This is a genomic window from Microvirga yunnanensis, from assembly GCF_025460875.1.
In genome coordinates this window covers 1-57671 of record NZ_JAMXFI010000010.1, presented here as the reverse complement: position 1 = coordinate 57671, position 57671 = coordinate 1, and the positions used below count along the sequence as shown (strand labels likewise).

The window sequence follows — 57671 nt, the reverse complement described above, 5'->3', positions numbered from 1 at the left end:
CGGCGCACGCCTCGGCGCCGGTGCGGCCTCCTCCCTCACGGACGACGACGCGCACGCGATCCGTCGAGAGGTCGACGGCGTGGTGGCGGCCGCGCCCTTCGTGCAGGGCGGCGCCCAGGTGGTGGCCGGCGGCAGCAACTGGGCGACGCGCATCTACGGCATCGACCGGGACTGGTTCTCCGCCCGCGAATGGGACGTCGCCACCGGCCGCACCTTCGATCCGGAAGAGGTCCGGCGCGGCGACATCGTGATCCTGCTGGGCCAGACGGTCGCCCGCAACCTCTTCGGCGAGGACGATCCCATCGAGCAGATCGTGCGCGTGCGCAACGTGCCCTTCCGGGTCATCGGCGTCATGGCGTCGAAAGGGCAATCGGCCTTCGGTCAGGACCAGGACGACGTGGTCTTCGTGCCCCTCGACGCGGGCCGCCGCCGTGTGATCGGGCGCAACTACGCCAAGGACGGATCGGTCGGCTCGATCTTCGTGAAGTTCGCCGACGAGAGCGACATCGAGCCCGGCATCGCCAGCATGACGGAGCTGCTGCGCCAGCGTCACCGCATCACGGGCGAGCAGGAGGACGATTTCTCGATCCGCAACCTGACGGAGATCGCCAACACGGCGTCCGCCTCCGCCAACACGCTCTCCATGCTCCTCGCCGCCGTGGCCGCCGTGTCCCTGCTCGTGGGCGGCATCGGCATCATGAACATCATGCTGGTCTCGGTCACCGAGCGCACCCGCGAGATCGGCCTGCGGCTTGCCGTCGGCGCGCGGCCGCGCGACATCCTGAGCCAGTTCCTGATCGAGGCGACGACGCTCTCCACCATCGGCGGGGCGCTGGGCATCGGCCTCGGCGCCGGAGCCGCCTATCTGGTGGCGCAGCTCGCCGGCTGGCCCTCGCTCGTGTCCACCAATGCCATCATCGTGGCGGTCGGCTTCTCGGCCCTGGTGGGCATCTTTTTCGGGTTCTACCCGGCGCAACGCGCCGCGAGGCTCGACCCCATCGAAGCCTTGCGGCGGGAGTGAGAACAAATCCCCCACGCCATCACCGGGCTTGTCCCGGTGACCTCGCGTCCGAGAGGCGCGGCGCTCTTGCGATCGAGATAGCCGGGACGAGCGCATCGTGCGGAAAAGTGGATCCGGTTTTCCGCGCCGAACGATGCGCCAGCCAAGAGTGGAGCATCGGATCTGTTCCCAAAAGTGGGTCCACTTTTGGGTCCGATGCTCGAGCCCGGCCATGACGTGGAGGGTGTCAGTAAGGCCGCAGGAGCCTTATTCCGCCGCCATCACGCGATAGCGCGCCGGATCGTAGTTGAGGATCGGGGCGAGCCAGCGCTCGACCTCGGTGACGCTCATGTCCTTGCGGGCGGCGTAATCCTCGACCTGATCGCGCTCGACCTTGGCGACGCCGAAGTAATAGGCGTCCGGATGCGACAGGTAGAGACCCGACACGGACGAACCCGGCCACATGGCGTAGGATTCGGTGAGCGTCACGCCGATGCTGCGCTCGGCCCCGAGCAGGCTGAACAGGGTCGCCTTCTCCGTATGGTCGGGCTGCGCCGGATAGCCGGGCGCTGGGCGGATGCCCTGGTACTCCTCGCCGATCAACCCCTCGTTGCTGAGGTTCTCGTCCGTCGCATAGCCCCAGAACTCCCGGCGCACGCGTTCGTGCATGCGCTCGGCAAAGGCTTCCGCCAAGCGGTCGGCAAGAGCCTTGACCAGGATCGAACGGTAATCGTCGTTGGCGCGCTCGAAGCGCTCCGCGATGCGCACCTCCTCGATGCCGGACGTCACCACGAAGGCGCCGACCCAGTCGGGCTTGCCGCTCTCCACCGGGGCGACGAAATCGGACAGGCAGATGTTGGGCTTTCCGTCCCGCTTCGAGAGCTGCTGGCGCAGGCCGTAGAAGGTCGCGAGCTGCTCCTTGCGGCTCTCGCCCGTGTAGAGTCGGATGTCGTCGCCCACCGCATTGGCCGGCCAGAAACCGATGACGGCCTTCGGATTGAACCAACGCTCGTCCACGAGTTGCTTGAGCATGGCCTGAGCGTCCTCCCAGAGCTGCCGCGCGGCCTCGCCCTGCTTCTCGTCCTCGAGGATCGCCGGGAAGCGACCCTTCAGCTCCCAGGTCTGGAAGAACGGCGTCCAGTCGATATAGGGCACGAGCTCGCCCACATCGTAGCTGCGGAACACGCGCGCGCCGGTGAAGGTGGGCTTCGGCGGCTGATAGGACGACCAGTCGAGCGCGAGCCTGTTGGCACGGGCCTTTTCGAGGGACAGGCGCTGCTTGTCCGCCTCCGAGCGGGCATGCGCCTCGGCCACCTTGCGGTACTCGGAGCGGAGCGTCTCCACGTAGCCGTCCTTCATCTCGGACGACAGCAGCGAGGACACGATGCCCACCGCGCGGCTGGCGTCGGTCACGTAGACGGCCTGCCCCTTCTTGTAGTTCGGGTGGATCTTCACCGCCGTGTGCACGCGGCTCGTGGTGGCACCGCCGATGAGCAGCGGGATGTCGAAGCCTTCGCGCTCCATCTCGCTCGCCACATGCACCATCTCGTCGAGCGAGGGCGTGATGAGACCCGAGAGGCCGATCACGTCCACCTTCTCCCGGCGGGCCGTCTCCAGGATCTTCTGGGCCGGCACCATGACGCCGAGGTCGAGGACCTCGTAGTTGTTGCAGGCGAGTACGACGCCGACGATGTTCTTGCCGATATCGTGCACGTCGCCCTTCACGGTCGCCATCAGCACCTTGCCGGCGGCGGACCGCTCGGTGACGCCGGAGGCTTCCTTCTCGGCCTCCATGAACGGCATCAGATAGGCGACCGCCTGCTTCATCACGCGGGCGGATTTCACCACCTGCGGCAGGAACATCTTGCCGGCGCCGAAGAGATCGCCCACCACGTTCATGCCGGCCATGAGCGGGCCTTCGATGACGTGCAGCGGGCGCTCGGCGCCCTGGCGGGCCTCCTCCGTGTCCTGCTCGATGAACTCGGTGATGCCGTTGACGAGCGCGTGCTCGATCCGCTTCTCGACGGGCCAGGAGCGCCACTCGAGATCGGCAGTCTTCGCGGCGCCGGATCCATCGCCCTTGAAGCGGGGCGCGGCCTCCAGCAGGCGCTCCGTCGCGTCGGGACGGCGGTTGAGAACCACGTCCTCGCACAGCTCGCGCAGCTCCGGATCGATCTCGTCGTACACCGCAAGCTGGCCGGCATTCACGATGCCCATGTCCATGCCGACCTTGATGGCATGGAACAGGAACACGGAGTGCATGGCCTCGCGCACGGGCTCGTTGCCGCGGAACGAGAACGACAGGTTCGACACGCCGCCCGAGATATGCGCGTGCGGCAGCGTCTCCCGGATGATCCTGGTCGCCTCGATGAAGGCGACCCCGTAGCCGTTGTGCTCCTCGATGCCGGTGGCGACCGCGAACACGTTCGGGTCGAAGATGATGTCCTCCGGCGGGAAGCCGACCTGCTCCGTGAGGATCCGGTAGGCGCGGGTGCAGATCTCGACCTTGCGCTCGAGCGTATCGGCCTGGCCCTGCTCGTCGAAGGCCATCACGACGACGGCTGCCCCGTAAGAGCGGCAGATCCTGGCGTGCTCGATGAACGATGCCTCGCCCTCCTTCATGGAGATCGAGTTCACGATGGCCTTGCCCTGGATGCACTTGAGGCCGGCCTCGATCACGTGGAACTTGGAGGAATCCACCATCACCGGCACGCGGGCGATATCGGGCTCGGCCGCCACGAGGTTGAGGAACTCCACCATGGCCTTCTCGGAATCGAGCAGGCCCTCGTCCATGTTGACGTCGATGATCTGGGCGCCGTTCGCCACCTGGTCGCGCGCGACATCGAGGGCGGCGGCGTAATCGCCGTTGGTGACGAGCTTGCGGAACTTGGCCGAACCCGTGACGTTCGTGCGCTCGCCCACGTTCACGAAGGGAATGTCCGAGGTCAGGACGAAGGGCTCGAGTCCCGACAGGCGCATGAGCGGCTGCACCTTCGGCACCGCGCGCGGGGCCTTGCCGGCAACGGCCTCCGCGATGGCCCGGATGTGGTCGGGCGTCGTGCCGCAGCAGCCGCCGACCACGTTGACGAGACCCGCATCGGCGAACTCGGCCAGCATCGTGGCCGTCGCCTCGGGGCGCTCGTCGTAGAGACCGAATTCGTTGGGCAGGCCGGCATTCGGATAGGCGCAGACGAGCGTGTCGGCAACCTTGCCGATCTCCTGGATATGGGCGCGCATCTCGCGGGCGCCGAGGGCGCAGTTGAGCCCGATGGAGAACGGCTCCGCATGACGCACCGAATGCCAGAACGCCGTCGGCGTCTGGCCCGACAGCGTGCGGCCGGACAGATCCGTGATCGTGCCCGAGACCATGATCGGCAACGTCACGCCCTTCTCGGCGAAGACCTGATGGGTCGCCACGATGGCCGCCTTGGCGTTGAGGGTATCGAAGACCGTCTCGATGAGGATGATCTCGGCGCCGCCGTCGACGAGCCCCCTCACCTGCTCGGCGTAAGCGTCGCGAACCTGATCGAAGGTCACGGCGCGATAGCCCGGATTGTTCACGTCGGGTGAGATCGACAGCGTGCGGTTCGTCGGACCGATGGCTCCCGCGACGAAGCGGCGGCGGCCGTCCTCCTTCTCGGCGATCAGCGCGGCCTCGCGCGCGAGCCGCGAGCCCTCGAAGTTCAGGTCGTAGACGATCTCTTCCATGCCGTAATCGGCCTGGGCGATGGAGGTGCCGGAGAAGGTGTTGGTCTCGACGATGTCGGCGCCCGCGCGAAAATAATCGAGGTGCACGTTGCGCACCGCATCGGGCTGCGTGAGGATGAGCAGATCGTTGTTGCCGCGGACGTCCTGCTTCCAGTCCTTGAAGCGCTCGCCCCGGAAATCCTCTTCCGAGAAGCGGGAGCGCTGCAGCTCCGTTCCCATCGCGCCGTCGAGCACGAGGATCCGCCTGGAGGCGGCTTCGCGAAGCGCCTTGATCACGTCGGCGCCGTTGGCGGGGCGAGGAGTATACGCGGTCATTCGGTCTGTTCTCTCGTGATCGTGGCCGAGGTCTCGCCGGCCGACGACGCTCGTTTCATGATGCGGATGTGAATGCCCGGCCGAGCCGGGCATCGGAAACTCAGGCCGCGGCCCTCACGCTCTGGTCGCGCAGGCCGAGCAGATGGCAGATGGCATAGACCAGGTCGGCGCGGTTCATGGTGTAGAAGTGGAACTCGTCGACGCCCCGATCGACGAGATCGATCACCTGCTCGGCCGCGACGGCCGCGGCGACGAGCCTGCGGGTCTCCACGTCGCTCTCCAGCCCCTCGAAACGGGCGGCCAGCCAGTCCGGCACGCTCGCGCCGGTCTTCGACGCGAAGTTCGCCGTCTGCTTGAAGTTCTGCACCGGCACGATGCCGGGCACGATCGGAATATCGATGCCCCGGGCGCGGACGCGGTCGAGGTAGCGGAAGTAGTGATCGTTGTCGAAGAAGAACTGCGTGATGGCGCGGTCCGCGCCGCAATCGACCTTGGCCTTCAGAGCATCGATGTCCGCGTCGAGCGAGGCCGCCTCGGGATGCTTCTCCGGATAGGCCGACACGGAGACCTCGAAATCGCCGATGGCCTTGATGCCGGCGACGAGATCGCAAGTCCGCTCATAGCCGCCGGGATGCGGCTCGTAGGCCGTGCCGATGCCGGACGCTGGATCGCCGCGCAGTGCCACGATGTGGCGCACGCCCGCATCCCAGTAGGAGCGGACGACGTCGTCGACCTCTGCCCTCGTGGCCGCCACGCAGGTGAGATGCGCGGCCGGCTTGAGGTGCGTCTCCTGCACGAGGCGTGACACGGTGGCGTGCGTGCGCTCACGGGTGGAGCCGCCGGCCCCGTAGGTCACGGAGACGAATTGCGGATTGAGCGGAGCCAGACGCTGGATCGACGCCCAGAGGGTCTGCTCCATCTCGGGCGTCTTGGGCGGGAAGAACTCGAAGGACACCTTGATCGGACGGGCGACCTGCCGGCTGGGGCGGAGCGTAAGCGGTGACATCAGGCGACCTCTCTGTCGGGTTCACTCAAGGGCCAATCCGTCACCACACGGCGATCCTGGCCAAGCCAAAGGGATACGGTCAACTGCTCGTCGGCTGTCCTCGACGGAGCGATCTCCCGGGTTAGGGTGCAGTCGAGCCCCGCCTCGTCGAGCCATCCGGCGACCTGGGAGGGAGCGAAGCCGAGGCGGCGATGGGCCTGAGCCTCGCGCAGGAACTCGAGGTTGTGCGGGGCGAAATCGACCACCAGGATGCGTCCGCCCGGCGCCACCAGGCGCGCAGCCTCCCGGATCGCCCGGGCCGGATCGTCGAGGTAGTGCAGCACTTGATGGATGATGACGAGATCGAATGTGTCGCGGGGGAATGGAGGCGCATAGATGTCGCCCTGGCGCAGCTCGATTCCTCTGAGGCCGGCCTTCTCGAGGTTGGCCCGTGCCACGGACAGCATGGCGTGGCTGGCATCGAGCCCCACGGTGCGGCTGGCCCGGGGGGCCAGCAATTGCAGCATGCGGCCGGTGCCCGTGCCCAGGTCGACGAGGTTCCGGATCCTGGCCGGGCCCAGAGCATCGAGAACGGATGCCTCGACCACCGCTTCGGGCGCGTGGAGGGACCGGATCCGGTCCCAATCCGGCGCCAGGCGGGAGAAGAAGGCCTGGGCGGCCTGGGAGCGCTGGGCCCGCACGGCTTCGAGGCGGGTCCTGTCTTCCAGAAGTTGCGGGTCCGACCGGTCCAGGCTCTCCAGGGTCGGGCGGATGATTCGCAGGGCGACGCCCCGGTCGGTGAGCCGGAAGAACGCCCAGGCCCCTTCCCGGTGCCGCTCCACGAGACCCGCCTCGACGAGAAGCTTGAGATGACGGGAGATGCGCGGCTGGGACTGCCCAAGGATGTCCGTGAGGTCCGAAACGGACAGTTCACCTTCGGTCAGCAGCGCCAGGATCCGCAGGCGCGTCTCCTCGGCGGCGGCCCGAAGGACATCCAGGGTCAGATCCAGTGATGGAGACGGGGTGTCGGGCACGGCCAAATCTCGCTCCTACATATAAAGATATGTTTATATGTATTTTGACGAGAGAGCAAGCGATGTCATGAACCTCATCTCTGGGCCGGCCTTCCGGACGTTCCCGGCGATGGTTTCCATACGGCGAGCGTGGCCGCGGCGAGCGCGGCCCCGTGGGCGTGCGGATCGACCAGAGCATTTGGCAGCCGGTGCCAGTCGGCTCCCGACGGGAACCGCCTAACGGAACGGCGGCTCGTCGAAGCTGCGCAGCTTGCGGGAATGCAGCGAGGAGCGCTGCCCTTTCAGGATGTCGAGCGCCGCCAGGCCGATCATGAGATGCTCGCTCACGGCGCGCTCGTAGAAGGCGTTGGCCGCACCTGGCAGCTTGATCTCCCCGTGCAGCGGCTTGTCCGAGACGCAGAGCAAGGTGCCGTAGGGAACCCGCAAGCGGTACCCCTGGGCCGCGATGGTGCCGCTCTCCATGTCCACCGCGATGGCCCGGGACAGGTTGATCTGGCGCCGCTCCTGGCTCCAGCGCAGCTCCCAGTTCCGGTCGTCGTAGGTCACGACCGTGCCGGTGCGCAGGCGCCGCTTCAGCTCCTCGCCACGCTCGCCCGTAACCTGAACCGCGGCATCCTGCAGGGCGACCTGAATTTCGGCCAGGGCCGGGATCGGGATTTCAGGCGGCACGGCGCTGTCGAGGATGTGATCGCGCCGCAGGTAGCCGTGGGCCAGCACGTAATCGCCGATGGACTGGGACTGGCGAAGCCCCCCGCAATGGCCGACCATGAGCCAGCAATGGGGCCGCAGCACCGCCAGGTGATCGGTGATGTTCTTCGCGTTCGAGGGCCCGACGCCGATATTGACCAGGGTCACGCCCTGGCCGTCCTTTCGCATCAGGTGATAGGCCGGCATCTGGAACCGGTGCCAGGGCGAGGACCCGATGAGGTCCTCGACGGCGGCCTCGTCCAGGCCCCGCTCGATGCTGATGCCGCCGGGCAGCAGGAGCCTGGTATAGGGCCCGTCCGGATCCGCCATCTCCTTCACGGCCCAGCGGATGAACTGGTCGACATAGCGGTGATAGTTGGTGAGCAGGATCCAGGGCTGCAGGCTGCGCCAGTCGCTGCCGGTGTAATGGACGAGGCGGCGGAGCGAATAATCGACCCTGGCCGCATCGAAGAGCGCCAGGGGCCGGGCCTCGTTCTCATGGAAGACCCAGGTTCCATCGGCGATCTCGTCGCCCACCTTGGCGAGGAGCGGCGTCGGGAAATGCTGCGCGAGCTCCGACGCCGAGTGGGCCCCTCGGCCCAGTTCGTCCCCACGCTCGAAGACATACGGATAGGGAATTTCCTGGTCGCTGACGCCGATCTCGATGGTGGCGCCGTAATCGCGCACGAGATAGTTCAGCTGCTCCAGGAGGTAGTTCCGGAAGAACGCGGGCTGGGTGATCGTGGTGGCGTAGACGCCCGGGCCCTGGAACTTGGCATAGGCGCGCTGCTTGACCGGTGGAAGAGAGGTCGACCGGTAATCGAGGCGCAGCTCCGGATAGCGGAAGCGCGACCGCTCGAATGGCGTTGGCGGCGTTCCGGTGGAGAAGAAATGCTCGAGAGCCTGGCGCTGCGCCTCGATGGCGCTGTCGTGAAGCGCGATGAGCCGGTCGACGGCTTCTTCAGGCGTGGCAACGGATTGGAATGTGGAGATGTGATCGGCTGGCACGTGGACTCTCTTCTGATGTCTCGTGCCTCAAGGGTCATACACCGTTTTGGGGCAGAACCCAACTCCCCGGCGAGCGGTGCAGCGTCGGCCCGACGGAATGCCCGAGGGATCCGGCATTCCTGAGGTCGCTCCCGGAATTGGACCTATTCGCAGACCTCTTCGCGGCGGATGACGACGCGGCCCCAGTCATCGACGAAGCGACGGCGTACCGTATAACAGGACGGCGCATCATAAGCCGGAGAGCCGTAATAGGTGGGATAGGCCGGGTACGAATAGGCGGGACGGGCCGCCAATGCGCCGAGCGCCAGGCCGCCGACCACGCCGGCGGCCACCGCGCCGCCGACATTGGAGCCGTGGCGATGGTAAGGCCGATAGCCGTAGTCGCGGTAGGGGCGGACGACCCCATAGGGCGTGGCATAGGATCCATCGCGCCAACGGCCCGTGCTCTCGCCCGCCGTCGCAGGAACGGCAGCCAAGAGGGAACCGCTCAGGACCAAAGCGGTGGCCCCAGCCGTCAGAACACGCTTCATGCACACCATGCGAACCTCCATGGGGCAAAGGCCAGGAGATCACGTCTCATGAACACCTTCCGCCCTATTCTGACTGGAAGTCTAATCCGCCCGATATGAACTTGGCCTGAAGGTCTCGTTAAGGTTTCCGTTCAACGGCGGGCTGCCCGCGCCGGGCATGGGCAAGCTCCGAAAAGGAGAACGCGGGCGAGTTCCTGCCCGATCCCGCGTTCTGCTCCGTCACGGAGGTGGCGTTCGCGCGAAAAGATTACCGCGAGAACTTCTTGTACTTGATCCGGTGCGGGATCGTGGAATCCGTGCCGAGGCGGCGCTTCTTGTCCTCCTCGTAATCGGCGAAGTTGCCCTCGAACCATTCCACGTGGCTGTCGCCCTCGAAGGCCAGGATATGGGTGGCGATGCGGTCGAGGAACCAGCGGTCGTGCGAGATGATCACGGCGCAGCCCGCATAATCCTCCAGCGCCTCTTCGAGCGCCCGCAGGGTATCCACGTCGAGGTCGTTGGTCGGCTCGTCGAGGAGCAGGACGTTCGAACCGGACTTCAGGATCTTGGCGAGGTGCACGCGGTTGCGTTCGCCGCCCGAGAGCACGCCGACCTTCTTCTGCTGGTCGGAGCCCTTGAAGTTGAAGGCGCCGCAATAGGCGCGGGCATTGATCTCGCGCTTGCCGAGATAGAGCACCTCGTTGCCGCCCGAAATCTCCTCGTACAGGGTCTTGTTGGCGTCGAGCGAGTCGCGGCTCTGGTCCACATAGCCGAGCTTCACGCTCTCGCCGATCTTGATCGAGCCCTCGTCCGGCTGCTCCTGGCCGGTGATCATGCGGAACAGGGTGGTCTTGCCCGCGCCGTTCGGCCCGATGACGCCCACGATGCCGCCCGGGGGCAGCTTGAAGGACAGGCCGTCAATGAGAAGCTTGTCGCCGAAGGCCTTCTTGAGGTTGTCGAACTCGATGACGTTGTTGCCCAGGCGTTCGGCGATCGGGATGATGATCTGGGCGGTGGTCGGACCTTTCTCGTTGGCCTTGGCCACGAGTTCCTCGTAACGCTGGATACGGGCCTTGGACTTGGCCTGGCGGGCCTTCGGCGAGGCCGACACCCACTCGCGCTCGCGCTCGATGGTGCGCTTGTGCGCCTCGTCCTCGCGACCCTCCTGCTCCAGCCGCTTCTGCTTCTGCGTGAGCCAGGACGAGTAATTGCCCTCGTAGGGGATGCCCCGGCCGCGGTCGAGCTCGAGAATCCAGCCCGTCACGTTGTCGAGGAAGTAGCGGTCGTGGGTGACGATCAGGATCGCGCCCGGATAATTGCGCAGGTGCCCTTCCAGCCAGGCCGTCGTTTCGGCGTCCAGGTGGTTGGTCGGCTCGTCGAGGAGGAGCAGTTCCGGCTGCTCCAGAAGCAGCTTGCAGAGCGCTACGCGGCGGCGCTCGCCGCCGGAGAGCTTGTCCACGGCCCAGTCGTCGGGCGGGCAGCGCAGGGCGTCCATGGCCTGATCCACCTGGGAATCGAGATCCCACAGGCCCTTCGCCTCGATCTCGTCCTGGAGGCGGGTCATCTCGTCCGCCGTCTCCTCGGAATAGTTCATGGCGAGCTCGTTGTAGCGGTCGAGGATCGCCTTCTTGGCCGCCACGCCCTCCATGACGTTCTCGCGGACGTTCTTCGACGGGTCGAGCTGGGGCTCCTGGGGCAGGTAGCCGACCCGGGCGCCCTCGGCGACCCAGCCCTCGCCGGTCCAGTCGGTATCGGTGCCGGCCATGATGCGCAGCAGGGTCGACTTACCGGCGCCGTTGACGCCGAGCACGCCGATCTTGGCATCCGGGTAGAAGGAGAGATGGATGTTGTCCAAGACCTTCTTGCCGCCCGAATAGGTCTTGGTGAGGCCACGCATGTGGTAGATGAATTGACGGGACACGGAAAAAGCCCTGCTTGATCGAGATGTGAATGAAGTTGGCCGTCAGTTAGCAGGAGCAGGCGACCGGGACAAGGCAGGCGTGTCTCGCCAGCGGAGTTCCAGGAAGCCCGCACCTTGAGGTCCGCAGCCGGGGGGCTGCGAGCCTGGGGTGGGATCGCGGGTGGCGCGACGGGCGGCCCGGCTCGATGCTCGTGGGGATGGAAGCGCCGGACGGCGCCTCGCGCGCCCCCCCACCCTCACCCTCCACGTCATGGCCGGGCCTGTCCCGGCCATCCCGACCCGGACAAGCGCCGCGCCCTTCCGATCGGGATCACCGGCACGAGGCCGGTGATGACGTGCGGAGGGTGGCAGGACAGCGGGAGAGCGCGGCCCCACCCATCGTCGGGATCACCGGCACAAGGCCGGTGATGACGTGCGGAGGGTGGCCCAACGGGCGGAGGGTGGCCGTGGGAGGATGCCCTCGTGTCAAAGGCCGAACGGATACGTCTCCGGCATGCCCTTTCCATGGGCGTGGGTGAGCGGGGTCACTGCCTTGGTCTCCTCGAACCAGATGAAGGCGTCGAACTGCTCGGCCAGCACCGCCTCGAAGTAATGGCTGTAGAGTTCGGTCTCCGGCCGGTAGACCACGCCGATGGCCCGCTCCAGGCGCGGCCGCGAGAGAGCGTCCATCAAGTCGACCTGGCCGTTCTCCCGCCAGTCGCTCAGGAAGCAGCCGAGGCCTGTCTCCCGGAAGATGCGCTCGTGGCTGTCGGGCCGGGCCGGACGGACGGTCTTGACCTGCATGGGCTCGTCCCAGTCGTCGGCGGCCGCCACGGTGCCCCGATCGGTGCCGAAACCGATCAGTACGGCCTGGTCGCGGTAGGTCTTCCGGCAAAGCTCGCCGATATTGAACTCTCCCTGCCAGCCCATGGCCGTGGCGGCGGCGTTGCCGATGTGGGAATTGTGCGCCCAGACGACCGCCTTGGCGTTGTCGCGCCGGGCCAGCAGGCTCTGCAGGGTCTCGAACATGTGCCGGTCGCGCAGGTTCCAGGATTCCGTCGCGCCCTCGTACATGATCCGGTAGTAGTGCTCGGCCGCATGGACGATCTTGGCGTTCTGAACCGCATCGAAGAAGGCCTCGCCGCCCTCCGCCTGAAGATAATCCATGCGCTTGTCCAGAATGTCCTGGAGTTGGCGCAGCAACGCCTCGTCGCAGGGCTTCTTCTGTCCCGTCAGGACGGCGCGGCCGTAGCGGGCCGGGTCCGACTGCCAGGGGCTGAGACACCCGTAGCGCCCCCTCGCCTCCTTGGCCTTCTCCGGATCGACCCGGTCCAGATAGTCGAGAACGGAGCGGATCGACGCGTTCAGGCTGTAGACGTCGAGGCCGCGGAACTCGGCGCGCTCGTCCTCCGGCTTGTCCTTGTTGTGCTCGCGCATCCAGTTGACGAAGTCATAGACTTCCTCGTTGCGCCACATCCAGGTCGGGAACCGCTCGAAGGCTTCATCCTCTCCGTCGGGGATGGGGCGATGACGCACATAGGCGTCGATCCGCGCCGCATCCGGCCAATCGGCCTCCACGGCCACGATGGAGAAGCCGTGCCGCTCGATCAGACGCTTGGTGATGGCAGCCCGCGCCCGATAGAACTCCGAGGTGCCATGAGTGGCTTCTCCCAGGAGCACGACCTTGGCGTCGGAGAAGCGATCGAACAAGGCGCCGAAGGCTTCTTCGTCGGCAACCGACGGCAGCACCTCCCCGTGCTCGCGCACGAGATCGACCGCTTCCTTGATCGAGGCGTCGTTCTCATTCTGCTTCCAGGACAGCCGGGCCATGATCCTCACTCCGCAGGACCGGCACCTTGCATGCCGGTTCCGCCGGAGAACGATGGCGGGACTCGGCTTGTTCCAGGAAGGAACGTGCACCGGCGTTTCCTCCGGAGCCGCAATTCCGCGCAGAGCGGCCAAGATGGGCCGCTGTCGGACCGAGCGTCAGGCCACTCTCGCCATGATCGACGCGTAGGCTTCCTCGGCCGCGATGACGGTCGCCATCTGCACCGTATGGGCGAAACGATAGGCGTCGCCGTAGATGGTCTCGTCCGGGAACTCCGTGATGAGGGTCAAGGGCGAGGGATGGCGCTCGTCCGCCGTGATCAGGCATGGAACGTCGTTGATGATCTCGTAAGGCGTTCCCCCGGAATGGATCGCGCAGATCTCGATCTGACGGCGGTTGAACGCGGCGAGTCCCGGCACGGCCGACAGACCCGTCGTCACGGCTTCGATCAGCGTCCTCGCGGTCTCGCTCCAGGACGGGTGATGCCGCATGATCAGGAAGAAGCCCTTCGGGATCGTCCACAATTCGAAGCCGCGCGGCAGATAGCCGGTGAGCGGCCTGGTCCATTCGTGGGCCGGATAGCCGTGGAAGTTGAGGTGCAGCTGGGCGCCCGACAGCGCCAGCGCCTGGTGGCGGGCGCCGATCTCGTAGACCGGCTCGCCCTGGCCGCATTCCAGGTCGTTGCCGCGCGAGGTATAGCGCGCCGCATGGTGCATATGGCGCGGATTGGCTTCGCACAGGCGCCCATGCAGCGCATAGCCGTCCGGGTTCTCGACCGGGATATAGGCGATGTTGGCGTCGGGATTGGCGAGCAGCCGGCGCACGGCCCGCAACGTTCCGACCGGAGCGGAGGTTTCGTTGGCATGCTGCCCGCTGGTGACGAGAACCGCCGGACGCGAGCCCGCGCGATAGATCCCCGGCACGGGCCGTCCCTCACGGGAAATCCCCTCGAAGGTCTCTCCGGGCAGCGTCGCGAGCTCACGATAGATCTGCGCGAGACCGGGCGCCGCATCGGCCGTCTCGATGTCCTGATCCGGCTTCTCCGGATCCTGCGGCTCACCGAAGGCCCGCAGGGTCACCCGCACATACGCGTCTGCGCTGCCGGCCCGGATATCCGGCACGATCTGACCCGGCTGCACGCTCCTGTCCTCAGGCGGACGGCCGGACCTGCGCTTGAAGAATTCGAGCAGCGAGAAATAGAAATCCTCGTGCAGCGCCTCGCGGGTGCTCATGACCTCGTCGCCGTAATCCAGCGAACGCTCGATGCCCGGGATCGTCACGTCGATGGCTAGGGTTTCCGCATAGGGCTCCGCCTCGGGCCATTCATGGGCTGCAACGCTTGCCATGACCTTCCGATAGACCTGTTCGAACTCGGTCTCGAGCGGCTCGTCGAGGTCCGAGGCGTCGGATCGTCCGGTCACCCTCAGCCAGCCGGTCGGCGTGAGATCCACCTGATCGAGATGGTTGGTGCGCAGGCGGTTCGGCGCGAAAACCTCATGCTCCGCCGCGCGCCCGTCCTGGTATTCGAGCGCGACCTGGTAGGTCAGATCCGCGGGACCGGGCTCGAAGACGGTCTCGACCCCCTCGAGCAAGGCCGCCAGAGGATAAGCCTCGGAGAGGAAGCGCAGCCGATCCGCCTCCTCATGCACGGGATAGCGAATGGCCACGCGCTTCAGGCCGGCCGTGTCGATCTCCTCGAGGAAGGCATGGACGAGCGGCTTGTAGGCGCTGCGGATCCGCGCATGAATACCGGCTCCCGCCAGGTCCGCCTCCGCGGCACGGCGCGCCGCCTCGTCCTCGAACAGCCAGGCCTCGAGCGTCAGGCCGCGATCATTGTTGCCGGTCCAGTCCCGCACCAGGGAATCGAGAGTGCGCGGGATGCGCTCGTCGAGCAATGTGGTCATCGTGATGTCTGTCCTGTCGGATCGAGGAGGTCGCGCAGCCAGTCGCCCAGAAGGTTCAGGCCGAGCACGGTCAACATGATGGCGAGGCCGGGAAACACGCTCACCCACCAGGCCGTCTGCAGATAGGTGCGTCCGTCGGCCAGCATGCCGCCCCAGCTCGGGATCAGCGGATCGACGCCCAGTCCCAGGAACGTGAGGCTGCTTTCGAGAAGGATGTTGTTGGCCACGTTGAGCGTCATCAGGATGACGATGGGTCCCAGCACGTTGGGCAGGATATGGGTGAAGATGATGCGCCCGTTGCCGACCCCGATGGCCCGGGCCGAGAGGATGAACTCCCGGTCCCGCAGCGCCAGCACGGAGCCTCGCACGAGGCGCGCATACTGGACCCATTGCGCGACGACCATGAAGAAGATGATCTTGTCGACGCCGGTTCCGAGAATGGCCAGGAACATGATGGCCAGCAGGATGAACGGGAGCGCCAGCTGGATATCGGCGAAGCGCATCAGCAGGATCTCGGCGATGCCGCGATAGTATCCGGCGACGAGGCCGACGATCGTGCCGACGACGACGGCTCCCATCACCGACAGGACGCCGACCGTGAGCGAGATCCTGCCGCCGACGATCACGCGCGCCAGCACGTCGCGGCCCAGGGGATCGGTCCCGAGGGGATGAGCCAGATCCTGGAACGGCGGCGTGAGACGGGCCATGAGGTCCATGCTCTCGCCGCCGTCGGGAAAGAGAAAGCCGGAGAACAGAACGGCCAGGCCCATGCTCGCCGTGAGCAGGAGACCGAGGACGAGTTCGAGCGACCTGAAGTGTCGGCGCGCCGACGACACAGCTTGAGCGGCAGCCATGGGTTCTACTCCGTCCGGATGCGCGGGTCGATCAGCCCGTAGGCGATGTCGACCAGAAGGTTGATGAGGACGATGAAGAGCGCCAGCACCGTGATGGTGCCCTGGAGCACCGGGTAGTCGCGGTTCGAAATGGCGTCGAAGGCGAGCGTGCCCATGCCGGGCCAGTTGAACACCCGTTCGATGATGACGATGCCGCCGATGAGGCCGCCGAATTGCAGGCCGATATAGGTGACGAGCGGAATGGCGGAATTGCGCAGGGCGTGCTTGTACAGGACGACGCGGTCGCGCAGGCCTTTCGAGCGCGCCACCATGATGTATTGCTGCGAGAGCGTCTCCAGCATGGAGGTGCGCACGAGGCGCACATTGGTGGCCGTGAGGATGATCGCCATGGTGAGCGCCGGCATGACGAAGCTCTCAGGGCCTTCCATGCCGCTCGGCGGCAGGAGGCCGAGCACGATGGAGAACAGCAGCACCATCATGATGGCGAGCCAGAAGTTCGGGAAGGACAGGCCCACCAGCGACAGGATGCGGATCACCTGGTCCGGCCAGCGCCCCCGGTTCACGGCCGCGTAGACGCCGAGCGGCACCGACAGGACGATCGACGCGAGAAGAGACGTGAAGGCCAGAAGGAGCGTGGCCGGGAGGGCGTTGGCGATGAGCATGGAGACAGACGTGCCGCCCATGAAGCTCTTGCCGAAATCTCCCCTCACCATGCCTTCGAGAAAGGCGAGATACTGCACGTAGAACGGCCGCTCGAGCCCGAGCGCCTGGCGGATGTTCTGCAGATCCTGCTCGGTGACGTTGCCGCCGCCCATCAGCATGATTGCGGGATCGCCCGACAGGCGGATCGCGAAGGAGACGATCAAGGTCACCGCAAGGACCACGAAAACGGCCTGCAACAATCGTTTGAGGATGAAGCCCGCCATCCTGAGGTCCTTCTTGCTCTTGGAAAAACGGCCCCGCTCGCGCGGGGCCTTCTTTTATGTTTCGCTCCGGACATGGCCGCGAAGGTCCATGTCCTGGTCGGTCCGTCACTCGACGGTCGTTTCCGTGAAGCGGAAGCGGCGGTCCGCGGGCGCGTCGAAGTTCTTGACCCGCTTGTTGACGCCGTAGAGCGTGTTCTGGTTGTAGAGCGGGATCTCGAGCGCCTGATCGGCCACGTAGCGCGCGACCTCCTGCAGAACCTTCTCACGCTCCTTCACGTCATACATCGTGCGCTGCTTCTCGAGCAGGGCGTTCAGCTTGGGATCGTTGTCGTAGGGGTTCCACTTCTCGCCCGAGTGATACATCAGGTAAGCGGTGTTGTCGTAGTCGAAGGTCCAGCCGCCCCAGGCATTGTGCCAGGCCTCGCCCGTCTTGCCGTTCGGAATGATGTCGTTGAGCAGAACCGGCGGCTCATGCGGCTGCAGCGAGGGCTTGAGGCCGAGCGCCTGGAGGAAGCCGGCTGCCGCCTGCGCGACCTCGCGGAAGGTGGCGTCGTTGCCGCGGAAGTCGATCCGCACCGGCGCGCCGGCCGGCACTTTCGCCTGCTGCAGCATCTGCTTCGCCTTGGCGAGATCGAAGGGCAGAGGCTTCAGGCTCGGATCGTTGCCGAAGGACAGGTCCGACTGGAAGCTCGCGATCGGCTTGGCGTGTCCGAGGAGGACCGCCTTGATGATCGCGTCCCGGTCGATCCCCATGATCAGCGCCTTGCGGACATTCACATCCTTCGTGATGCCGTCACGGGTGTTGAGGCGCAGGGCGACGACGGTCGGGCCGGTGATGCTCAGCAGGCTCAGATTGGGGCTCTTCTCCACGGTCGGAGCGAGGCCGAACGGGATCAGGGTGGCGACGTCGATGCGGCCCGACTGGAGCTCGGCCACCTGGGTGTTCGCCTCCGAGATGAACCGAGTCACGACCTTGTCGAGCTTCGGGGCGCCGCCCCAGTGCTCGGGAAAGGCCTCGAGGGTCAGGCTGACCTTCGGGCTGTATTCCGCGAACTTGAACGGCCCGGTGCCGACCGGGTTCATGTTGAAATAGGCGTCACCCTTCTCCTGGATGTATCGGGGCGGCACGATCATGCCGCCATAGCCGGCGAGCTTCGTGAGCAGAACGGGATCCGGCTGCTTCATGACGAAATCGACGGTCGAATCGTCGACGACCTCCACATGGTCGATGGTGTTGTAGTTGGACTGCTGCGGCCCCTTCCTGCCCTCCTCGCCGAGGAGACGGTCGAAGGTGAACTTCACGGCCGCCGCATTGAACGGCTCGCCGTTGTGGAACTTCACGTTCTGGCGCAGCTTGAAGCGGATGCGGCTGTTGTTGTCGAGGAACTCCCACGATGTCGCGAGGCCGGGCTTGAGCTTCATGTCGGCGCCGCGAGCCGTGAGGCCGTCGAAGATGTTGTTGGCGGCCGACGACCAATCGACCAGGAAGGTGTCGATGGGGTCCCAGCTGCCAGGATCGATGGCGACGGCCGTGGTCAGCGTTCCGGCCGCCTGAGCTCCGGACGCCATCAGCGGCGCCGCGGCGACTGCGGCCATCAGGCCCAGCGCCTTCAGGGTGGTCGAGAATGTCATCGTGATGTCTCCTCTGGAAAATCGTCTCTCACGCGGCCCCGCGAAGCGGATCGGACTCGATCGCCACCCAATGTCCGGGTTCGACCTCGCGCATGCGGTGAATGGCGGGCTCCTGCCCGACCGGGCGCACGGGGCTCGGGATCTCTCCCTCGATCCGGGTCTTGGCCCGCTCGCGCTGCGGATCGGCAATGGGCACGGCCGAGAGCAGCTTGCGGGTATAGGAATGCTGCGGGTTCTCGAAGATCGCCTGGCGCGATCCGAGCTCGACGATCTGACCGAGATACATCACCGCGACCCGGTGGCTGATCTTCTCCACCACGGCCATGTCGTGGGTGATGAAAAGGTAGGAGAGCCGCTTTCTCTCCTGAAGCTCCATGAGCAGATTGACGATCTGCGCCTGGATCGACACGTCGAGGGCGGACACGGATTCGTCCGCGATCACGAGCTTCGGATTGCTCGCGAGCGCCCGCGCGATGCAGATGCGCTGACGCTGGCCGCCCGAGAATTCATGCGGGTAGCGCCTGGCATGCTGCGGCTGCAGGCCGACCTGCTCCAGCAATTCGTGGACCCGCCGCTCGCGCTCCCTCCGGTCGTTGATCAGGCCATGGACGATGATGGGCTCGGCGATGCTGTAGCCGACGGTGTGACGCGGATCGAGCGAGGCGAAGGGGTCCTGGAAGATGTACTGGATCTCCTGGCGCAGGCGCCGGCGCTCACCCTGGCTCATGGCCGCCATGTCGCGCCCGTCGAAGCGCACGGTTCCGCCGGTCGGCTCGACGAGCTGCTGCAGGGTGCGCCCGATGGTGGACTTGCCGCTGCCGGACTCACCCACCAGCGCCAGGGTCTCGCCGGGATAGATGTCGAAGCTCACCTCTTCGACCGCATGGACCCGGTGGGTCACGCGCCCGAAGAAGGTCTTGCCCACGTCGAAGCGTGTGGTGAGCTTGTCCACCTGCAGGATCGGCTTCGTGTAATCGGCCGTATTCTGCTCGTGCGTATCGCCGACCGCCTTGGCGACGCCGCCGTCCATCACCATCACGGGGGTGCGCTTGGGCAAGGGCTGCCCTGTGAGGCTGCCCAGGCGCGGCACGGCGGAAAGAAGGGCCCTGGTATAGGGATGCCGGGGTGCGGCGAAGATGTCGCGCACCGGCGCCTGCTCCACCTTCTCGCCCTTCCACATGACCACCACGTCGTCGGCCATCTCGGCCACCACGCCCATGTCGTGCGTGATGAAGATGACGGCGGTGCCCATCTCCTGCTGCAGGTCGCGGATGATGTTGAGGATCTGCGCCTGGATGGTCACGTCGAGCGCGGTCGTCGGCTCGTCGGCGATCAGGAGCTTCGGGTTGCAGGCGAGCGCCATGGCGATCATGACGCGCTGGCGCATGCCGCCCGAGAGCTGGTGCGGATAGCGGTCGAGCAGCTTGTCCGCATCGGGCAGGCGCACCTTCTGGAGCAGCTCCTTGGCCCGCAGACGGGCGTCCCTCCCGTTCAAACCCTGATGCAGGATGAGAGTCTCGGAGATCTGATTGCCGATCGTGAAGACGGGGTTGAGCGACGTCATCGGCTCCTGGAAGATCATCGCGATGTCGTTGCCGCGGATCTCCCGAAGCCGGCTGTCGGAGGCCTTGACGAGATCGATCGCTTCGCCCCCGTCGGGGCGGAACAGCACCTGCCCTCCAGTGATGCGCCCGCCCGTGTAGTCGGTCAGGCGCATGATCGCCAGGGAGGTGACGGATTTTCCCGATCCCGACTCGCCCACCACCGCCAGGGTTCTGCCGGGCCGCACGTTGAAGCTGACATCCCTGACGGCTTTGAAGGCTCCGTTGCCCGTGCCGAACTCCACCGACAGGGAGCGAACCGACAGGAGAGCTTGGTCCTGAGACCTACGATTGGCAGTATCCGACATCCATCCACGCTCGTGAGCCGGCCCTGACCCAGCGGAAGGCCTAGCCAGTACCTTTATGATACCTGTCATCCATCACAGTTCCCGAACGGGTCCGTCAAGCACTGTTTGCGTCAGATCAGGCCATCGCAGGGATCATAGATCGGAGCCACTGGGAAATGCCAGCGCGCTTGTTACGTCGTTACCCATTCGCCGCCGCGCATGAGGGGTTCGGCCCGCCCGTCCTGGGTGATGCCGTCCACGTCCACCTGGTCGGAGCCGATCATCCAGTCGATATGGATCAGGCTCTTGTTGGAGCCGTGGGAGGCGAGTTCCTCCTCGCTCATCGTTCCGCCGTTGCGGATGCACTTGCTGTAGGCCTGGCCAAGGGCGATGTGGCTGGAGGCATTCTCGTCGAACAGGGTGTTGAAGAAGAGAAGGCCGCTCCGAGAGATCGGCGACGAGAACGGCACCAGCGCCACTTCCCCGAGGCGGCGCGCGCCCTCGTCGGTATCGAGCACCTTGTTCAGCACCGCCTCTCCCGTGCGCGCCTTGCTCTCGACGATGCGGCCGGCCTCGAACCGGACCTGGATGTCCTGGATGAGGGTGCCGTTGTAGGACAGCGGCTTGGTGCTGGACACGATGCCCTCCACCCGGTCCTTGTGCGGCGTGGTGAAGACCTCCTCGGTCGGGATGTTGGCGTTGCACACGACGCCGTTCTTCGCCCGGGTCGAGCCCCCGTTCCACTCGTGCCCGTCCGCGAGACCCACGCGGAGATCCGTGCCGGGGCCGCGGAAGTGAAGCGCCGCGTAATTCTTCTCGTTCAGCGTCCGGGTGCGCGCCTGCAGGGTCGCGTTGTGGGTTTCCCACGCGGCGATGGGATCCGGCGTATCGACCCGGGAGGCCGAGAAGATCGCCTGCCAGAGCTTGGCCACGGCCACCTCTTCCGGGTCGTCCGGGAACACCGTCCTGGCCCAGGCGGGTGTCGCGGCGGACACGATGGTCCAGTTGATGTCGAATCCCGCGATCATGTTGAGCGCTGGCATATAGGCCTTGGAGCGGGCCCGGTTGGCGCGCGAGACCTTTTCCGGATCCTCCTTGGCGAGCAGCGACGGATCCTCGCCCACGATGGCCAGCCGGGCAGCGCCATTTTTGTAGGCCGCCGCCATGCCCTCGTAGAGCCAGGCCGGAGCCGTGTCGAAGCTCTCGTCCCGGCCATTCCGGAAGCGCAGGAGCGCGCTTTCCTCGTCGGAGAAGATCGTGGTGACCAGGGAAGCGCCGGCCTTGTAGGCGTGCTCCGTGATGCGCCGCACCAGGGCGACCGCATCGAGAGGCCCGGTCACGACCAGTTCCTGGCCCGGCTTCAGCCCCAATCCGACCCGGACGGCGACTTCCCCCAGACGATCGAGAAGCTTGGCGTGGGACGCGGCATCGGTCGGATTCCGGAATTGTTCGTTCATGGTCTTGGGCTCTCGAAGCAGAAATGATGGCCGGAGAGGCTACACGGCTCAGACGCCGGCGCAACCTCGATGGGGAAAAATCTCATGAATGCGGTGGCTTGACCGCGCCGAGAACCTCGGGATCGAAAGCGATGCTCTTGATGATGGCATGGACGGACATGCCCGGCCTCAGGCCAAGCTCCGCGACCGACTTGCGGGTCACGCGCGCCACGAGGCCGTCGCCGCCGCAATCCAACTGCACATCGACACTCGCCTCCTCGGAGTCCTCGATCGAGGAAACAAGTCCGGGCAGGACGTTCAGGGCGCTCATTCCCGCCGGCCTGTGCAGAGACAGCATGATGTCGCGAGCACGCAGGCGCACGCGCAGGACCGTTCCGACAGGATGGTTCAGGCGCGGCACCGTCAAGGTTCCGGCTCTGGCCTGCAGGACCGTGAGAGCAAAGGGATCCTCGTGCCGCAGCACCCGGGCGTCGATCAGCGCACCCGCTTCGGCGAGGCCCATAGGCACGAAGAGATGGGAATGCCGGAGGATCTCCGAGGCGGGCCCCGCTGCCGTCACACGCCCCTCGGACAGGACGACCACGGCGGTGGCGAGCCTTGCGATCTCGGCCACGGAATGGCTCACCAGGACGATCGGCACCCCGCCTTCGTCGCGCAGCCGCTCGAGATAGGGATAGATCTCGGCCTTTCGCGCCTCGTCGAGGGAGGCCAGCGGTTCATCCATGAGCAGCAAGCGCGGATCCGCCAGAAGGGCCCGCCCGATGGCGATGCGCTGCTTCTCGCCGCCCGACAATGTGGACGGCCGCCTCTCGAGCAGATGGCCGATGCCGAGAAGGTCGACGACTCCGTCGAAGCTCGTCTTCCTCTGCTGCCTGGGCGTGAACCAGCGCCCGAAGAGCAGGTTCTGCCGTACGGTGAGATGCGGGAAGAGACGTCCCTCCTGGAAGACGTAGCCGATCCGCCGGCGGTGCTTGGGAACGAAGATGCCCTGCGCCGTATCGACGAGCACCTGTCCCTGCACGGCGACCCGCCCCTGCTCAGGCCGGATGAGCCCGCCGATCGCATTCACGATGGTCGTCTTGCCGGAGCCCGACGGACCGAACAGCGCGGTGAGCTTTCCGTCCGATCGGAAGCGTGCGTCCAGGACAAATCCACCCAGCTCGTGCCGGACGTCGACATCGAGACTCATGACGCGTGAGCCCGCCGTCCGACCCGTCGCGCCAGCCATTCGGAGCTCCAGAGCGCCGCAACCGAGATGGCGACGGACACGAGAGTCAGCCGCATCGCGCCGCCCTCGCCTCCCGGCACCTGCGTGAAGGCATAGATGGCCGTCGGGATGGTCTGCGTCTCGCCCGGGATGTTGGACACGAAGGTGATGGTCGCGCCGAACTCGCCCATCGCCTTCGCGAAGGACAGGACCATACCGGCGATGATGCCCGGCAGGATCAGCGGCAGCGTCACGGCGGCGAAGACCCACACGGGATGGGCGCCCAGGGTGCCGGCTGCGTCCTCGAGCCTGCGGTCGACCGATGCGATGGACAGGCGGATCGCACGCACCAGCAGCGGGAAACCCATGACCGCGCAGGCGAGCGCCGCCCCCGTCCAGCGGAAGGACAGGACGATGCCGAACTGCTCGGCGAGAAACGCCCCGATGGGTCCGCGCCGCCCGAACCCGATGAGCAGGAACCAGCCGACGACCACCGGTGGCAAAACGAGGGGCAGGTGTACCATCACGTCAAGAGCCTGCCGGCCCCAGAAACGCCCGCGCTCGAGCAGCAACGCGATCGCGATTCCCGGCACGAGGCTCGCCGTCATAGCCACGAAGGCGACCTTCAGGCTGAGACGGACGGCCGTCCATTCTTCCGGGGAGAGCCAGTCGGTCACGAACCGGAGGCCGCCTTGCCGACGACCGTGAAGCCCTGCCGGTCGAAGAAGGGCCTGGCCTTCTCCGTGCGCAGAAAGGCAAGGAACGCCGCGGCGTCGGGATGGGTCGAGTCCGTCGTGAGCGCTACCGGGTAGACGATCGGCGGATGGCTCTCTTCCGGGAATGTCGCGACGATGCTCACGTTGGGATCGGCAACGGCATCGGTCTTGTAGACGATCCCGAGCGGTGCCTCGCCGCGGGAGACGAGCAGGAGAGCGGCCCGGACATTGTCGGCCTGCGCGACCTTGTCCTTCACGCCGGCCCACGCCCCGAGAGACTCGAGCGCCGCCCTGCCGTACTTGCCGGCCGGCACCGCATCCACGTGCCCCATGGCCAGGCGGTTGCTGCCGAGGATGGATGCGAGATCGATTCCGGGCCGGAGCGCGACCTGTATCGGCGAGCCCTTGGGCGCAATGAGGACCAGGGAATTGCCGAGCAGGCTGACCCGGCTCTCGGGCTTGATCAGTCCCCGGGAGGCTGCGTAATCCATCCAGTCCAGGTCGGCCGAGAAGAAGAGATCGGCCGGTGCGCCGGCCTCGATCTGCTTGGCCAGGACGTTGCTGGCGGCATAGGAGACCGTGACCCGCTTCCCGGTCTCCCGCGTCCAGGCGGCGCTTGCGTCATCGAGGGCATTCTTCAGGCTGGCCGCCGCGAACACCACCACGTCCCGGGTCTCCGCTCCCGCTCCGCCAGCCAGCGCGAACATGGCGCCGAACATGGCGAGAAGACCGAAGAGGCCCACCGTCGCAAGCCTCCCGGTCGAATGTCGTGCCGAACGCATCTCGTTCCTCCCGGCTGGGATGTCCTGATTGGTGCAGGCATCCTACCGATCCTCGACCGGCCATCAAGCCGGTCGACGGCGCGCCGACGGCTTCTTCACGCTGGATCGGATCAGCCGGTAGCCGAGCAGCACGGCGACGATGGCCGCATAGACGATCGGCTCGGGCGGCCAGGATTTGACCACAAGCAGGAAATGAAGCGCCGCCCCGATGGCCGCCGCGTAGACGAGGCGATGCAGCTTCGCCCAGGCCTGTCCGCCCATGCGCCGGATCGCGGCGTTGTTGGAGGTGACGGCCAGAGGCACGAGAATCACGAACGTCGCCATGCCGATGGTGATGTAGGGCCGCTTCACGATGTCGGCCACGATGGCCGGGAGATCGAGCCCTTGGTCGAGCACCAGATAGGTGAGGAGGTGCAGAGCGGCGTAATAGAAGGCGAGCAGCCCCAGAGCCCTGCGGTAGCGCAGCAGGTTGATGCTGAACAGCTGGCGCAGGGGCGTGATCGCCAGGGTGGCGATCAGGAAGCGCAGCGCCCAGAGGCCGAGACCCTGCTCCAGGTAGCGCATCGGATCGGCTCCGAGCCGATCCGTGACGCCCGCATAGAACAGCCACACGGCCGGGATGAAGCCGACGAGATACACGGCGATCTTCGGCACCTGGGGCAAGGCGAAGCCTTTCTTCTCGCCCTGAACGGAGGCTCGTCCCGCCATCAGTAGAATTTCCGCAGGTCCATGCCGGTATAGAGGCTGGCCACCTGGTCGGCATAGCCGTTGAACATGAGTGTCGGACGGCGTTTCACGAACAGCCCGCCCTCCCCGATGCGCCGCTCGGTGGCCTGGCTCCAGCGCGGGTGGTCAACGCTCGGGTTCACGTTCGCATAGAAGCCGTATTCGCCAGGAGCCTGCCTGCTCCAGGACGTCTCGGGCTGCTTCTCGACGAAGCTGATCCGGGTGATCGACTTGATGCCCTTGAACCCGTATTTCCACGGAACGACCAGCCGGATCGGCGCGCCGTTCTGGTTCGGCAGGGTCTCGCCGTAGAGACCCACGGCCAGGATGGCCAGGGGGTTCATGGCCTCGTCGAGGCGCAGACCCTCCACATAGGGCCAATCGAGCACCGGGAACATGGATTGGACCCCGGACATCTCCTCGGGGCGATACGCAGTCTCGAAGGCGACGTATTTCGCGCTGCCCAAGGGCTCCACCCGCTTGATCAGGTCCGCCAGCGGGAACCCGACCCAGGGGATGACCATCGACCACCCTTCGACGCAGCGCATGCGGTAGATGCGCTCCTCCAGGGCCGCCGACTTGATGAGTTCCTCGACGGCGAACGAGGCCGGCTTGCCCACCATCCCGTCGACCTTGACGGTCCAGGGCGAGGTCTTGAGGGTGCCGGCATTCGCCGCGGGATCCTCCTTGCCGGTGCCGAACTCGTAGTAGTTGTTGTAGCTCGTGACGTCCTCGCGGCTGGTCTTCTTCTCGTCCGTGGAGAAGGGACTCTTGGCGGCCGACAGGGGCGCGGCCTCCAGGCCCAGCGGCAGGGCCGCGGACAAGGCCAGACCGGCGGCCCCGGCCATCCATTGGCGGCGGTTGAGATAGACCTCCCGGGGGGTGATCTCGGAGGGCAGGACATCGGCAGGGCGGCGGATCAGCACGGCATCACCTCGTTGGGAACCCATTGTGAATGGGTACACCCGAGAACGCCAGAGGTGCTCTCACGTTTGCGTTACAAGCTATCTTTTTCCGGTGGCCTGGACGAATTTCCGCGTGATCTCGCGCGGGTTGGTGATCGCGGTGCCGACCACCACCGCATGAGCCCCTCGCCTGAAGGCTTCCGCAACAAGATCCGGCGTATCGAAGCGCCCTTCGGCCACGACAGGAACCGGGAGTTCGGCCACGAGAGCCGACAGGAGCTCCAGATCCGGCCCCTCGGACTTTCGCGAGGCCGTCTCGTCCGTGTAGCCGGACAGCGTCGTCGCCACATAGGTGGCGCCGGCCGCATGGGCAGCGCGCCCCTCCTCCAGGGTGGCGATATCGGCGAAGACCTCTCGGCCGAGATCGGTGCGGATGCGGTCGATCAACCGCGCCACCGGCTCGCCGTCACGGGCGCGCGGGGTGGCATCGAGGCCGATGATGTCGGCCCCGGCCTTTGCGATCTGGGCCGCCTGCGCGAAGCCGGGCGTGATGTAGACCGGGAAGCGGTCGTCCCACACCTTGGCGATCCCGATGATCGGAAGCCCGGTCACGGCGCGGATCGCCGCGACATCGCCCTCGCCGTTGGCGCGGATGCCCTTGGCACCGCCCGCCTCCGCCGCCTGCGCCATGGCGGACATGTAGACCGGGCCGTGCAGCGGGTTGTCGGCACGGGCCTGGCAGGAGACGACGAGAGCGCCTTTCGGGATCAGCATGTCGGCTCCTACTTCACGGCCCCGGCCGTCATGCCCTGGATGAACTGGCGCGACAGGGCGATATAGAGAAGCGTGATGGGCGCCGCCGCGATGGTGAGGCCGGCGAACAGCATGCCCCAGTCGGTGGTGTACTCGCCCATGAAGGTGGTCAGCCCCTGCGGCAGGGTCTTGCGGGCATCGGTCTGGATGAAGACGAGCGGGAAGAAGAAGTCGTTCCAGATCGGCACCGCATTCTGGATGGCGGCGATCGCCATGGGCGGACGCGCCAGCGGCAGCATGACCGACCACATGATGCGGGGCTCCGAGGCGCCGTCGATGCGCGCCGCATCCTCGAGCTCCGCCGGCAGGGTGCGCAGGAACCCCGCCATGATGAACACGGTCGAGGGCAGGCCGATGGCCGTATAGGTGACGATCAGGCTCCAGCGGCTGTCGAGAAGCCCGAGATCCCGCAGGAGGATGAAGAGCGGGATGACGGCGAGCTTCAGGGGCAGCATCAGCCCGGCCAGGAAGAACAGCAGGATGAAGGTGTTGGTGCGCGACTCGTAGCGCGCCACCGCATAGCCCGCCATGGTGCCGAGCACCAGGATCAGGAGGATCGACGTGCCGGTCACCAGGACCGAGTTGACGAAATAGACCGGCATCGCGGTTTCGCCGAGCACCTTGGCGAAGTTCCCGATCTGCGTGAAATCCGGCAGGGCGAAGGGATGCTCGAAGATCTCGCCCGTCGTCTTGAAGGCGGACAGCACCATCACGACGACGGGATAGAGCATGATGAAGGAGTTCGCGATCAGGATGACCTGAGCGAGCAGGACGAACGGGATGGCCTGGCGGGTTGCCGGCGTATCGGACGTGACGGCGGTCAAAACTGGATCTCCCGACGGCGCAGCCACAGGGTCAGCATGGACGCGAAGACGACGATGAACAGGAACAGGAGCGTGGCGAGCGCGGAGCCCATGCCGAAATTCTGGATGCTGGCGCTCTGGTTGCCGAAAGCCGTGCGATAGAAGACGAGGCCCAGCACGTCGGTGGAGCCGAAGGGCGAGCCGTCGAGCCCCACCATCACGTAAGGGATCTCGAACCAGTTGAAGGCGCCGATGAAGAGCAGGGTGAACAGGATGGTGGTGCTCGGCGCCACCAGGGGCCACACGATGGTCTTGAGAAGCTGCCACTCGTTGGTGCCGTCGAGCCGGGCCGCCTCGATGACCTCCGGGGGAATGCGCTGCATGCCGGCGAGATAGACGAGCGCCGGGAAGCCCACGAAATGCCAGGCATTGGCGAGGATCAGCGCCCCGAGCGCCGTGGAGGAATTGCCGAGCCAGGGCTTGGCCCATGCATCGAGACCCAGGGAATACAGAGCCTGATTGATGATGCCGAAATTGGGGTTCAGGAAGAGCTTCCACAGGAAGCCGACGATGATGGTCGAGAGCACCACCGGGACGAAGATCGCGATGCGGTGGAAGCGGAAGCCGAACGGTTCCTTGTAGAGAAGCCAGGCCAGGAGGAACCCGCCGCCGTTCTGGATGATCATCAGGGCGACGAGCGCATAGACGTTGTGCAGGAAGGCGTTCCAGACCACGGGCGCCATGGTGGCGCCGAACAGCACCTCCCTGAAATTCTTCAGGCCGACGAACTCGCCGCGCGCCAGTCCCTGCCATTCGTAGAACGCATAGGCGAAGGCCGACAGGATGGGATAGACCACGAACAGCGACATGAACACGATGGGCGGGACGACGAGGAACGCCACCCATAACCGGTGCTTCAGCGTGCGGGGCTGCTGGCGCGAGACATGCATGGAATCAAATGCCTTCAGGATGGGCGGCGGGCGATGAAGCCCGCCGCCCTTCGTCGGAACCTTACTTCTGGAACGGCTTGTAATAGGTCGCGATGCCCTTGTTGATCTCGGCCGCGGCCTGCTCAGGACTCTGCTGACCGGCGAGCATCTTCTGCACGTTCGACTGCAGAAGCACCGAGCCGCTCGGCTCCTGGTAGCGGAAGCGCACGAGCATCAGATAGGACATGGAGTTCTCGGCGAGCTTCGCCACCTCCTGCGTGATCGGATCCTCGATCTTGATGCCCTTGATCGGCGAGAGGTTCTTGAGCGTGTTGGTGAAGGCGGTGCCGTATTCGGGGGTCGCCAGGAAGCGCACGAACTTGAGCGCGGCGTCCTTCTTCTCGGTCTTGGCGTTCACCGCATATCCGCCATCGTAATAGGTGGCGATTAGCGCCTGGTCGCCCGCCTTCAGGACCGGAGCGGGAAACACGCCGAGATCCAGCGTGGGGTTCTGGTTCTTGAAGTTCGCCACCTCGTAGGAGCCGCCCGCGAACATGGCCGCGCGGCCCGCCACGAAGAGCTGCTGAGACGACGGATAATCGACGCCGGTGAAGTTCGGCGCGAAATATTGGCTGATGTCCTTCAGCTTGGCGAGGGCATTGACGAAACGCGGGTCGGTGAAGTTGGCCTTGCCGGACACGATGTCTGCCTCGAACTCCTTGCCCAGCATGGAGGAGAGCAGTCCGCCGACGATGGTCTCGTTCTGCCAGGCCGTCGCCGTCCCGTTGGAGAACGGGTTGATGTTCTTGGCCTTGAGCGCCTGGGCAAGCGCCATCATCTCGTCCCAGGTCTTCGGCGGATTGAGGCCGTTATCCTTGAGGATCTTCTTGTTGTAGACGACGAGCTGCGCCTGCATGGCGAAGGGAACCGCGTACACCTTGCCGTCCGAGCGCAGGGTCTCGGCCGCGAGCGCCGGCTCCGGGAAGTTCGCCAGTTCCGGCACGTTCTGCTGATCCAGGGCGAGCAGGTAGCCGGGGGTCGCGATGGTCTCCAGGTTGCCGTAGGCGCGGACCTGGATCACGTCCGGGCCGCGGCCGGCCGCGAGCGCCGTGGAGAGGATCGTCTGATAGTTCTCGGGCGCATAGGTCTCGAACTTCACCGTGATGCCCGGCTCCTTGGCCTGGAACTTCTTGATGATGTCCTGGTAGAAGGCCTTGTCTTCCTGGCGCCAGCTCCAGAAGGTGAGCTCGGTCTGGGCCATGGCGGCGGTGCCGGAAAGAAGCATGCTGCCGGCGGCGGCAGCCATCAGAATGCGTCGGGTCAGCGTCATTGTCGGTTCCCTCATTGTTGAAGTCCTTGTCCTCCCACCGCGGGGCATGATCCTCGATCATGCCTCACGGGATTTCTTCAGCCATACGGCTCGGCTGCGATAACGAGAAACGTCGCGTCGTCATGGGTTTTAACACGCGGATAGGTGCCTGCCATGAGGTCGCTCCGCTCCCTGTCGCGCAATTCCTGCAACAGATCAGCGCCCCGGCCGGCGGCCAGCCGGGCATGAAGGGTGCGGTCCGAATAGGCTTCGAACACATCGACGAGACGCATGAAACCGTCGGTTGCAAGCACGATGGGGTCGCCCGATTTGACCTGAGCGTCGAAACGCAGGGCCTGTCCGGCCCAGGGCCGCAACGGGTTCACCACCCAGTAGCCGTCGGGCCGGTTGAGCCGGGCGCGGTTTTCGAGGATCTGGCGTCTTGCGGCCTCCGGAATGGAGCCGGGCGCATGCTCGCGGGCGCCGAGGGCCGCCAGCGTCTTCCTCTCGAACGGCTTCGCCCGTTCGTCGCTCCAGCGCACGATCCCCTGTTCGGTCGGCACCAGGGCGATCACGTCGCCCAGGAAGCGGCCATGGATGTCGATCCGCCCGTCCCTCCCCGACCGGGCCTCGATCAGGCCGAGGCAGGCGGAAGGGGCATGGTGATCGTCGACGGTCCGGACATGGGCGGTGGCCCCCTGGAAGGCCGCGGAAACTTCGGGTTCGAGGCGGTTCAGGATCGAGTCGGCGCTTCCTTCCGCGGCGAGACCCGTGAGCCTGTCGCCGACCAGGCCGGCGAGCCACGCGGCATCGCTGCCCGCGGAGGTGAGCTGCTCCTCGGACAGGCCGGTCGCACCGTCGATCACCCAGGCGAAAGGCCCGGACAGGCCGATCCCGTCCTCGTTGACACGGGAGCCTGGCAGGGACAGCCGGTCCAAAGGCCGGAAGCGGGGGATGGGGCTGGTCTCGTTCACGGCTTAACTGGTCTCATATTGGTTGCCTGCTGTCCATACTGGTCTTAACGGCTTTTAACATCCTTCCGGAGGATCAAAGGCCTTGCTCCGGATCGGTTTGATCGAATCCTGGGCTTGGGCGTTAGTGCTTTGATGAACCCTGAGGCGAAGGGACAGCCATGGTCACCCTGGAGATCGACGGCAAGGCGACTGCCGTGACGAACGCGGACGAGGATCAAGCCCGCGAACTCTTTCTCAGCGAGAGCTTTAAAGATGACCTAAAGTCGTTTAAGAGCGAGGGCCGCTCCCTCTGGGACGGCTCAGCTGCCTTGACGACACGGCCCGCATCGGAACACGAGATCGATGCCTTCTACGAAGCCCTGGACGAAGAGGACGAGGTCGACGAAGACGACGAAGACTATGACGACGACCTCGATATCGATGTCGTGTTCCTGGTGTCCATCGACGAAATTGACGACGCCGCTGCCTCCGGCTGATCATCCTTACCGGAGCCCTCGCAGGCTCCCCAGACACGGTTCAGCCTTATTCACATGCCTTTTCCCAAGACCAACCCCAGCCTCGAGCGCGCCCTTTCCGACCGAGGCTACAACGATCCGACGCCCGTCCAGGCTGCCGTGCTGCAGCCGGACGCTCTCGATCGCGACCTCCTCGTGTCGGCCCAGACCGGCTCCGGCAAGACTGTGGCCTACGGCCTCGCCATGGCGTCGACCCTGCTGGGCGACAGCGAGCGTTTCGAAACCCCGCGCGAGCCGCTGGCTCTGATCATCGCCCCGACCCGCGAGCTTGCTCTCCAGGTCAACCGGGAACTCATCTGGCTCTACGGGCCGGCCGGCGCGCGGGTCGTCTCCTGCGTCGGCGGCATGGACGTGCGCCGGGAGCAGCGGGCGCTCGACGATGGCTGCCATATCGTGGTCGGCACCCCGGGTCGCCTGCGCGACCACCTGGAGCGCGGCCGCCTCGACACATCGAAGATGCGCGTCGTGGTGCTCGACGAAGCCGACGAGATGCTCGATCTCGGGTTTCGGGAGGACCTGGAGTTCATCCTGGATGCGACCCCGGAGGAGCGCCGCACGCTCCTGTTCTCCGCCACGCTGCCCAAGAACATCGTCGCCCTGGCCCGGCGCTATCAGCGCGAGGCCCATCGTGTCGATACGCTGGTGGAGAACGAACCGCACGGGGACATCGAGTACCGCGCCCTCCGGATCGCGCCCAACGAGGTGGAGCACGCGGTCGTCAACGTGCTGCGCTTCTACGAGAGCCGCGGCGCCATGGTGTTCTGCCACACCCGCGAGGCCGTGCGACACCTGCATGCCAGCCTGATCGAGCGCGGCTTCGCGGCCGTTGCCCTCTCGGGCGAACTGACCCAGAACGAGCGCAGCAACGCCCTTCAGTCCCTGCGCGACGGGCGTGCCCGCGTCTGCGTCGCCACCGACGTGGCGGCCCGCGGCATCGACCTTCCGGATCTCGGCCTCGTGATCCATTTCGATCTGCCCAATGATCACGAGACGCTCCTGCACCGCAGCGGCCGCACGGGCCGTGCAGGCCGCAAGGGCGTCTGCGTGATGCTCGTGCCCTACACGCGCCGCCGCAAGGCCGAGCGTCTCGTCGACATGGCGGGCGTCGACGTGACCTGGGCCGGTCCGCCATCGGCCGACGAGATCCGCCTGCGGGACCGGGATCGGCTGATGCAGGACCCGATCTTCTCGGAAGAGACGACCGAAGAGGATCTCGCCATGGCGCGGGCGCTCCTGGCGCAACGTTCGGCCGAGGAGATCGCAAACGCCCTGGTACGCTTCCATCGCGCGCGCCTGCCCGAACCGGAAGAGATCGTCGATACGGGTCCCGACCGCGAGCCCCGTCAGCGCAAGGACAAGCGTGAGCGGCAGGAAGAGCGCCTGCGCGGCTTCAAGGACAAGGGACGGGATTCATCCGAGGGCGGATTCGAGCGCTCGTCCGAGGACATGGTGTGGTTCCGCATGAGCGTCGGGCGGCGCAACAACGCCGACCCCCGCTGGCTGCTGCCGATCATCTGCCGCCTGGGCCATGTGACGAAGAAGGAGATCGGCTCGATCAAGATCTTCGACCGTGAGACCAAGTTCGAGATCGTCAAGTCACACGCGCCGAAATTCGCTTCCGCCGTGCGCAAGACGAACGACGAGGATATCCGCATCGAGCCGGCCGATGCCGGACCGGGCAAACTCCGCGACACGAAGCCCCGCGATGGCAAGCCGTGGGACCGGCCGAAGGGCCATGGCCCCAAGGACAGGGGCGGCCCTCCCCCGCACAAGAAGAAGGACAGCCGGGGCCCCAAGGACGGCAAGCGCGCGAAGACCAAGGAGCGCTCGTCGGACAAGCGCCCCTGACGACGCGATCGGAACGGGCCGGGGCCGCCCAAATCCCTGGCCTGTTGCAGGAGAGTCGATCGCCGCGAGGACGACACGCTTCGGATTTCCCCTCCTCCGATGAGACGCCACCCGCGTGGCGTTCAGGCCCCCGGCATCGATCCCTATCCAGAAAAGCCAAGCTTGCATCTTCGTCGTGCCGACATCCGACCGTTGATGCTGCATTGCAGCAAAGGTATTGTGCGACGCAACATTGCCCACATATGGTGAGTTGGTTTCAGGACAACTCCTTACCCGGAAGGGCCCATGACAATGCAACGCTTAGGGACGATGATTCGGCAGCTGGCCCGTTACCGCCGCCAGTGGGAAACCGTAATGAAGGCGTCGAACGCCGCCGCCACCGCGTTCGATGCCACGCCGGTGCCGAGCCGGCTGACCGAGATCACGGGTTTCGGCTCCAATCCCGGCAATCTCCGGATGTTGACCTACGTTCCGGACCATACCCCTGCCTCCCCGGCTCTCGTGGTCGTCCTGCATGGATGCACGCAGACCGCAGCCGGGTACGATCACGGGTCGGGCTGGTCCGCGCTCGCGGATCGCTACGGCTTCCTCGTGCTCTACGCCGAACAGCAGGACGCCAATAACCCGAAGCGCTGCTTCAACTGGTTTCAAGCCGGCGACATCGAGCGCGACGGCGGCGAAGCCCTCTCGATCCGCCAGATGGTCGAGCATGCCGTTCGACAGCACGGCGTGGATCGCGGCCGCATTTTCGTCACCGGCCTGTCGGCTGGCGGCGCCATGACATCGACCATGCTGGCGGCTTACCCGGATGTTTTCGCCGGCGGGGCCATCATCGCGGGGCTTCCCTATCGCTGCGCGACCAGCGTTCCGGAAGCCTTCGAGTGCATGTTCCAGGGTCAGACGCGCTCGGCGGACGAATGGGGCGACCTCGTGCGTGGCGCTTCGTCCCACCGAGGGCCCTGGCCCAAAGTCTCGGTGTGGCACGGCAGTGCCGACGCGACGGTCAAGCCGATGAATGCGGGCGAGATCATCAAGCAGTGGACGAACGTCCACGGCGTGCCGGCTGCCCCGGGTCGCAGCGATACCGTGGATGGATACCCGCGCCGCGCCTGGACCGATGCGGCGGGGAACGAGATCATCGAGGAATACGTCATCACCGGCATGGCGCATGGAACACCCTTGGCGGTCGGCAACGACGAGAACAGCTATGGAGCAACCGGTCCTTTCCTTCTCGACGTGGGTATTTCCTCGAGTTACCGGATTGCCGCCTTCTGGGGATTGACGGAGCCGTTCGAGGCTAGGGCCGGGCTTCGGCCCGAGGCCCGCGAGACCCGCGAGACCCCGAAGGTCGTGGAAGCGGCTCCTCGACCGTTCCAGGCTGCACCGGGAGCCCTGAAGCAGGATGCGGCCGCCCGCAAGCCGCAGCAGGACGGACCATCGGCTTCCTCGCCACTCGACATCGGCGCCGTGATCACGAAGGCCCTCAGGGCGGCGGGACTGATGAAGTGAGGCCTGGCGATCGAGGATAGCCTCACGGCCTCTCGCGCATCGTGCGGACCCGGCAGGTCACAGACGTGGCCCGAACGATGCGCCAGCCAAGGGTGGAGCATCGATCCCAAACCCGGGCCCCCTTTTCACGTCCGATGCTCGAGGCCCGCGCCACTCACGGACAGGATCGAAACGCTCTCCCGTCATGGCCAGCCGGCCATCCCGATCCGGTGAGGCAAGGCGTTCCCAACAATCGGGATCACCGGGACAAGCCCGGTGATGACGTGGAGGATGATCCTCGCTGTGGCGTGACCTTTCCCACGTCATGGCCCCCTCCGCCCTTCCTGCCCCCCTCTCACGTCATGGCCGGCCTTGTGCCGGCCATCCCGATGCGGTGGGGCGCGGCGCTTCACCGTATCGAGATCACCGGGACGAGCCCGGTGATGACGAGGGGTGCTCATCCGGTCCAGCGATCAAGACAGGGTCCCGGACGATGCGCCGCTTCAGGATGTGAGCATCGGGTCGATCCCAAACCTGGGTCCCCTTTTCACGTCCGATGCTCTGGAAGCCCGAACTCCGCTGAAGCTCCCGATGACGGCTTGGCTCCCGCTCGGGCCGGTCAGGGCTTCTTCTCCTGGCTCAGCAGATCCTCCTGCTTGCGTCTTTCGCCCGTGACGCAGTTCATGCTGCCCTGCTGAGCCGGGATGACCAGCGGCCGTCCGACACCGATCCCGGCAATTTCACGCATGATCTTGGTCCGGACGACCATGGCGAACTGCTCGGGGTCGTGCAGAGGCAGGACGAAGGAGCCAACGCCACCGATGACGCACTCTCTGAAATACAGGTCGAGATCCGCCATCTCCGTGCTGCCGGCGGCCCGCCTGAACATGATCGGCAAGCCGTTGATGATGATGCCGTCCGCAACGGCCTCGTCCCGCGCATAGGTGACGTGGCGGCCGTCGTTGTTGGGGCCGTCGCCGGACACGTCGATGACGCGGCGGACAGGAGCGCCGCCCAGCTGCTCAAAGAGCTTGCGGCTGTAATCGATGATGCCCGAAATCGACGTCATCCCGGCTTGGCGAAGCGGCTGATACGCAAGCTGATTGGAAAAGGACACCGCTCTCTCGGGACTGTCGATCAGCGTCCACGGCATGATGACCCGTTGATCCTTCACGCCGGACCATTCGACATAGGTCACCGCGATGCGTCCATTGACGCCGTTCTCGATGGCCTCATGAACGAGGGACGAGCGGAAGGCATCGATAAAGCCCTCACGCTGCAGCCCCTGCTCCTCGCTTTCCATGGAGGACGATACGTCGACCGCGATGACCAGGGCAACGTCGAGTTGTGCGTCCGAGAGGCTGGGGCCGGCCGCAAGAACGTCACCGGCCAGGAGGAAAAGTGCGAGAGCACCCAGGAGCCTGTTGACCATGACCACCTCCGCTCCTGGCTCCCCATCCGCCGACGGCTGCCAAGATTGCTGTCTGTCAACGCTTCAGGCGGGGATTTGGTACGCAAGCGTGACCGATAAATCGGCGCGGCACCCTTCTCGGGCGTACGTTCGCGACACCTCGTGGGAGCGCCGGGTCGCTTCCGCTCTCCTGCCGGCCCCTGCCGATCCGTCCCTCCGGAGACGTAACAAAATCCACTCTCTATACGCAGAGCAGACAGGGGGCCGGTCTTTCGGTAATGATTTCTTACGCTACGCAAGGGGCACAGCCATGAAACCAGATATGGACTTGATCGGCGCACTCACCAGCTTCTCCGTCGGCACCCTCGATGGCTGCGACGCGATGATGGTGATCGAACTCGCGACCACGCCGGAGGAATACGAGAGCGGCATCCGCCGCCAGATGCCGATCGCGATGACGCCGGAGCATGCACGCGAACTCGGCCAGGCGCTGCTGCTTGCCGCCAGGGCCGCCGAGATGGGCGAGTCTCCGAGCTACGCCTTCAACTGATTCCCGCCTGCGGTCGAAGGACGCGATCCGTCCTTCTCTCATCGACGGGCCCTGTGAGAGCCCATGTCGACATGAAGATGATCGTGGTGCACCTCACTGGAGTCGGGGCTGAGCACCACATCGAAGACTTCGCAGGCTCCATCTCTGAGCGCGCGGAGAAAGGCGGATCGCCGTGAATGGCCTCCGATCGAGCACACCGTGCGAAAATGTGGACCCGGTTTTTCGCGTCGGACGGTGCGCCGCTCAAAGACTTGAGCATCGGAATCGATCCCAAAAGTGGACCCACTTTTCACGTCCGATGCTCGAGTCGGTCCACACGGTGACCTGCTGTCTATCCGCCAGCACGAACCCTGCAACGTGGATGGCATGGGCGGTCGCAGGTTCGCCGCGACGATCCTGGCAGCGATGATTGATGTGCGGCAGGCATGCGGACCGAGATGCGCGCCACGCGCCACGTCCTGTCCGGACTGCTCGCGGGCCGGCGGGCGCAACGAAATGCGTCTCGGGCGACGTCCAGGGATGCTCTAGAGCATCGGACGGAAAAGTGGATCCGGTTTTCCGTTCTGACCGATGCTCTCATTCAAGAAGAATGCATCGGATGGATCCCAAAAGTGCAAGTCCACTTTTGGGTCCGATGCTTTAGAGCCCATCCGCTGCCAAACCAGTCGAGGACCGATCGAGACGCGTCCAATCGGAAGCTCTTCGTCGCCGGCATCGGGCGCCGCCTTCATACAAAAAGAGCAAGGCGGACGGTCCGCCTTGCTCGTTGCCCGGGAGGGCTGCCGGCTCACCCGCGAGGGGCGAGCACGGGCTCATGGGATGGAGGATCAGATGGCTTCCTTGAGGTCCTTGGCGGCGCGGAAGGCGATCTTCTTCGATGCCTTGATCTTCACCGGCTCGCCGGTCTGAGGATTGCGGCCCATGCGGGCGGCGCGCTTGCGGACCTGCAGGATGCCGAGGCCCGTCAGGCGGATCTTGTCGCCCTTCTTCAGGCTCTTGGCGATCATGTCGACGACCTGGGTCAGCATCTCGTTGGCCTGGCGCTTCGGAAGCTCGTGCAGTTCGGAAAGCTTCTCCGCGATGTGGCGCAGCGTCAGGATTGGAGACGTCGTCGTGGAGGAAGCCTTCGCTACCTTCTTCACCGACGTTTTCTTCGCCGGGGCCTTGGACGCGGCAGCCTTCGAGGCTACAGCCTTGCTGGCGGCCTTTGCAGGCGCCTTGGCGACCTTCGACGATGCCTTTGCTGCAGCCTTAGGCGCCGCAGCCTTCTTGGCCGGGGCCTTCTTTGAAACTTTGGTTGCAGTCTTGGCCATCAGAAACTCCTTTGTAGATGGTGAATGCGTAAGACAGCAGACTCTCAATAACGCTTTCAGCCAAGAATTAAAGATGCGATCGCTCGCTATCCGCACAATAGTAACGGTTACTTGTCGATTTCTCGTCAACGGCCGGCCGAATGCTCGCTGCGCGGTGCCTGAAGCCCGCCTCGCATGCGGGCCGCAGGCGGACGGCAAGCGGCCGGAAATCCGATAAGAGGCGACGGCCATGCGGGTTTCGGCGCTCGTCCGCGGGATCCGGTGGGGCATGATCTCTCCCGGCCGTCATCGAACGAGACGCCCATGGACGAGCGGACGGCACTTTCCCTGTCGCAAAATCGCAGTATTGACGGTATTGGATCGACAAAGAGCTTGAGCTCACCATATTCGGTAAGCGCCACGGTGAAAGCATGACACGGGTTGCCTGCATCGGAGAATGCATGATCGAGCTGAGGGAGGAGGCCGACGGCCGGCTCTCCCGCGGCTATGGCGGCGATACGTTCAACACCGCCGTCTATCTTGCCCGCCTGGGAACGGAGACCGATTATATCACCGCGCTCGGAGACGACAGCTGGAGCGACGAGCTGATCGAGGCCTGGACCCGGGAAGGCGTTGGGACGCAACGAGTGCTGCGCCTGCCCGGACGTCTGCCGGGGCTCTACATCATCCAGACGGATCCGAAGGGCGAACGCCGGTTCTCCTACTGGCGCGAGACCGCCGCCGCGCGCCTTCTGTTCCAGGCGCCGGAGGCCGAGCCCGTCCTCGCGGCCATTGCCGCCTATGATCTGATCTATCTGTCGGGGATCTCTCTTTCCCTCTACGGGGAAACGGGACGCGAACGCCTGTTCGCCGTGCTCCGGGACGCACGAGCCAAAGGCAGGCGCGTGGCCTTCGACACGAATTTCCGCCCGCGGGGCTGGACCGATCCGGAGGTCGCGCGCGCCGCCTTCCGTGAGGCTTTTGCCTGTGCCGACATCATTCTCGCCTCGACGGAGGATCTCGACCTGCTGTTCGGCGCAGGCGGCGCGGACGAATTGCTGGCCTTTTCCGACCGGGCCGAGATCGTCCTCAAGCACCCTGATCTGACATGCCGCGTTCTGGGGCAAGGGGGTGACATCGTGGTCCCCGGCACGCCCGTGGACGACGTGGTCGACACCACTGCGGCGGGCGACAGCTTCGCGGCGGCTTACCTTCATGCGCGACTGTCCGGCGAGAGCCCCCGTTCCGCCGCGGCGGCAGGACATCGCCTCGCCGGTCAGGTCGTGCGCTATCGCGGCGCGATCATCCCGCGCGACGCGATGCCATAATCGATGCCATTCAAGGAGTTCCTGCCATGCCTCAAGACCTGAAGGATCTCGCCGCCGCCCGCAGCAGGACGCTGGCCGACATCCTCCGCGCCGGCCCTATCGTCCCGGTCATCACCCTGGACCGCGTGGAGGATGCGGTTCCTCTCGCCCGAGCCCTCGTTGCCGGCGGGTTGCGCCTGCTGGAGATCACCCTGCGGACGCCTGCCGCCGCGGATTCCGCGGCGGCCATCATCCAGGATGTGCCCGAGGCGATCGTCGGCATCGGGACCGTTCTGACGCCGAAGGATCTGGAGCGTGCTCAGGCCCTCGGGGCCCGCTACGCCTTGAGCCCCGGCGCCACACCCGACCTGCTCGAAGCCGCGAGCGGGAGCGAATTGCCGTTCATTCCGGGGATCGCGACCGCGTCCGAACTCATGGCGGCTCTCGCCCATGGTTTCCCGGTCGTCAAATTCTTCCCGGCCGTTGCAGCCGGCGGCATTCCTGCCTTGAAGGCCCTCGCGGGTCCCTTCCCGCAGGCGCGGTTCTGCCCGACGGGGGGCATCGACGAGAAGAACGCCCGGGACTGGCTTGCCCTTTCGAACGTGGTGGCCGTGGGAGGGTCTTGGGTTTGCCAGACCTCCGACATTCGCGCCCAGGCCTGGGGCGAGATCACCGCGAAGGCGCAGCGCGCCGTCATGTCCGTGAAGGATTGACCGCATTGCGGCTTGGCGGCTGACCTCTCGGAGGGTTGTCAGCATCCCCGCCTCTGGCGATACTCGTCGCCAGGGGAGGAACGACAGTGGCTTCGACGATCTACGACACGAACCTCGACAAGAACCAGGCGAATTACCAGCCTCTGACGCCGCTCTCGTTCCTGGAGCGCGCCGCCGTCGTCCACCCGGACCGCACGGCTCTCGTCCATGGCCCCCTGACGCGCAACTATCGCGACTTCTATGCGCGCTCCCGGCGTCTCGGCTCCGCCCTTGCCCGGCGCGGAATCGGGCGTGGCGACACCGTCTCGGTCATGCTCCCCAACACGCCCGCCATGCTCGAGTGCCATTATGGCGTGCCCATGGCCGGCGCGGTGCTCAACACGCTGAATACCCGGCTCGACGCCAAGGTCATCGCCTTCTGCCTGGAGCACAGCGAGGCCAAGGTGCTGATCACCGACCGGGAGTTCTCGGCCACCATCAGGGCCGCCCTCGAACTGACCTCCGCCACCCCCCTCGTCATCGACTACGACGATCCGGAATTCACCGGTCCCGGCGAGCGGCTGGGATCCACGGAATACGAGGAGTTCCTGACCGAGGGCGATCCCGATTTCGCCTGGAGCCCGCCGCGAGACGAATGGGACGCCATCACCTTGAACTATACCTCCGGCACCACGGGCGATCCCAAGGGCGTGGTCTATCACCATCGCGGCGCCTACCTGCTCGCCATGGGCAACATCCTCACCGCCGGGATGGGGCAGCATCCCGTCTACCTGTGGACGCTTCCCATGTTTCACTGCAACGGCTGGTGCTTTCCCTGGTCGCTCTCGATCGTCGCGGGAACCCATGTCTGCCTGCGGGCCGTCCGGGCGAAGCCCATGTATGAGGCGCTGGCTGATCGGAAGGTCACGCATCTGTGTGGCGCGCCCATCGTCATGTCGACATTGCTCAATGCCCCGGGATCGGAAAAGCGGCCCCTGCCCCATACGGTCAAATTCATGACGGCCGCTGCGCCGCCGCCGGAAGCGGTGCTCGCCGCGATGAAGGCGGCCGGCTTCGACGTGACGCATCTCTACGGCCTGACGGAGGTCTACGGCCCGGCGGTGGTCAACGAATGGCATGAGGAATGGAATGCGCTCGACCCGGGCAGTTATGCTGCGAAGAAGGCCCGGCAGGGTGTGCGCTACCCCGTGCTGGAGGATCTCGACGTGCTCGATCCGGACACCATGCAGCCGGTGCCCGCCGATGGAAAATCCCTCGGCGAGGTCATGTTCCGCGGCAACGTTGTCATGAAGGGCTATCTCAAGAACCCGGCCGGAACGGCCAAGGCCTTCGAAGGCGGCTGGTTCCATTCGGGGGATCTCGGGGTCAAGTATCCCGACGGCTATGTGCAGCTCAAGGACCGCTCCAAGGACATCATCATCTCCGGCGGCGAGAACATCTCCTCCATCGAAGTGGAGGACGCCCTCTACAAGCATCCGGCCATCCAGGCGGCGGCCGTCGTGGCGATGCCGGACGAGAAGTGGGGCGAGACGCCCTGCGCCTTCGTGGAGCTGAAGCCGGATCAGTCGGCATCCGCCGACGACATCATCGCCTGGTGCCGGCAGCAGCTCGCGTCCTACAAATGCCCGCGCACGGTCATCTTCACGGAACTCCCGAAAACATCCACGGGCAAGATCCAGAAATTCCAGCTGCGCGAGATGGCACGGGCCCACAGGGCCGGGGCTTGACGAAAGAGCGCTCGATCAGCGCCCCTTCCACTCCGGCTTGCGCTTCCCGATGAAGGCATCGATGCCCTCGGCGGCATCCTCCGCCATCATGTTGCAGGCCATGACATGGCCCGCATAGGCATAAGCCTCTTCCAGGCTCATGGAGCGCTGGCGGCCGAACATGGCCTTGCCGGTGCGGATCGCCACCGGACTTTTTGCGCAGATCTCCGCCGTCAGCGCGGCCACCGCCCGGTCGAGTTCCCCATCCGGCGCTACGCGGTTGACGAGACCGAAAGCCAGCGCCTCAGCGGATGAGATGAAGCGTCCCGTCACCAGCATGTCGAACGCCTGCTTGGGCGAGACATTGCGGGAGAGCGCCACGGCCGGGGTGGAGCAGAACAGCCCCACATTGATGCCGGATACGGCGAAGGTGGCACTGTCCGCCGCAACGGCCAGATCGCAGGACGCCACGAGCTGGCATCCCGCGGCGGTGGCCATGCCGTGAACCCGGGCGATCACCGGAACCGGCAGGCTCACGATGCCCTGCATGACCCGGCTGCATTGTGCGAACAGCCTTTCATAATAGTCCTGCCGTGGATTGGCCCGCATCTGCTTGAGATCGTGCCCGGCGCAGAACGCCCGGCCGGCGGCGGCGAGAACCACGCAGCGAACGGCGTCGTCCTCCTTGAGACCGGCGAGCGCTCGTTCGAGGGCCGACAGCATCTCCTCGGACAGGGCATTGAATTGGGCCGGGCGGTTGAGGGTGAGCGTCGCCACGCCGTCGCGATCCTCGCGAAGCAGAACCTTGTCCTCGGCAAGAGCGTTGTGGGCATCCATGGGCCTGTCCTCCGGACGGCTTCTTCCTCGTTGTTCGCAGGATCCAACCCGAATAAGCTCGATCTGGCAATACGGCCCTTGGGAAACGTCGCCCCAGGGGTCCGACAGAAGAGGTGTTTCTCGTGAACAAGCCGTCGATCAGCCGCTTTCCCGTGCCGGAGATCTCCGGCCTGCCGGAGGACATCCGCACGCGCATTCTCGCGGTTCAGGAGAAGTCGGGCTTCGTGCCGAACGTGTTCCTGGTGCTGGCCCATCGCCCGGACGAGTTCCGCGCGTTCTTCGCCTACCACGACGCCCTGATGGAGAAGCCCGGCGGTCTCACAAAGGCCGAACGCGAGATGATCGTGGTGGCGACGAGCAATGCCAACCAGTGCCAGTATTGCGTCGTCGCCCACGGAGCGATCCTGCGGATCCGGGCCAAGAACCCGCTGATCGCCGACCAGATCGCGATCAACTACCGCAAGGCCGACATCACGCCCCGGCAGAAGGCGATGCTCGATTTCGCCATGAAGGTGGCTCTCGAGGCCTATTCCGTCGGCGATGCGGACATCGCGTCGCTGAACGCCCACGGCTTTACGGAGGACGACGTCTGGGACATCGCGGCGATTGCGGCGTTCTTCGCCATGTCGAACCGTCTCGCCAACGTCACCAGCATGCGGCCGAACGACGAGTTCTATGCGCTCGGCCGAGGCTTGGCTTCCTAGAGCTGTTTCCACTGGCGTGGAATCACCTCTCTTCTTTGCTGTGCCGCATTTTTGACGGCGAACCGGATCCACTTCGCCGAAAAATGCTCTAGGCCAGGAGCACCTTGCCCGGGTTGAGGCGGTTGTCGGGGTCGAGGGCGTGCTTGAGCCTGCGGGCGAGCTCCATCTCGGAGGGCGCGCGGTAGCGCGCCAGCTCGCCCACTCGGTATTGCCCGATCCCGTGCTCCGCCGAGATGCTGCCGCCGAAAGCCGCGACCACGTCGTGCACGATGCGGTTCACCACGGAAGCGTCATGGTCCGCATCCACGAGCACGTTGTAGTGGATATTGCCGTCGCCCAGGTGACCGAACGCGTTCACCCGGGTGCCCGGGGCTCCGGCGGCCAGCGCCTCGCCGGCCTCCGTGAGAAAGCGCGGAACCTCGGTCAAGGGCACCGAGACATCGTGCTTGACGCTCTTGCCTTCCCGGGCCTCGGATTCCGTCACATGCTCGCGCAGGGCCCAGAGCTGGGCCGCCTGGGCGCCGGACTCGGCAATGACGCCATCGAGAGCGAGCTCCTGCTCGAAGGCCGAGCCCAGCATCGCCTCCGCCGCCTCCCGCAAGCCCGAGAGGCTGGAGGCCGCCTCGATCAGCACGAACCACTCGCCTTCGGCAATGGGGGCCCTCAGGCCGGCATGCTTGGCGACGAGCTGCATGGACGTTGCGGAGATCAGCTCGAAGGCCGAGACCTGATCGCCGAGCTCGTCCTGGGCGAGCTCGAGCAGCCGGAGGGCTGCTGCCGGGTCGCTCACCGAGAGCAAGGCGGTCACCGAGTGCTTGGGCCGCGGCAGAAGCCGCAGGACGGCGGCCGTGACGATCCCGAGGGTGCCCTCGCTGCCGATGAAGAGCTGCTTCCAGTCGTAGCCCGCATTGTCCTTGCGCAGCTTCCGCAGGCCGTTGATGACGGTTCCGTCCGACAGGACCACTTCGAGACCGAGCACCAGGCTCCGGGTCATGCCGTAGCGCAGGACGTTCACGCCGCCCGCATTGGCCGCCACCACGCCGCCGATGGTGGCGGAGCCTTCCGCCGCAAGGCTGATCGGCAGCAGGCGCCCGGCCGCGGCCGCGGCATCCTGGGCCACCTTGAGGATGCAGCCGGATTCGGCCTCGATGGTCAGGCCGACAGGGTCGACGCTGCGGATGGCCGCCATGCGGTTGAAGGACAGGACGACCTGGGTGCCGGACGCATCCGGCACCGCGCCGCCGGCCAGCCCCGTATTGCCGCCCTGCGGGACCACGGCCGCACCGGCCTCGCGGCAGATCCGCACGACCTGGGCGACCTGATCGGTCGAGGCCGGGCGGACGACGCAGGCCGGCCGCCCCGGGAAGAGCCTGCGCCAGTCGACCGCGTAAGGCTCGAGATCGGGCCCTTCGGCGATGACGGCCGAAGGGCCGAGAAAGCTCGTCAAGCGCTGCGGCAGATCCATCGGCTGGGTCATCGGACAATCCCTCACGGTTTCGACCATCGCTCCTGACCGATCAGCAGGCGATCGTCAACGCGGCATCCGCGAGGGACTCGTCGGCAAGGACGCGCAGCAAAGTTTCAGTCAGCGCTTGCCCGAGCCCGGCTCGGCCATCTTGCGGTGCTGTTCGGCGAGCATGCCGGCCGGCGTCACGTTGGCCAGGATGGTGGTGAACTTGTTCTTCCATCCGCTGACCACGTCGCCCTCGCCGTTCAGCATGGCGTCGAACCCGACCTTCGCCACGAAGGCGGGGTCGTCCTTCTTGTCCTGGCCGACCTTGGTATCCTCCATGCCGGCCCGCTCGAAGAATTCGGTCTCGGTAGCGCCGGGCATGAGGCAGGTCACCGTGATGTTGGTGTCCTTCAGCTCGTTCCGGAGCGCAAAGGAGAACGAGTCGATGAAGGCCTTCGTGCCGTTGTAGACGGCCTGGAACGTGCCCGGCATGAATCCGGCGATCGAGCCGGTGATGAGGATCCGCCCCTCGTTCCTGGCGCGCATGTCCCGGCCGACATTCTGAATCAGATACAGCGTGCCGGTGATGTTGGTGTCGATCACATGACGGGCATCCCGAAAATCCTGATCGAGGAAAGCATGGCCGAGCCCGTGTCCGGCATTGGCCAGGAGCGCTGCGACGGACCTGCCTTTGGCCGCCGCATAGAGCTTGTCGACCCCCTCGAGGGTGGCAAGATCGGTCTCGACCGCCTCGACATCGGCTCCGAGCGTCCGGAATTCCTCGGCTGCCTCGTGGATCGCCGCCTGATCGGCGGCGATCAGCAGATCGTAGCCGTTCTGGGCGCAGAGTTTCGCGAGTTCATAGCCGATGCCGGAAGAGGCCCCGGTCACGATGGCAAGAGGCTTTGCAGTGTCAGACATGGTATGCTCCCAACGGGCAATCGGGGTGAGCCGGCGATGGGTGAAGGGGAAGGCGAAACCGGCATGTGGTGCTTGAACTCGTGAAGCGCGCTTCAGTTCAATATTCGTCCGGCAGGCAGCGGCACCGTGCCCGCTCAGTCCAGTCGAAGACCAGTGTCGCGCCGGTCCCGAACAGTTGCTTTCGCCCTGGGGGCAAGATACCTTCACCATAACGACATAAGAAAGCTCAGGCCCCGACGGGTCTGCAGCCGGGAGAAGCGCTCTTGAGTCCGCAAGAATCGGCGACGTGCGGCGTCGCGGTGAGTGGTAGCGCATACGGACGCGGCATGGCCCGTAACGTGGCGGGAACTGGCGCCACGAACATGACGATGCATTCTGTCTCGACTGCCGGCCTGGTCCGACCCCGGGGATGCGGCCGATGACTCTTGCCCTCGAAGACGTTTCTAAGAAGGTCGGGGCAGCGGTTCATGTGGACAATGTCCGCCTGACCCTGGAGCGCGGATCCCTCAACGTCCTGCTCGGAGCCACCCTGGCCGGCAAGACGTCGCTCATGCGCCTCATGGCCGGTCTCGACGCGCCGACAAGCGGCCGGATTCTCGTCGACGGGCAGGACGTGACCGGCTGGCCCGTCCAGCGTCGCAGCGTGGCCATGGTGTACCAGCAGTTCATCAACTACCCCTCGCTCAATGTTTACGAAAACATCGCCTCGCCCCTGCGTGTGTCCGGGTTGCCGAAGAGCGAGATCGACGCCCGTGTGCGCGATGCCGCCAGACTCCTGAAGCTCGACCCTTATCTCGACCGCAAGCCCTTGAACCTCTCCGGCGGCCAGCAGCAGCGCACCGCGATCGCCCGGGCCCTCGTCAAGGGGGCGGATCTCGTCCTGCTCGACGAGCCGCTGGCCAACCTCGATTACAAGCTCAGGGAAGAACTGCGCGAGGAGCTGCCGCGGGTCTTCGCGGCCTCGGGGGCGATTTTCGTCTATGCCACGACGGAGCCGTCCGAAGCCCTTCTCCTTGGCGGCAACACGGCGACCCTGTTCGAAGGGCGGGTCACCCAGTTCGGCCCGACGCCGCAGGTCTATCGACGCCCCCACGATCTGACCACCGCCCGGGTCTTCTCCGACCCGCCGCTCAACACCCTGAAAGTCCGCAGAACCGGTGGCAGCGCGACCCTGAGCACCGGCGGAGAGATCCGGGCCAGCGGCCCTCTCGCGATGGTTCCCGACGGGGATTATACGATCGGCTTTCGGGCCCATCACCTCGGCCTGGAGCCCGCCGGGACGGACGAGATCACGATTCCGGCCGTGGTGTCCGTGTCCGAGATCACCGGTTCGGAAAGCTACGTCCATTTCGATGCCCGGGAGCACCGGCTCATCGCGCTGGTCCCAGGCGTGCGGCGGCTGGAGCCGAAATCGGCCGTCACGGCCTATATCGATCCGAAACATCTGTTCCTGTTCGATGCGGAGGGCCGTCTCGCCGCTGCCGATTCCGCTCAGAAGGCGGCGTGAGGAGAGCCGGATGGCCCGCATCACCCTCGATCATCTCGCCCATGCCTACAAGGCCGATCCCCGGACGCCGGATGATTACGCGCTCAAGGAGATCAACCATGTGTGGAGCCAGGGCGGCGCCTACGCGCTGCTGGGCCCCTCGGGCTGCGGCAAGACCACCCTGCTCAACATCATTTCCGGCCTGGTGCGCCCTACGCGCGGGCGCGTCCTCTTCGACGACCTCGATGTGACGGATCTCCCGACGGAAGCGCGCAACATCGCCCAGGTGTTCCAGTTCCCCGTGGTCTACGACACGATGAGCGTGCGGGAGAACCTGGCTTTTCCGCTCAAGAACCGGCGCGTGCCGCGCGACAGGACAGCGCAGCGGGTGGAGGAGATCGCACGGCTTCTCGACCTCACCCGCGTGCTCGACCGCAAGGCCAGCAACCTCACGGCGGATATGAAGCAGAAGATCTCCCTCGGGCGCGGCCTGGTCCGCCCCGACGTGGCGGCGATCCTGTTCGACGAACCGCTCACCGTGATCGATCCGCATCTGAAATGGCAGCTGCGCTCCACCTTGAAGGAGATTCACCGCGCCCTCGACATCACGATGATCTACGTCACGCACGATCAGACCGAGGCGCTCACCTTCGCCGACAAGGTCGTGGTCATGCACGACGGCGCGGTGGTGCAGACCGGGACGCCCGACGAGCTGTTCGAGCGTCCGGCGCACACTTTCGTGGGCCATTTCATCGGGTCGCCGGGCATGAACATCCTGCCCTGCAGGGTCGAAGGCGCCACCGCCGTCATCGGCGATCAGACCATCGACCTGCAGCGGATCTACCGCGTTCCCTCGGGCGGAGAGCGGATCGAGCTCGGGATCCGGCCTGAATTCGTGCGGCTCCAGCAGAAAGGATCGGGGCTGCCGGTCCAAGTCCGACGCATCGACGATATCGGCCGCGCCCGCATCGCCCGGGTCGAGATGAGCGGACGGCCCCTGGCCGCCAGCGTTCCCGAAGGTCTTTCCATCGAAGGGAGCGAGGCTGCGCTCGCGCTCGATCCACGCCACATCCACATCTATGCCGACGGGCATCTCGTCTCGGGCGAGCCGATCGGAGGACACAGGGCATGACGAAGACCGTCAACAACAGGGCTTGGCTCTTCGTTCTGCCAGTTTTCGCCATCGTGGCCTTCTCGGCCGTCCTGCCGCTCATGACCGTGGTGAACTACTCGGTCCAGGACACCTTCGGCAACAACCAGTTCTTCTGGAACGGGATCGGTTGGTTCCAGGAACTGCTCGATCCGTCGACGGAGCTCGGTGGACGATTCTTCGACGCCTTGTGGCGGACGCTCCTCTTCTCGGCGATCATCCTCATGATCGAGGTCCCGCTCGGCATCGCGGTGGCGCTCTCCATGCCGAGGGAAGGCTGGCCGGTGGCCCTCTGCCTCGTTCTCATGGCCCTGCCGCTTCTGATCCCGTGGAACGTGGTCGGCACGATCTGGCAGGTCTTCGCCCGGAGCGACATCGGCCTGCTCGGCTGGATCGTCAATCACCTGGGCATCGACTACAATTATACGAACGACTCCCTCGATGCCTGGGTCACCCTCGTGGTCATGGACGTGTGGCATTGGACGAGCCTCGTCGCTCTTCTCTGCTATGCCGGGCTGAAATCGATCCCGGACGCTTATTATCAGGCGGCCCGGATCGATGGCGCCTCGCGCTGGGCGATCTTCCGCACGATCCAGCTGCCCAAGATGCGGCGGGTGCTGCTGATCGCGGTGCTGCTGCGCTTCATGGATTCGTTCATGATCTACACGGAGCCCTTCGTGATCACCGGCGGCGGTCCGGGCAATGCCACCACGTTCCTGTCCATCGATCTGGTGAAGCTGGCGCTCGGCCAGTTCGATCTCGGCAAGGCGGCCGCCATGTCGCTGGTCTACAACCTGATCATCCTGGCCATCTGCTGGCTCTTCTACACCGTCATGACCAACGTGGACGCCGAACGCGAGAGGGTCGAAGCATGACCGGAACCATGGCCGTCGGCGCCTCCGAGACGAAACCGATTGCAGCGCCCATGGCGGCCAACCGCGCCCTGTCCGGTCCGCGCGTCAGCGGCCGTGTCGTGGTGATGACCCTCTATCTCGTGTTCCTGATGCTGCCGATCTACTGGCTTCTCAACATGAGCCTGAAGACGAACATGGAGATCACGTCCGGTCTCACGCTCTGGCCGCGGGAGATCACCTTCGACAACTACGTCAAGATCTTCACCGACGCGAGCTGGTACTCGGGGTACATCAATTCGCTGACCTATGTCGTGATCAACACGGTGCTGTCGATCTCCTTCGCGCTTCCGGCGGCCTACGCCTTCTCGCGCTACAGGTTCCTCGGCGACAAGCACCTGTTCTTCTGGCTTCTGACCAACCGCATGGCACCGCCGGCGGTCTTCGCCCTGCCGTTCTTCAACCTTTACTCGGCCATCGGCCTCTTCGACACGCCCTGGGCCGTCGCTCTGGCCCATTGCCTGTTCAACGTGCCCCTGGCCGTGTGGATCCTGGAGGGGTTCATGTCCGGCGTGCCGCGCGAGATCGACGAGACGGCCGCCATCGACGGGTACTCCTTTCCCAGGTTCTTCCTGAAGATCTTCATGCCCTTGATCGCCTCCGGCATCGGGGTCGCGGCCTTCTTCTGCTTCATGTTCTCATGGGTCGAGCTGCTGCTGGCCCGCACGCTCACGTCGGTCAACGCCAAGCCCATCGCCGCTACCATGACGCGGACCATTTCGGCCGCCGGCATGGACTGGGGGCTGCTCGCCGCCGCCGGCGTGCTCACCATCGTGCCAGGCGCCCTCGTGATCTGGTTCGTCCGCAACTACATCGCCAAGGGCTTCGCCCTGGGCCGGGTCTGAGGAGTCTTTCATGCCCGATCTCGCCTGGATGGCCTGGACATGGCAGACCGGCCTTTTCTTCGCGGCCATCGCAAGCCTTCTGCTCGTCATGACCGCGCTGGCGATCTACCGTCCGGAGACGGAACGTGTCGGCGTCCTGCGCATCCCGACGACCCGGGGCGACCGCCTCTTCATCTCGCTCCTTGGTGCGGCCTTCATCCACCTCGCCTGGCTGGGCTTCGTCGGCCCGGACCTGTGGTGGGCCTCCGGCCTTTCCCTGCTCTACGCAGCCGCCGTGTTTCGCTACGTCTAGAAGGGAACGGCTCAAGAATGTCCTCCGGTTTGCCCGGACCGGAGGGAACAAGACCAGCGCACAAGCCGGCCAGGGCATTCACTGGGAGGAACGAATGAAAGTCACTCAATCTCACCGGCACCTGAAACTGTTCATCTCGACGAGCGTGCTGGCCATGGCGCTCGGCACGAGCGCTGCCCTCGCGGGAATGGAAGAAGCCCGCCGCTGGATCGACAGCGAATTCCAGCCATCGACTCTCTCCAAGGACGAGCAGTTGAAGGAGATGGAATGGTTCGTGAACGCGGCCAAGGCCTTCGTCGGTCAGGAAATCAACGTGGTGTCCGAGACCATCACCACGCATGAATACGAGGCCAGGACCCTGGCCAAAGCCTTCTCCGAGATCACCGGCATCAAGCTCACCCACGACCTGATCCAGGAAGGCGACGTGGTGGAGAAAATCCAGACGCAGATGCAGTCGGGCCGCAACATCTACGACGCGTGGGTCAACGATTCCGACCTCATCGGAACCCATTTCCGCTACAAGCAGGCCATCCCGCTCGACGACTGGATGGCGGGCGAAGGCAAGGACGTCACTTCACCGACACTCGACATCAACGACTTCATCGGCAAGTCGTTTACAACGGCGCCGGACGGCAAGATGTATCAGTTGCCGGATCAGCAATTCGCCAACGTGTACTGGTTCCGCTACGATTGGTTCCAGCGTCCGGAGTTCAAGGAGAAGTTCAAAGCCAAATACGGCTACGATCTCGGCGTCCCGGTGAACTGGTCGGCCTACGAGGATATCGCCGAGTTCTTCACCAACGACGTGAAGGAGGTCGACGGCGTCAAGGTCTACGGCCACATGGATTACGGCCGCAAGGATCCTTCGCTCGGCTGGCGCTTCACCGACGCCTGGCTCTCCATGGCCGGCAACGGCGACAAGGGGATCCCGAACGGTCTGCCGGTCGACGAGTGGGGCATCCGCATGGAAGGCTGCCGTCCTGTCGGCTCATCGGTCGAGCGCGGCGGCGACACCAACGGCGCGGCTGCCGTCTACTCGATCACGAAATATCTCGACTGGATGAAGAAATATGCTCCGCCGCAGGCACAGGGCATGAACTTCTCCGAATCGGGACCGGTTCCGGCACAGGGCAACATCGCCCAGCAGATCTTCTGGTACACGGCCTTCACCGCCGACATGGTGAAGCCCGGACTTCCTGTCGTGAACGCGGACGGCACGCCGAAATGGCGCATGGCGCCCTCGCCGCACGGCTCGTACTGGAAGGACGGCATGAAGCTCGGCTACCAGGATGCAGGCTCCTGGACGCTCCTGAAGTCCACGCCGGTCGACCGCCGCAAGGCGGCTTGGCTCTATGCGCAGTTCGTCACCTCGAAGACGGTCTCGCTGAAGAAGAGCCATGTGGGCCTCACCTTCATCCGCGAGAGTGACATCTGGGATAAGAGCTTCACCGAGCGGGCGCCGAAGCTCGGCGGGTTGGTCGAGTTCTACCGCTCGCCGGCGCGCGTGCAATGGACCCCGACCGGGAACAACGTGCCGGATTATCCGAAGCTCGCACAGCTCTGGTGGCAAAACATCGGCGATGCGGCCTCGGGCGCGAAGACCCCGCAGCAGGCCATGGATTCTCTGGCGGCAGCACAGGACGAAGTACTCGGACGTCTCGAGCGCGCCAATGTCCAGGGTGAGTGCGGTCCCAAGCTGAACCCGAAGACCTCGGCCGAGGATTGGATCAAGAAGGCCGCCGCTGCCGGCACGATCGCGCCGCAGCCCAAGCTCGCCAACGAAAAGCCGAAGGGCGAAACGGTCGATTACGACACGCTCATCAAGAGCTGGCCCGCCTCGCCGCCGAAGCGCAGCTGACGAAGGCCGGCCCCGCCTCTAAGGCGGGGCCTCTTCTTTCGCGGCCACCGGCGCACCTAGCCTCCCGGTCAGTATCGAAGACTGCCGATTGCCGGCAGGATCGTCACGACGATGACCGAGGAGGCTTGTCATGCCAGATCCCGCCGGCTTTTCGCTTGGAACGTTCTCGGATCGTACCGCCGACCTGCTCGATGGTATCGCTCCCCGGCTCGTGACGATCCATGGCCGCAGGCGAGGAACATCGACCGGCTTCATCTGGCGCCCCGGCCTCGTGATCACCGCGGATGAGGCGCTGGAAGCCGACGAGGATATCCAGGTCACGCGACCGGATGGAAGCCGGGTCTCCGCGAGCCTTGTCGGACGAGACCCGAGCACGGACATCGCCCTTCTCCGGGTCGAGGAGCAGCCTCTGGCCGACATGGCGCTCGATCCGACCGACCGGCTGCGGCCAGGTCATCTCATTTTCGCCGCCGGGCGCCAGGCGGACGGTCTGAGCGCCGCCATGGGGATCGTGGCCCTCGCGGGCGGTCCCTGGCGAAGCCTGCGCGGCGGGCATATCGACCGCAGGATCCATCTGGATCTCAGGCTCGACCTTCAATCGGAAGGCGGCGTCGCCCTGGACACGGGCGGGCGGATCCTGGGCATGACCGTGCTGGGCCCCCGTGGGCGCGTTCTCGTCATCCCGTCGGAAACCATCGGGCGGGTGGCCCCGCAGCTTCTCGAGAAGGGCCATGTGGCCCGCGGCTATCTCGGCCTCGGGCTCCAGCCGGTCCGCCTCGACCAGGCGGCCGCCGATGCGGCCGGGCTCGCGCAGCCCCGCGGCCTGATCGTGATCAGCGTGGATCAGGACGGCCCTGGACAGAAGGCGGGAATCCGCCAGGGCGACATCCTCACACGGTGGAACGCCGACCCCGTGCCGTCCGTCCGCGACATCTACCGGCTTCTCGGCCCTGAAAGCGTAGGCCGGTCGGTCGACCTGGGAATCGTGAGGACGGGTGAACATATGACCCTTGCCATCGAGGTCAGGGAGCGTCCGAAGCCTTGATAGGCGCCGGCGCCGATGGGGTGAGACTTTGCGCAAGGTGGCTCTTCACATCGACGATGCGGCCCTCCTCGACCGCATCGCCACGATCCTGGCGGACGACGCCGACATCGACACCCTGCCCCACGCAGGGCCCGACGTGGTGATCACCGATCGTTGGCCCTCGCCCGGACCGATTCCGGCGATCGTCCTGAGCGACGCACCGCAGGGATCCGCGGCGATCAGGGCCGGCGTGGGCGGAATTCTCCCGCGGGATGTCACCGCCCCGGATCTCCGGCTCGCCATGGAGGCGGTCAGCCGCGGCTTCGTCATCATGCCGCGCGGCGCCGCCGGAAGCGGGCAGGATCCAGCTCCGCCGGTCCCGACCGATCCCCCGCGGGACGATCTGCTCACGGCGCGGGAGCTCGAAGTCCTGCGCCTCCTGGCGGAAGGCGCCTCGAACAAGCTGATCGCCCGCAGGCTCGGGATCTCGTTCCACACCGCGAAGTTCCACGTCGCCTCGATCGCCGCGAAGCTCGACGCGACGGGACGGACGGACGCCGTCGCGCAGGCCGTCCGTCTCGGCCTCATCCTCCTGTGAGGATTGATCCTGTCATCCTTGGCGATCTGCTCAGGCTCTTGGTTCCCGCGCCGCGCATCACCACATGATGTGAAATAGCGTTATCCCTGGAGGGCTCCATGCTCGATCGCACTCCAACCTTTCTCCTTCATCCCCAGAGTTCAGCTTCAGCCTCGTCATCGACCTCCGATGACCGGAACGATGCGGTGCTGCTTGACTCCTACTCCCATGCCGTCACCGGCGTCGTGGACCGCATCGGTCCCGCGGTCGTGCGGGTCGAGCCGCAGGTCTCGGGCCGAACGGCCGGGATGGGGTCCGGCGTCTTCATCTCGCCCGACGGGCTTCTGCTCACCAACAGCCACGTCATGCAGGGCGCCCGGGAGGCGCAGCTCACCGGTTCGGACGGACGCACCATCGCGGCGCGGGTCATCGGCGATGATCCGGACACGGATCTGGCCCTGCTGCGCGCCGACGCCGACCGGCTGCCCTTCGCCACCCTGGGCGATTCCAAGCGCCTGAAGCGCGGCCAGATCGCGATCGCCATCGGCAATCCGCTCGGATTCGAGTCGACCGTGACGGCCGGGGTCGTCTCGGCTCTCGGACGAAGCCTGAGGGCCAAGTCCGGGCGCCTCATCGACGACGTGATCCAGACGGATGCCGCCCTGAACCCGGGCAATTCCGGCGGGCCGCTGGTCGCGAGCACCGGCGAGGTGATCGGCATCAACACCGCCGTCATCATGGGTGCGCAGGGCATCTGCTTTGCCGTCGCGAGCAACACGGCAAGCTTCGTCGTGTCGGAGCTGATCCGCCACGGGCGTGTCCGGCGAGCCTCGATCGGCATCGCCGGACAGACGGTGCCGGTCCCACGGCGCGTCAGCTATGCGGCCGGGCTGGCGGGAACGTTCGGCGTCGTGATCGCGGCCGTGGAACCGGGCAGCCCTGCGGAGAAGGCGCATCTCGAACAGGGAGACGTGATCCTCTCCCTGGACGGGGAGCCGGTCGGCGGCGTCGACGATCTCGTGCGCCTGCTGAACGGCGAGCGGATCGGGCGCGTCGTCGAGCTCGTCCTTCTCAAGAAGGGCGAAATGCACACCGTGACGATCACGCCGGTGGAACGCAGGACCAAAGCCGCTCGTCCGGAGTGACCCCGATCAGGGGTCTCAAGCGGAGACCGACTGCCTAGAGCCTCGGACGGGAAGAGTGGACCCAGATCCGGGATCGGATCCGATGCTCCACTCTTGGCCGGCGCATCGTTGATCGCGGCCCGCTTTCGTCCGCAGGATGCGCTCGGCCGTCTTCCGATCGCGTTCACCGGGACAAGACCGGTGATGACGTGAGAATTACACATCCGGACCGCACAACCTTTCCACGTCATGGCCGGCCTTGTGCCGGCCATCCCGATCGGAAAGGCGCGGCGCTTCAAGCCATCGGGATCACCGGGACGAGCCCGGTGATGACACCCTCTCCCCGTCATGGTCGGCCATCCCGATTGTCCGATGCTCAACCCCTTGAGCGGCGCACCGTTCGACGCGAAAAACCGGGTCCACTCTTCACGTCCGAGGCGCTAGTCCTTGTCCGGTTGAAGGTCCGCCTCTTCCAGCCAGGAAGGGTCGAGCGTGAACAGGTCCTGCGGCCGGGCGACGCCTCTCAGGGCGTAGCGACCGACCGACACCAGACATGTCCGATCGTCCTCGGCGGCGGTCGAGAAGAAGGCCGACGACACGAGGACGTCCCGCTCGACGGAGCGGCACAGGGCGCCGATCCGGCTGACCTCGTTCACGGCCGGCCCCACGACGGTGAAATCGAGGCGATCCTGGCTGCCGATGTTGCCATAGAAGACCTCGCCGATGTGGAGGCCGAGATAGGCGCTCGTGACCGGCAGGCCGCAGGACCGTCGCTCTTCGTTCAAAGCCCGAATCCTGGATTGCATCAGACGCTCCGCCTTGAGAGCGCATCGGCAAGCGTCGCTCGGATCCTCGTCCCTGAAGATGGCGAGCGTTCCATCTCCGATCAGCTTCAGCACATCGCCGCCCGCCTCGTAGATGGAGGAGATGATCGCCTCGGCATAATCGTTCAGGAACGGGATGATCTGCTCGGGCTCGGCCGTCTCGGTGATGTGAGTGGATCCATGCAGATCGCTGAACCACAGGACGGCCTTGATCCGGTCGGTGACGCCGCGGGCGATGCGGCCATTGAGGACGAGCCGGCCCGCATCGCGGCCGAGATAGGTCTCGACGAGCGTCTTGGCGATGCGCGCGAGCGAGGCGCATTTCATGGCGAGCATCAGGGGAGACGCCAGTTCGCGCAGAAACGTGATCTCATCGTCGCTGAAGCCCGACGGCGCATCGGTCATCCAGGACGAGTAGAACGAATCCATCTCGCCGATGGCGCCCTCCGCCGCGAAGCGATGGATCAGCGCGAGATAGTCGGTCTGGCCCTCGGCGCGCAGGTCCTTGAGAATGGAGAAGTCATCGGGATGACCGGGCCCGAGGCGCCGCCGCAGGAAGTCCTCGCCGCTGACGTGAAGGTGATAATAGGTGCTCCGGCGCCAGTTCTCCGCGGCCTGCCCCTCCACGTTGGTGCGGCCGTATTCCACGACGGGGGCAAGGCCCTCCTGGTCGTCGCGACGCCAGCGGAACACCCGTCCCTCATGGATCGGGTGCAGCGTGTCGATGACGATGTTCACGCCCGAAACGGGCATGCCTTCCGCGATCAGGCGATCGCAGAAGCCATTCAGGAGCTCGAGCTCCGACATGCCGGTCAGCCCGGCCTCGGTGACCCATTTCGCGATCCTTCCTGCCCCGGCTGAGTCCATGGGGGTCCTTTCACGGCGATTCTGCCGGCCATCCATGACAGCACATCGGGTGGCCGGTCAAAGGCGGGCGCCCTTCAGCGATGGGGTGCCCGCCAGCTATTCGGCCGGCGACGGGCGAGCTCCCGTCGCCGCAGCGGCCTTCTCGGCCCGGCGCTTGAACATCCGCAGGACCACCGTGCGCACGGCCACATAGAAGACCGGCGTCAGGAACAGTCCGAACACGGTCACGCCGAGCATGCCGGCGAACACGGCCGTTCCCAGCGCCTGCCTCATCTCGGCTCCCGGCCCGGTCGCGATGGCAAGAGGCAGAACGCCCAGGATGAACGCGAACGCCGTCATGAGGATCGGACGCAGCCGGAGCCGGCAGGCTTCGACGACCGCCTCCACGGGGGTCTTGCCGTCGAACTCCGCCTGCCGGGCGAATTCCACGATCAGGATGGCGTTCTTCGCCGCGAGGCCGACGAGAACCACGAGGCCGATCTGGGTCAGGATGTTGTTGTCCTGCCCCCGGATCATCACGCCGATCAGCGCCGAGAGAACGCCCATCGGGACGATCAGGATGATCGCGATGGGCAGGGACCAGCTTTCGTACTGCGCCGCGAGCACGAGGAACACGAACAGCACCGACAGGGCGAAGATGAACACCGCCGTGTTGCCGGTCTGGCGCTCCTGGAACGCCAGTTCCGTCCACTCGAAGCCCATGCCGGGTGACAAACTCTGCCGGATCAGCGACTCCATGGTGTCGAGCGCCTCGCCCGACGAGACGCCGGGCGCGGCGTTCCCCTGCAGGGCCACCGAGGTGAACATGTTGTAGCGCTGGATCAGGTCGGGGCCCGAGACCTCCCGCATCTCGACGAGCGTGCCCAGCGGCACGAGAGCGCCCGTCGACGAGCGGACCCGCAGCCGGTTGATGTCCTCCTGGTCGATCCGGAAGCGCTGGTCCGCCTGCGCGCGAACCTGATAGACGCGGCCGAAGGCATTGAAGTCGTTGACATAGGCCGTGCCGAGATTGATGCGGAGCGTTTCGAAGATGTTCGGGATGGGCACGTTCAGGATGCTCGCCTTCTGCCGGTCGATCTCCAGATAGACCTGCGGCGAGTTGGCCGAGAAGGTGGTGAAGACGCCGGCCAGATTCGGGTTCTGCCGCGCCTGCCCCATCAGCTGGTAGG

Annotated in this window: 49 protein-coding genes (1 of these 49 running past the window's edge); 18 read left to right on the top strand and 31 right to left on the bottom strand. The window is 65.6% G+C overall.

Annotated elements, in window-relative coordinates; genetic code table 11:
- Window positions 1-1021 carry the 3' portion of an ABC transporter permease gene (locus NF876_RS07385; protein ID WP_262268156.1) on the top strand. 212 nt of this gene lie to the left of the window's left edge, so 1021 of the gene's 1233 nt are visible here — the last part of the coding sequence; its start codon lies beyond the left edge, outside the window; the stop codon is at window positions 1019-1021.
- A 246-nt stretch (window positions 1022-1267) separates the two neighbouring features.
- Here the strand turns inward: NF876_RS07385 and metH are convergent, their stop codons facing one another.
- The 23 genes from metH to NF876_RS07270 all read right to left on the bottom strand — a co-directional run bounded on the left by metH (window position 1268) and on the right by NF876_RS07270 (window position 30799).
- Window positions 1268-5023, bottom strand: a complete 3756-nt coding sequence (gene metH / locus NF876_RS07380) for a methionine synthase (protein ID WP_262268155.1) — start codon at window positions 5021-5023, stop codon at window positions 1268-1270.
- A gap of 100 nt (window positions 5024-5123) precedes the next feature.
- Window positions 5124-6029 (bottom strand): methylenetetrahydrofolate reductase [NAD(P)H], encoded by a 906-nt coding sequence (gene metF / locus NF876_RS07375; RefSeq protein ID WP_262268154.1) that lies wholly within the window; start codon window positions 6027-6029, stop codon window positions 5124-5126.
- Window positions 6029-7042, bottom strand: coding sequence for an ArsR/SmtB family transcription factor (locus tag NF876_RS07370; protein ID WP_262268153.1), 1014 nt, complete (start codon window positions 7040-7042; stop codon window positions 6029-6031). The genes metF and NF876_RS07370 overlap by 1 nt, the downstream gene beginning before the upstream one ends.
- A 216-nt stretch (window positions 7043-7258) precedes the next feature.
- Window positions 7259-8737 carry an AMP nucleosidase gene (locus NF876_RS07365; RefSeq protein ID WP_262268152.1) on the bottom strand — a complete coding sequence of 493 codons (1479 nt, stop codon included), beginning with the start codon at window positions 8735-8737 and terminating at the stop codon, window positions 7259-7261.
- Between the two features lie 143 nt (window positions 8738-8880).
- Complete coding sequence (ymaG, locus tag NF876_RS07360) at window positions 8881-9267, bottom strand: inner spore coat protein YmaG (protein ID WP_262268151.1); 387 nt, start codon at window positions 9265-9267, stop codon at window positions 8881-8883.
- 247 nt (window positions 9268-9514) lie between these two features.
- Complete coding sequence (ettA, locus tag NF876_RS07355) at window positions 9515-11167, bottom strand: energy-dependent translational throttle protein EttA (RefSeq protein ID WP_262268150.1); 1653 nt, start codon at window positions 11165-11167, stop codon at window positions 9515-9517.
- 465 nt (window positions 11168-11632) lie between these two features.
- Entirely contained in the window at window positions 11633-12976 is a 1344-nt protein-coding gene (locus NF876_RS07350) for an erythromycin esterase family protein (protein WP_262268149.1), read from the bottom strand.
- A gap of 156 nt (window positions 12977-13132) precedes the next feature.
- The gene (locus NF876_RS07345) at window positions 13133-14878 is read right to left on the bottom strand and encodes a M14 family zinc carboxypeptidase (RefSeq protein ID WP_262268148.1); all 1746 of its coding nucleotides are present in this window, start codon (window positions 14876-14878) and stop codon (window positions 13133-13135) included.
- The gene (locus NF876_RS07340; protein WP_262268147.1) at window positions 14875-15732 is read right to left on the bottom strand and encodes an ABC transporter permease; all 858 of its coding nucleotides are present in this window, start codon (window positions 15730-15732) and stop codon (window positions 14875-14877) included. The genes NF876_RS07345 and NF876_RS07340 overlap by 4 nt, the downstream gene beginning before the upstream one ends.
- Window positions 15733-15737: 5 nt before the next feature.
- Complete coding sequence (locus NF876_RS07335; RefSeq protein WP_262268146.1) at window positions 15738-16658, bottom strand: ABC transporter permease; 921 nt, start codon at window positions 16656-16658, stop codon at window positions 15738-15740.
- A gap of 105 nt (window positions 16659-16763) precedes the next feature.
- The gene (locus NF876_RS07330) at window positions 16764-18290 is read right to left on the bottom strand and encodes an ABC transporter substrate-binding protein (protein ID WP_262268145.1); all 1527 of its coding nucleotides are present in this window, start codon (window positions 18288-18290) and stop codon (window positions 16764-16766) included.
- Between the two features lie 28 nt (window positions 18291-18318).
- A complete protein-coding gene (locus NF876_RS07325) occupies window positions 18319-20199 on the bottom strand; it encodes an ABC transporter ATP-binding protein (RefSeq protein WP_262268144.1) in 1881 nt (626 codons plus the stop codon).
- A 170-nt stretch (window positions 20200-20369) separates the two neighbouring features.
- The gene (locus tag NF876_RS07320) at window positions 20370-21635 is read right to left on the bottom strand and encodes an aminopeptidase (RefSeq protein WP_262268143.1); all 1266 of its coding nucleotides are present in this window, start codon (window positions 21633-21635) and stop codon (window positions 20370-20372) included.
- Between the two features lie 82 nt (window positions 21636-21717).
- Window positions 21718-22824, bottom strand: a complete 1107-nt coding sequence (gene modC / locus NF876_RS07315; protein ID WP_262268221.1) for a molybdenum ABC transporter ATP-binding protein — start codon at window positions 22822-22824, stop codon at window positions 21718-21720.
- Window positions 22821-23519 carry a molybdate ABC transporter permease subunit gene (gene modB / locus NF876_RS07310; protein WP_262268142.1) on the bottom strand — a complete coding sequence of 233 codons (699 nt, stop codon included), beginning with the start codon at window positions 23517-23519 and terminating at the stop codon, window positions 22821-22823. Before modB ends, modC begins: the two co-directional genes overlap by 4 nt.
- Window positions 23516-24340: a molybdate ABC transporter substrate-binding protein gene (gene modA, locus NF876_RS07305; protein ID WP_373696624.1), complete on the bottom strand. Its 825-nt coding sequence runs from the start codon at window positions 24338-24340 to the stop codon at window positions 23516-23518. The genes modB and modA overlap by 4 nt, the downstream gene beginning before the upstream one ends.
- 63 nt (window positions 24341-24403) lie before the next feature.
- Window positions 24404-25048, bottom strand: a complete 645-nt coding sequence (gene msrQ / locus NF876_RS07300) for a protein-methionine-sulfoxide reductase heme-binding subunit MsrQ (RefSeq protein WP_262268141.1) — start codon at window positions 25046-25048, stop codon at window positions 24404-24406.
- The gene (msrP, locus tag NF876_RS07295) at window positions 25048-26016 is read right to left on the bottom strand and encodes a protein-methionine-sulfoxide reductase catalytic subunit MsrP (RefSeq protein ID WP_262268140.1); all 969 of its coding nucleotides are present in this window, start codon (window positions 26014-26016) and stop codon (window positions 25048-25050) included. Before msrP ends, msrQ begins: the two co-directional genes overlap by 1 nt.
- 54 nt (window positions 26017-26070) lie before the next feature.
- The gene (locus tag NF876_RS07290; protein ID WP_262268139.1) at window positions 26071-26745 is read right to left on the bottom strand and encodes an N-acetylmannosamine-6-phosphate 2-epimerase; all 675 of its coding nucleotides are present in this window, start codon (window positions 26743-26745) and stop codon (window positions 26071-26073) included.
- Window positions 26746-26753: 8 nt separating this feature from the next.
- Window positions 26754-27608: a carbohydrate ABC transporter permease gene (locus NF876_RS07285; protein WP_262268138.1), complete on the bottom strand. Its 855-nt coding sequence runs from the start codon at window positions 27606-27608 to the stop codon at window positions 26754-26756.
- Window positions 27605-28537: a carbohydrate ABC transporter permease gene (locus NF876_RS07280; RefSeq protein WP_262268137.1), complete on the bottom strand. Its 933-nt coding sequence runs from the start codon at window positions 28535-28537 to the stop codon at window positions 27605-27607. Before NF876_RS07280 ends, NF876_RS07285 begins: the two co-directional genes overlap by 4 nt.
- A 61-nt stretch (window positions 28538-28598) precedes the next feature.
- Window positions 28599-29846: an extracellular solute-binding protein gene (locus tag NF876_RS07275; protein ID WP_262268136.1), complete on the bottom strand. Its 1248-nt coding sequence runs from the start codon at window positions 29844-29846 to the stop codon at window positions 28599-28601.
- Between the two features lie 77 nt (window positions 29847-29923).
- The gene (locus tag NF876_RS07270) at window positions 29924-30799 is read right to left on the bottom strand and encodes a hypothetical protein (protein WP_262268135.1); all 876 of its coding nucleotides are present in this window, start codon (window positions 30797-30799) and stop codon (window positions 29924-29926) included.
- 158 nt (window positions 30800-30957) lie between these two features.
- On the opposite strand from NF876_RS07270, the gene NF876_RS07265 reads away from it, so the two are divergent.
- The 3 genes from NF876_RS07265 to NF876_RS07255 all read left to right on the top strand — a co-directional run bounded on the left by NF876_RS07265 (window position 30958) and on the right by NF876_RS07255 (window position 34671).
- Complete coding sequence (locus NF876_RS07265; protein WP_262268134.1) at window positions 30958-31275, top strand: hypothetical protein; 318 nt, start codon at window positions 30958-30960, stop codon at window positions 31273-31275.
- A gap of 54 nt (window positions 31276-31329) precedes the next feature.
- Window positions 31330-33162 carry a DEAD/DEAH box helicase gene (locus NF876_RS07260; protein ID WP_262268133.1) on the top strand — a complete coding sequence of 611 codons (1833 nt, stop codon included), beginning with the start codon at window positions 31330-31332 and terminating at the stop codon, window positions 33160-33162.
- A 291-nt stretch (window positions 33163-33453) separates the two neighbouring features.
- On the top strand, window positions 33454-34671 hold the full coding sequence (locus NF876_RS07255; RefSeq protein WP_373696627.1) for an extracellular catalytic domain type 1 short-chain-length polyhydroxyalkanoate depolymerase: 1218 nt from the start codon (window positions 33454-33456) through the stop codon (window positions 34669-34671).
- A 598-nt stretch (window positions 34672-35269) separates the two neighbouring features.
- Here the strand turns inward: NF876_RS07255 and NF876_RS07250 are convergent.
- Window positions 35270-36082: a DUF1194 domain-containing protein gene (locus NF876_RS07250; RefSeq protein WP_262268131.1), complete on the bottom strand. Its 813-nt coding sequence runs from the start codon at window positions 36080-36082 to the stop codon at window positions 35270-35272.
- 289 nt (window positions 36083-36371) lie between these two features.
- Here NF876_RS07250 and NF876_RS07245 point away from each other — a divergent pair, with 289 nt between their 5' ends.
- Entirely contained in the window at window positions 36372-36611 is a 240-nt protein-coding gene (locus NF876_RS07245; RefSeq protein WP_262268130.1) for a hypothetical protein, read from the top strand.
- Between the two features lie 38 nt (window positions 36612-36649).
- On the opposite strand, the gene NF876_RS07240 is transcribed toward NF876_RS07245, so the two are convergent.
- Complete coding sequence (locus tag NF876_RS07240) at window positions 36650-36979, bottom strand: extensin family protein (protein WP_262268219.1); 330 nt, start codon at window positions 36977-36979, stop codon at window positions 36650-36652.
- A gap of 459 nt (window positions 36980-37438) precedes the next feature.
- Entirely contained in the window at window positions 37439-37753 is a 315-nt protein-coding gene (locus tag NF876_RS07235; RefSeq protein ID WP_262268218.1) for an HU family DNA-binding protein, read from the bottom strand.
- 611 nt (window positions 37754-38364) lie between these two features.
- On the opposite strand from NF876_RS07235, the gene NF876_RS07230 reads away from it, so the two are divergent.
- From NF876_RS07230 to NF876_RS07220, 3 genes are all read left to right on the top strand, one after another.
- Window positions 38365-39231: a sugar kinase gene (locus NF876_RS07230; RefSeq protein ID WP_373696623.1), complete on the top strand. Its 867-nt coding sequence runs from the start codon at window positions 38365-38367 to the stop codon at window positions 39229-39231.
- Window positions 39232-39257: 26 nt separating this feature from the next.
- On the top strand, window positions 39258-39923 hold the full coding sequence (gene eda, locus NF876_RS07225) for a bifunctional 4-hydroxy-2-oxoglutarate aldolase/2-dehydro-3-deoxy-phosphogluconate aldolase (RefSeq protein WP_262268128.1): 666 nt from the start codon (window positions 39258-39260) through the stop codon (window positions 39921-39923).
- Window positions 39924-40009: 86 nt separating this feature from the next.
- On the top strand, window positions 40010-41650 hold the full coding sequence (locus NF876_RS07220) for an acyl-CoA synthetase (RefSeq protein ID WP_262268127.1): 1641 nt from the start codon (window positions 40010-40012) through the stop codon (window positions 41648-41650).
- Window positions 41651-41665: 15 nt separating this feature from the next.
- Here NF876_RS07220 and NF876_RS07215 read toward each other — a convergent pair whose 3' ends face one another.
- A complete protein-coding gene (locus tag NF876_RS07215; RefSeq protein WP_262268126.1) occupies window positions 41666-42466 on the bottom strand; it encodes an enoyl-CoA hydratase in 801 nt (266 codons plus the stop codon).
- A 122-nt stretch (window positions 42467-42588) separates the two neighbouring features.
- Here NF876_RS07215 and NF876_RS07210 point away from each other — a divergent pair, with 122 nt between their 5' ends.
- The gene (locus tag NF876_RS07210) at window positions 42589-43170 is read left to right on the top strand and encodes a peroxidase-related enzyme (protein WP_262268125.1); all 582 of its coding nucleotides are present in this window, start codon (window positions 42589-42591) and stop codon (window positions 43168-43170) included.
- A gap of 88 nt (window positions 43171-43258) precedes the next feature.
- Here the strand turns inward: NF876_RS07210 and NF876_RS07205 are convergent, their stop codons facing one another.
- Together NF876_RS07205 and NF876_RS07200 are read right to left on the bottom strand one after the other, a co-directional pair.
- Window positions 43259-44647 (bottom strand): FAD-binding oxidoreductase, encoded by a 1389-nt coding sequence (locus NF876_RS07205; RefSeq protein WP_262268124.1) that lies wholly within the window; start codon window positions 44645-44647, stop codon window positions 43259-43261.
- Window positions 44648-44755: 108 nt separating this feature from the next.
- Window positions 44756-45544: an SDR family NAD(P)-dependent oxidoreductase gene (locus NF876_RS07200; protein ID WP_262268123.1), complete on the bottom strand. Its 789-nt coding sequence runs from the start codon at window positions 45542-45544 to the stop codon at window positions 44756-44758.
- 418 nt (window positions 45545-45962) lie between these two features.
- On the opposite strand from NF876_RS07200, the gene NF876_RS07195 reads away from it, so the two are divergent.
- The 9 genes from NF876_RS07195 to NF876_RS07155 all read left to right on the top strand — a co-directional run bounded on the left by NF876_RS07195 (window position 45963) and on the right by NF876_RS07155 (window position 54832).
- Complete coding sequence (locus NF876_RS07195) at window positions 45963-47051, top strand: ABC transporter ATP-binding protein (protein WP_262268122.1); 1089 nt, start codon at window positions 45963-45965, stop codon at window positions 47049-47051.
- A gap of 10 nt (window positions 47052-47061) precedes the next feature.
- Window positions 47062-48162 carry an ABC transporter ATP-binding protein gene (locus NF876_RS07190; protein ID WP_262268121.1) on the top strand — a complete coding sequence of 367 codons (1101 nt, stop codon included), beginning with the start codon at window positions 47062-47064 and terminating at the stop codon, window positions 48160-48162.
- Window positions 48159-49055 (top strand): carbohydrate ABC transporter permease, encoded by an 897-nt coding sequence (locus tag NF876_RS07185; RefSeq protein ID WP_262268120.1) that lies wholly within the window; start codon window positions 48159-48161, stop codon window positions 49053-49055. The genes NF876_RS07190 and NF876_RS07185 overlap by 4 nt, the downstream gene beginning before the upstream one ends.
- Before the next feature lie 50 nt (window positions 49056-49105).
- Window positions 49106-49936: a carbohydrate ABC transporter permease gene (locus tag NF876_RS07180; protein WP_262268217.1), complete on the top strand. Its 831-nt coding sequence runs from the start codon at window positions 49106-49108 to the stop codon at window positions 49934-49936.
- Window positions 49937-49946: 10 nt separating this feature from the next.
- On the top strand, window positions 49947-50228 hold the full coding sequence (locus NF876_RS07175; RefSeq protein ID WP_262268119.1) for a DUF2160 domain-containing protein: 282 nt from the start codon (window positions 49947-49949) through the stop codon (window positions 50226-50228).
- A gap of 154 nt (window positions 50229-50382) precedes the next feature.
- Window positions 50383-52086 (top strand): ABC transporter substrate-binding protein, encoded by a 1704-nt coding sequence (locus NF876_RS07170; protein ID WP_262268216.1) that lies wholly within the window; start codon window positions 50383-50385, stop codon window positions 52084-52086.
- Between the two features lie 130 nt (window positions 52087-52216).
- Window positions 52217-53131 (top strand): S1C family serine protease, encoded by a 915-nt coding sequence (locus tag NF876_RS07165; RefSeq protein WP_262268118.1) that lies wholly within the window; start codon window positions 52217-52219, stop codon window positions 53129-53131.
- A gap of 280 nt (window positions 53132-53411) precedes the next feature.
- Entirely contained in the window at window positions 53412-53708 is a 297-nt protein-coding gene (locus tag NF876_RS43830; protein WP_444939747.1) for a response regulator transcription factor, read from the top strand.
- A 98-nt stretch (window positions 53709-53806) separates the two neighbouring features.
- The gene (locus NF876_RS07155) at window positions 53807-54832 is read left to right on the top strand and encodes a S1C family serine protease (RefSeq protein ID WP_262268117.1); all 1026 of its coding nucleotides are present in this window, start codon (window positions 53807-53809) and stop codon (window positions 54830-54832) included.
- A gap of 419 nt (window positions 54833-55251) precedes the next feature.
- Here NF876_RS07155 and NF876_RS07150 read toward each other — a convergent pair whose 3' ends face one another.
- Together NF876_RS07150 and NF876_RS07145 are read right to left on the bottom strand one after the other, a co-directional pair.
- A complete protein-coding gene (locus NF876_RS07150) occupies window positions 55252-56502 on the bottom strand; it encodes an adenylate/guanylate cyclase domain-containing protein (protein ID WP_262268116.1) in 1251 nt (416 codons plus the stop codon).
- A gap of 96 nt (window positions 56503-56598) precedes the next feature.
- Window positions 56599-57671: efflux RND transporter permease subunit (locus NF876_RS07145; protein WP_262268115.1), on the bottom strand; the 1073-nt coding region annotated here is incomplete at its 5' end.

Bases quoted from the DNA above. Each gene is read 5' to 3' on its own strand.
- NF876_RS07200 (WP_262268123.1), bottom strand. From the start codon at position 45,544: ATGTCTGACACTGCAAAGCCTCTTGCCATCGTGACCGGGGCCTCTTCC.
- NF876_RS07280 (WP_262268137.1), bottom strand. From the start codon at position 28,537: ATGCATGTCTCGCGCCAGCAGCCCCGCACGCTGAAGCACCGGTTATGG.
- NF876_RS07245 (WP_262268130.1), top strand. From the start codon at position 36,372: ATGAAACCAGATATGGACTTGATCGGCGCACTCACCAGCTTCTCCGTC.
- NF876_RS07155 (WP_262268117.1), top strand. From the start codon at position 53,807: ATGCTCGATCGCACTCCAACCTTTCTCCTTCATCCCCAGAGTTCAGCT.
- modC (WP_262268221.1), bottom strand. From the start codon at position 22,824: ATGAGTCTCGATGTCGACGTCCGGCACGAGCTGGGTGGATTTGTCCTG.
- NF876_RS07215 (WP_262268126.1), bottom strand. From the start codon at position 42,466: ATGGATGCCCACAACGCTCTTGCCGAGGACAAGGTTCTGCTTCGCGAG.
- NF876_RS07340 (WP_262268147.1), bottom strand. From the start codon at position 15,732: ATGGCTGCCGCTCAAGCTGTGTCGTCGGCGCGCCGACACTTCAGGTCG.
- NF876_RS07335 (WP_262268146.1), bottom strand. From the start codon at position 16,658: ATGGCGGGCTTCATCCTCAAACGATTGTTGCAGGCCGTTTTCGTGGTC.
- NF876_RS07330 (WP_262268145.1), bottom strand. From the start codon at position 18,290: ATGACATTCTCGACCACCCTGAAGGCGCTGGGCCTGATGGCCGCAGTC.
- NF876_RS07240 (WP_262268219.1), bottom strand. From the start codon at position 36,979: ATGCCATCCACGTTGCAGGGTTCGTGCTGGCGGATAGACAGCAGGTCA.
- NF876_RS07275 (WP_262268136.1), bottom strand. From the start codon at position 29,846: ATGACGCTGACCCGACGCATTCTGATGGCTGCCGCCGCCGGCAGCATG.
- NF876_RS07170 (WP_262268216.1), top strand. From the start codon at position 50,383: ATGGCGCTCGGCACGAGCGCTGCCCTCGCGGGAATGGAAGAAGCCCGC.
- NF876_RS07230 (WP_373696623.1), top strand. From the start codon at position 38,365: ATGATCGAGCTGAGGGAGGAGGCCGACGGCCGGCTCTCCCGCGGCTAT.
- metH (WP_262268155.1), bottom strand. From the start codon at position 5,023: ATGACCGCGTATACTCCTCGCCCCGCCAACGGCGCCGACGTGATCAAG.
- ymaG (WP_262268151.1), bottom strand. From the start codon at position 9,267: ATGAAGCGTGTTCTGACGGCTGGGGCCACCGCTTTGGTCCTGAGCGGT.
- NF876_RS07255 (WP_373696627.1), top strand. From the start codon at position 33,454: ATGCAACGCTTAGGGACGATGATTCGGCAGCTGGCCCGTTACCGCCGC.
- msrQ (WP_262268141.1), bottom strand. From the start codon at position 25,048: ATGGCGGGACGAGCCTCCGTTCAGGGCGAGAAGAAAGGCTTCGCCTTG.
- eda (WP_262268128.1), top strand. From the start codon at position 39,258: ATGCCTCAAGACCTGAAGGATCTCGCCGCCGCCCGCAGCAGGACGCTG.
- NF876_RS07260 (WP_262268133.1), top strand. From the start codon at position 31,330: ATGCCTTTTCCCAAGACCAACCCCAGCCTCGAGCGCGCCCTTTCCGAC.
- NF876_RS07205 (WP_262268124.1), bottom strand. From the start codon at position 44,647: ATGACCCAGCCGATGGATCTGCCGCAGCGCTTGACGAGCTTTCTCGGC.
- metF (WP_262268154.1), bottom strand. From the start codon at position 6,029: ATGTCACCGCTTACGCTCCGCCCCAGCCGGCAGGTCGCCCGTCCGATC.
- NF876_RS43830 (WP_444939747.1), top strand. From the start codon at position 53,412: ATGGAGGCGGTCAGCCGCGGCTTCGTCATCATGCCGCGCGGCGCCGCC.
- NF876_RS07165 (WP_262268118.1), top strand. From the start codon at position 52,217: ATGCCAGATCCCGCCGGCTTTTCGCTTGGAACGTTCTCGGATCGTACC.
- NF876_RS07175 (WP_262268119.1), top strand. From the start codon at position 49,947: ATGCCCGATCTCGCCTGGATGGCCTGGACATGGCAGACCGGCCTTTTC.
- NF876_RS07345 (WP_262268148.1), bottom strand. From the start codon at position 14,878: ATGACCACATTGCTCGACGAGCGCATCCCGCGCACTCTCGATTCCCTG.
- NF876_RS07325 (WP_262268144.1), bottom strand. From the start codon at position 20,199: ATGTCGGATACTGCCAATCGTAGGTCTCAGGACCAAGCTCTCCTGTCG.
- NF876_RS07290 (WP_262268139.1), bottom strand. From the start codon at position 26,745: ATGCTGATCCCGAAAGGCGCTCTCGTCGTCTCCTGCCAGGCCCGTGCC.
- NF876_RS07320 (WP_262268143.1), bottom strand. From the start codon at position 21,635: ATGAACGAACAATTCCGGAATCCGACCGATGCCGCGTCCCACGCCAAG.
- modA (WP_373696624.1), bottom strand. From the start codon at position 24,340: ATGCGTTCGGCACGACATTCGACCGGGAGGCTTGCGACGGTGGGCCTC.
- NF876_RS07250 (WP_262268131.1), bottom strand. From the start codon at position 36,082: ATGGTCAACAGGCTCCTGGGTGCTCTCGCACTTTTCCTCCTGGCCGGT.
- NF876_RS07265 (WP_262268134.1), top strand. From the start codon at position 30,958: ATGGTCACCCTGGAGATCGACGGCAAGGCGACTGCCGTGACGAACGCG.
- NF876_RS07185 (WP_262268120.1), top strand. From the start codon at position 48,159: ATGACGAAGACCGTCAACAACAGGGCTTGGCTCTTCGTTCTGCCAGTT.
- NF876_RS07350 (WP_262268149.1), bottom strand. From the start codon at position 12,976: ATGGCCCGGCTGTCCTGGAAGCAGAATGAGAACGACGCCTCGATCAAG.
- NF876_RS07150 (WP_262268116.1), bottom strand. From the start codon at position 56,502: ATGGACTCAGCCGGGGCAGGAAGGATCGCGAAATGGGTCACCGAGGCC.
- NF876_RS07195 (WP_262268122.1), top strand. From the start codon at position 45,963: ATGACTCTTGCCCTCGAAGACGTTTCTAAGAAGGTCGGGGCAGCGGTT.
- NF876_RS07190 (WP_262268121.1), top strand. From the start codon at position 47,062: ATGGCCCGCATCACCCTCGATCATCTCGCCCATGCCTACAAGGCCGAT.
- msrP (WP_262268140.1), bottom strand. From the start codon at position 26,016: ATGGGTTCCCAACGAGGTGATGCCGTGCTGATCCGCCGCCCTGCCGAT.
- NF876_RS07180 (WP_262268217.1), top strand. From the start codon at position 49,106: ATGGCGGCCAACCGCGCCCTGTCCGGTCCGCGCGTCAGCGGCCGTGTC.